This window comes from Paenibacillus sp. J22P59 (genome assembly GCF_059383895.1).
In genome coordinates, this window is record NZ_JBXENX010000008.1 from 1 (window position 1) to 57,671 (window position 57,671).

Genomic DNA, 57,671 nt, shown 5'->3' on the forward strand with positions numbered 1-57,671 from the left:
CGTGACCGTTGCTCCTAGCACTGCATCTAAGGTTCCTCCAGTGATCGTTGCACCGGAAAGAGCTAACGTTCCTCCTGAAATCGCAACTGTTCCGCTCGAGATTGCTACGGTTCCTCCAGTGATTGTTGCTCCTAGTACACTCGTGATTGTTCCTGCCGTTATCGTGGCACCAGACACTGCACTTAACGTTCCTGCTGTTATCGTTGCTCCCAGTAACGCGTTCAATGTTCCTGCCGTGACCGTTGCTCCTAGCACTGCATCTAAGGTTCCTCCAGTGATCGTTGCACCGGAAAGAGCTAACGTTCCTCCTGAAATCGCAACTGTTCCGCTCGAGATTGCTACGGTTCCTCCAGTGATTGTTGCTCCTAGTACACTCGTGATTGTTCCTGCTGTTATCGTAGCACCAGACACCGCACTTAACGTTCCTGCTGTGATCGTTGCTCCCAATAACGCATTTAACGTCCCTGCCGTGACCGTAGCTCCTAGCACTGCATCTAAGGTTCCTCCAGTAATCGTTGCACCGGAAAGAGCTAACGTTCCTCCTGAAATCGCAACTGTTCCGCTCGAGATTGCTACGGTGCCTCCAGTGATTGTCGCTCCAAGTACACTCGTTATTGTACCTGCTGTTATTGTCGCTCCCGATACTGCACTCAACGTTCCTGCTGTTATCGTCGCTCCTGACACCGCGCTCAATGTTCCCGCTGTTATCGTTGCTCCCGTTACCGCACTCAACGTTCCCGCTGTGATTGTCGCCCCTGTTACCGCATTAAGTGTTCCTCCAGTAATCGTCACACCTGCTACCGATACTGTACCGCCTGAGATCGCGACTGTACCGCTCGAAATCGCCACGGTGCCTCCAGTGATTGTCGCTCCCAATACACTCGTTATTGTCCCTGCTGTAATGGTCGCTCCCGACACTGCGCTCAATGTTCCCGCTGTAATCGTGGCGCCAGACACCGCACTTAACGTTCCTGCTGTAATGGTCGCCCCCGAAACTGCACTCAACGTCCCCGCTGTGATCGTCGCTCCTGACACCGCACTAATCGTTCCTGCTGTAATGGTTACGCCAAGCAGGCTGCTAATTGTTCCATCTAGGATAACGTTCACTAAACGGCCGGCGGTATCCGTTGCTAGTGCTCTTGCTGTTGCCGTATTGTCACTACCGAATACTAGCGTACGCAGATTATCCGGATTTGGGTTAAAAGTAGAAAAGTTGGGCATTACCATCACCTTCTTCTTATCACATTTTTCTGACGACCCCGAACGATTGGAATTCTAAGCCTGCTGAGCTTGAAAATATACATCAAGCGTCGTTGGCTGCTCCGGCTGCTGTGACCGAATCAGCAATCTCGTATAATGCATAAACCTCGATGGAGTAATGACCTGAGTACTTCCCTTCTCAATTACCCCTTCCAAATCAACCGAGTAATCTCTCCCGTTCGGTCCAATTTGGAGTTGTACGAGCGCAGGGTTCTCCCCCCGGTTCACAACTGCGTAAGAATATACCGATTTCTCAGAGGTATCCTGTTTAGGCAGCGGAACGAATTGATTAGAAGTAACCAGATTGTCTAGCGTCACGGTAGTGAACAATCTAGAACGTGCTGGTGGTTTTCTCCTGCAGTCGGCTCCCGCTGGTCTTCGCTTGCATCCGGCTACTCTATGTTTAGTTGTGCGTTTTCTCCTCCTGCGTCTATAACACCGGCAGCATATAGAACTGGTCGACTTTCTGCAGGTTCCCGCCGTGTTTCCCATATGCCTCTTCTCCTCAATGTCCATGCTTCAATACTGTATGAATGCTATCAACAATGAGAAGCGGCTCATGCCGCAAGCACAAATGACTTATCTTTATTTCGCCGCTTCATCTCCCCATACGGATAATTAAGAAGATTCATATAATACAAGCAATGAAGCGATGATAAGAGGTGAAGTAATGACTAATAATTCGGTTTTTAACAATCTAGCCAATCCGCTGAATATATTGATTAACAACTCCTATGTCTCTCCTGCCACCATTACTCCCCCCGAGGGAAATGCTGCCAGCCAAGGGCGTTTATTCATTATTACATCTGCCAGCACTGCTGTAGCCGGCGGCTCCAATCTCCTGATACAGATTACGAATCCTAACCTCAGTGGGAGATCCTTGTATATTTCTCGGATATCAGGTGGAATCACCGCAGCTGCTACTATCAACCTCTATTCTGGAGGCACCGTAACGGGAGGCACTACACCGACGCCATTCAATAGCCAATTCGGCAATACCACTACCAGCGTAGCTTCAGCACGTGTAGCAACAGGAGCTGTGACTGGCACACCCACTCTATTCACCACTGCGCTCCTAGCAGCAGGCATGTTCTCTCTTGTATACACAGGAGGAATTATCGTTCCGCCTAACCGTGCGATTACCATTTTAGTAGGACCTGGCGCCATTACGGCGGCAGCCAATATTGAGTGGTGGGAGGTCTAATGCCTAACTACTCGATATTCAATCGGCCGAATGCACCTCTTTCAACGGTATCCAAGAACTCCATAACAGCACGTGGAACAACTGAACCCGCCTCTTCAAAAGCTTCTTTCTCAGCAGGCCGATTGTTCTCTGTCTATGCTTCGAATAGCGTCTCGTTAGGCTTACTTGGAGGAACGGTCAACATTTCTATTCAAATTGCCAACCCGATAGGCAGTGGAAGAACGCTATATTTTTCTCAAATAACGGGCTACACGAATATTGCATTAAGCTTATTATCCGGCTTCTCAGGTCAGCTTACGGTGCTAAGGGGAGCCACAGTCGCTTCACCGTCTGCACTCATCCCCAGTAATTTAAACCTGAGCAGTACAGTGACGAGTGTTACGACTTCAGCTTCTTCGATCTTTGCTCCAACAGGAGGCACCGTTTATTCTGTATATCCCCTTATGCCGGGCCCTTGCGAATTAGATTTCAATGGCAGCCTAATCGTTCCTCCAGGTCAAACGCTTACCATTAATACTCAGGGCTCACTAACTCTTCTTGGACTGATGGGTACAGGAGCAGCTGCTACTTGGTACGAAACCTAATCAAAAATGATCACAGCAAAAAGCCCTCCCCAGCCTGATCAGGCTGGGGAGGGCTTCACGTTATGTTCGACTTACAATAGCTTTTCAATATCACCAGTCATAGCAAGAGGCTCTACCGTAGACTCAAAGCGTTTGACTACATTACCGTTGCGGTCGATCAGAAACTTTGTGAAATTCCACTTCACATCATTTCCCTCTAGAAATTGCGGCAGCTTCTCGCTTAAGAACGCATTGAGCATTTTGCCGCTTGGCTCCGAGGTGTCGAATCCCTGGAACGGTGCCTCTTCACTTAAGTAAGCAAACAAGGGATGAGCGCTTTCTCCCCTTACATCCGACTTGGCGAATAAAGGGAATGTAACGCCATAGTTCATTTGACAAAAGCTCTGGACATCCGAATTCGTGCCCGGCTCCTGTTCACCAAATTGGTTGCTCGGAAATCCTAGAATCTCCACGCCCTGATCTTTATATTGCTCATATACCTTCTGCAGGTCGGAGTATTGTGCGGTAAATCCGCATTTGCTCGCCGTGTTAACCACGACCAATACTTTCCCTTTATATTGATCCAGGCTCACGCTATCTCCTTGAATCGTTTCTACGTCATATTGATATACAGACATCTCAATCCGCCTCCATTGAATAAAGTTTATAACAATTAAATTGCATACAATTTATATAATAGAGAATAGCATAATTGCACTCACAAAGTCAAACCAAACATTGGCTCCAGCTCGCTGTGAGAATTAGCTATTCTTATATTTAGGAGGATTCCAACCTATTCAGTCTTACATAATCACTCACCATGGCCAGGCGCCAAGGAATGATCATCCCAAATGCTAATAGATAGAAAATCGCTCCCGTCTGCGGAATGGACATATACTGCTCCACAACGCTATGAAGGGAGAAGCGGATAACAAACAAAATAATCATGATCAAGATGAACGCTTTTGAGCGGCGGACATAAATTTCTGACTCTACGCGCTCTAATCGAGTGGTAACAACAAGAGGAAACGCGAAGATAAGCACTCCTGTTCCGAAGGCAGCCAAGCCCCACCCCCAAGGAATGTGCGTGATCGAAAAAGCAAACATAATAAAGCCCGTCGCCATGCCAAGCGGCGGTATAATAATTTTGCGCAGCGATGTTGGCTGTTTGCCAGCTCGTACACGCAATATGATCAGCATCAGACCGGCAAAAGCCGAGAATATAATTGAACCGATCTGTAGGAACTCTGTGGATAGCCGCACAGCATACCAACTCCATTCTCTCCTGAAAACTACCTTTTGAACAGTCGCTTTTATCGTACTGCATATTTTTAGTCACTGCAAATAAAAGTAGGAAAATGAGCGGCAGCGATTCAGACTTGACACTTATAATTATTGGCAATACACTACAATGGTTAGTCGGCAAACTAATTGATTAGGAGTTGATTCCCTATGCCTACCCGCAATGGGCCTGACCATGTAATGCGAACCATCAGACATTTGATGCGCATGCACCAGCAGCAGCTGCATGCGCTTTTGCATGAATATGAGATTTATCCCGGTCAACCGCCGCTTATGTTCGCCTTACATCGGGGTCCGGGCAGAAGCCAGAACGAGCTTGCCCAAGAGCTCGACATCAAAGCAGCTACATTGACAGTTATGCTTAACCGAATGGAGAAGAACGGTATGGTTCGGCGTGAGACCGATCAGCGGGACCAACGTATTTACCGTATTTTTTTAACAGAGAAAGGTCAGGTCGTATTAGCAGAAATTCGCGAGACGCTGCAGATGTTAGAAGATCGAGCATTACATGGATTTGCCGAGGAGGAACGCCTCCTTCTGAAAGAACTGCTCGCTAGAGTAGGAAGCAATCTGAAGCAGCATAACCAGACCGATACAAAATCTTGAGGTGTTATGATCATGTTGAAATTATTTCATTATTTGAAGCCGCATTGGGTCGCCGTCCTGCTTGCCCCTCTGCTTATGTTATTAGAAGTATCTATGGATTTACTCCAGCCAGCACTGATGGCTAGTATTGTAGACAACGGCATCGCGAGGCGTGATCTCGCTCATATCCAGACGAATGGCTTGTTCATGCTCGGCGCTGCTATTATCGGTCTCATCGGAGGTGTAGGCTGTACGGTATTCTCCTCCATCGCGGCCCAGAGATTCGGAGCCGATCTTCGGGGTGACCTGTTCCGCAAGGTACAGACCTTCTCCTTCCGTAATCTGGATGAGCTCAAGACAGGCTCCATTATTACCAGACTAACCAGTGATATCGTGCAATTACAGACGCTTGTGATGATGCTGCTGCGCATATTCGTGCGTGCTCCTCTGCTTGTCATCGGAAGCATTATTATGGCTGTTCTAATCAGCCCTAAGCTTGCCCTTATTCTAGCTATCGTTATTCCTTTGCTATTCGCAGTCATGTATATCCTTATTCGTGCCACGCTGCCGTTGTTCTCTGGGATGCAGAAGAAGCTCGACAGAGTGAATTCGGTATTGCAGGAGAACTTCGCGGGCATTCGAGTATCCAAAGCGTTCGTGCGAGCTGGCTATGAGAATAAACGATTCGGTGAGGCCAACGAAGATTATACAGGGACCGCTATCAAGGCAATGCGGCTTGTCGCACTGAATATGCCGATTCTCACCTTCATCTTGAATGTCACTATCGCAGCTGTGCTATGGTATGGCGGACTGGATACACAGAACAGCTCTCTTCCTGTAGGAGATCTGGTTGCCTTCATTAACTATGTCACGCAAGTGATGTTCTCGTTGTCTATGGTCGGCATGATGCTCGTTCGTTTCTCAACCGCCAAGGTGTCCGCAGAGCGCATTAATGAAGTAATGAACACCGATTCAGAGATTCTGAGCGCGAAGTACGCATCCAAGCATACCTATCAGAATGGGGAAATTACCTTCGAGCATGTATCCTTCTCCTACTCAGGCAGCAAATCCGACGCGGTCCTTCATGATATTAGCTTTACAGCAAGAGCTGGGCAGACCATTGCTCTTCTCGGCGCTACGGGAGCAGGCAAATCTACATTAGTCAACCTGATTCCTCGGCTCTATGAAGCGACGGAAGGACGTATCTTACTCGATGGGATGGATATTCGCAATATTAAAGTAGATGAGCTGCGAAGCTATATCGGCATTGTGCTGCAAGAATCTATTCTGTTCAGCGGATCAATCCGTGACAATATTCGCTTCGGCAAGCCTGATGCCACAGATGCAGAGGTAAGGGCCGCCGCCGAAGCCGCCCAAGCGCATGGCTTCATTATGGAGATGCCTGACGGCTATGATACTCTGCTTGGACAAAGGGGAGTGAACCTGTCCGGTGGGCAGAAGCAGCGTATTTCGATTGCAAGAGCCTTACTGCTGCAGCCCTCGATTCTCATTCTGGATGATAGCACAAGTGCCATTGACATCGGGACGGAATCTCGCATCCAAGCAGCATTACAGCGGCTTATGCTGGGACGAACCCGTTTTCTGATTGCCCAGCGCATCACCTCCGTAATGGATGCCGACCACATTCTCGTTCTAGATGAAGGCCGACTCATCGCTCAAGGCACACACCAAGAGCTGATGCGCAGCTGCGAGCTGTATCAAGACATCTACCGTTCACAAGCTGGAGAGGAGGCGCCTATCTATGGCTAACCTTGTGAAACAATCCCGAACGAATGAGCATTCGCCGCGCGATATGCCTAATCTCGGCATGAGGCCTCCACTTGGACAATCCACATCTAAGGCAAAGCCGAAAAACACGATAGAGACATTACGGCGCATCTGGCAGTACTTAGGCCGCTATCGCTTAGAATTAATCGGTGTTTCCCTTGCTACGCTTGGCGCTACCATACTGTCCTTAATCGCTCCATATCTGATCGGGCATGCGATTGATGGTTATATTTTGCCTGGCAATTACTCAGGTCTGCTGAAGCTTTGTATCGGCTTGCTTGCCGCCTATGCAGGAACAGCAGCCTTCACTTGGCTGCAGCAGCATTTGGTGGTTAGGGCCTCTCAGCATACCGTAAGAGATATGCGAGGCGATCTATTCGCCCGTCTCCAGAAGCTCCCGCTAAGGTTCTTCGATAGCAAGACACACGGAGAGTTGATGAGCCGGGCGACGAATGATATCGAGAATGTATCAAGCACCCTAAGTCAGAGTGTCACTCAGCTGCTATCCAGCCTTATTATGCTGATCGGCTCACTTGCTATCATGCTGTGGCTGAATGTATGGCTGACCTTGCTGAGCATGGTGACCATTCCGCTGGTTATGCTGTTCACCAAGACTGTAGCACGCTATACCCGTCGCTTCTTTTCCAGCCAGCAGCAAAGTTTGGGAGAATTGAATGGCTTTATCGAGGAGACAGTATCCGGTCAAAAGGTTGTACAGGTATACCGCAGTGAAGAGCGTGCAGCCGAGCAGTTCGACACGATTAATAAAAAATTAACAAGCGTAGGCATCAAAGCACAAATCTATTCCGGTACCATTGGACCCTTCATGAACGTGTTCAATAACATGAGCTTCGCCCTTATTGCGGCTGTAGGTGGTTGGATGGCTTTTCGCGATTGGACTTCGGTTGGCGTCATCGTAAGCTTTATGAATTATTCAAAGCAATTCCAACGCCCATTGAATGAGCTGGCGAATCAATTCAATCTGTTGCAATCAGCTGTTGCTGGCGCAGAACGCGTATTCGAGATGATGGATACGGATTCCGAATATATTGAAGATGGCAAGCAGCAGCTCGATGAAGTACGAGGAGAGGTGCGCTTCGAGCATGTATCGTTCGAGTACAAAGAAAATGTTCCTGTATTAAGAGATGTCTCACTCACAGCGATGCCCGGCCAGATGATTGCATTGGTCGGACCAACTGGAGCCGGCAAGACAACGATAATTAACCTGCTGACGAGATTCTATGAGATTAACAGCGGCTCCATCACGATAGACGGCATTGATATCCGGGCACTAGACAAGGACAGCCTGCGCCGCAAGCTCGGCATCGTGCTTCAGGATGCTTACGTCTTCTCCGATACGATACGTGAGAATATTCGCTACGGCAGGCTCGATGCCACTGACGCGCAGATTGAGGAGGCAGCACGACTGGCTAATGCCCACAGCTTCATCATGAAGCTCCCGGAAGGCTATGATACCAAGCTTGCTCCAAGCGGCAGCAATCTCAGTCAAGGTCAGCGACAACTGCTCACTATAGCTCGTGCCGTTCTCGCCGATCCTGCTATTCTTATTCTAGATGAAGCAACCAGCAGCATCGACACGCGAACAGAAATGCATATTCAAACGGCCATGCGCGGACTGATGGCTGGACGCACCAGCTTCGTAATTGCTCATCGGCTAAGTACGATACGTGAGGCTGATCAAATTCTAGTCGTAGGTGAAGGCGGCATTATGGAGCGCGGTACTCATGAAGAGCTTCTCGTGCAGCAAGGCTTCTACTTCAATCTATATATGAGCCAATTCCAACGAAGCAGCTAGCTTGCAGCCGGGCTGCAAAAAGGGAGTTAACGTCAATATGACGTTAACTCCCTTTTGTTGCTATACACCTTTAGCCTTGAGGAACGTATTTGCGAATATCTACCTCGAGCCCTTGAGAAAGCCTAGTTCCAAGCTCTACATTGGCACGGAAGAAGTTGCATACCGCACGCAATTGAATATCAGCATTCGTCTGGGACAGATCATTCACAAGGTTTTTCACCAAATTGTCCTGCTCTGGCTTCGAAAGGGATAAGTACCGCTCCCCAGCTTGTGTAAAATCATCTGTCTTGTCAATACGCTGGCGTCCTGCATGGCCTTGAAGGGGAGAATAGCTATCCTGATAAGCTGCATCCTCTCTCGGGCTGTCAGAGTCACTATTCGGCTCATAATTCACCGACGAAGGATCCGCCTTCATCGTCATTGCTCCATCACGCTGATGATTGCGCACCGGCGCATAAGGGCAATTCACCGGGATATTCAAATAATTGGCCCCAAGACGATAGCGTTGAGTATCGGGGTAGGAGAACAGCCGTCCTTGAAGCAGCTTATCCTCAGAAGGCTCAATGCCCGGAACGAGTGCGCTTGGCGAGAACGCAGACTGCTCCACTTCTGCAAAATAATTTTGCGGATTGCGATTCAGCGTCATCGTGCCCACCTTGTTCAGGGGATACATATCCTCAGGCCACATTTTTGTCGGGTCCAGCACATCAAAGGCATACCGATCCACATGCTCCACCGGCAGCAATTGCACATACAGCTCCCATTCTGGATGGTTGCCCGCTTCGATAGCATCGAATAAGTCGCGCGTTGCATGATTGAAGTCTTTGCCCTGCATCTCACTAGATTCTTCCGCTGTGAAATTTCGTACGCCCTGCTTCGTTCTCCAGTGGTACTTCACATAAGTGACTTTCCCTTCCGCATTGATCCACTTGAAGGCGTGGACGCCGAAGCCATCCATCTCACGATAAGAGGCTGGCGTTCCATGATCGGAGAATAGCCAGGTCATCATATGTGTAGATTCAGGCGACAGCGTCATGAAGTCCCAATAACGTCCAGGCTCCTGCACATTCGTCTGCGGAGAAGGCTTCAAGGAATGGACCATATCTGGAAACTTGATCGCATCGCGAATAAAGAATACCGGCAAGTGATTGCCTACGATATCTAGATTTCCTTCCTCTGTATAGAACTTAACAGCGAATCCGCGTGGATCGCGGGCAGTCTCCGGTGAACCCGTTCCGTGAATGACTGTAGAGAATCTTACGAACACATCTGTCTCATGCCCAGCATCCTGCAAGAAATGAGCTTTCGTGTACGCCTTCATGCTTTTCTCTAAGGTGAATACGCCATGAGCGCCAGCACCACGAGCATGTACGACGCGCTCTGGAATCCGTTCCCGGTCAAAATGAGCGATTTTCTCCAATAAATGATAATCCTCTATAAGGGTTGGTCCTCTTTGCCCCGCCGTGCGTGAGTTCTGATTATCTCCTACAATCGTTCCCTGATTGGTTGTTAAATGATTGCTCATGTCTATATCCCTCCAAAATCATCATTATTTATATTTAGACTTGATCTAAGTATTAAATATAATTATATCGACAGGCCTATCTGCTGTCATGAAGATCAGATGAATGTAGGATGAAGATTGTATGAGCTGGGTTCTCTTGCTATTCCTTTATGTCCTCTGCCAAGCGATAACCTGCTCCACGAACAGTTACGATATATTTCGGAGCGACCGCACTATCCTTCAGCTTCTTGCGCAGCGTCTTGATATGAACATCAACAACGTTGCTGCCTCCTAGAAATTGACTTCCCCATACGGAATCAAACAGCGCTTCCCTAGAAAGAACGGCTCCATCTGATGTAACGAACTGAAGGAGCAGCTCATATTCGGTCTTAGTCAGATCGATTCGTTCTTGGCCGCGATAGAGCGTCATTCTTTTAAGGTCAATCGTTAGATCCTTGAAGGTATATGCTGATTCCACCATCTGGTCTCTGCCAGTGCCTGCATGCTGCTCCAAGATCGCATTTATTCTTCCGAGTGCCTCCTGAACGTCGGCAGGCCAGACAAGCAGCTCCGTACCTTCTGGAAGTGAATGGATCGCTACATTCGCTTCATCAACGATGAGATACAAGATAGGCACCTGATTCAAATGCTCAGTCTGCAATAGCGCCGTATGAAAAGCCTCCACCGCATTCGGGTTAAGCTGAGGATGAGGCATCGCGTCATATAGGATTAGCTCTGGCTGCAGGCTGCTGACGAAGCCCTTGTTCAAGTCGTGCAGAGTGAATAGATCGAAGCATTCAGCCGTTAATAGGCGCAGCAAGCTGTGCAGACGTTCCGGGAAGGGACTTACAACCATCACCCGTTTGGTCAAGGAACAGGCAGCTCCGCTATTCAACAGCAGCTCCTCCTCCTTCAAATCCCCGCCAACAGGAGCACCAGCCTGCTGGTTATTCTTATTGAAGGTTATTGGCTGGCGCATAATTCACATACCCCCTCTAGTACGACATGAGCCTGAAGCTCTACAAACCTCGTTTCCATACCAACTTTATTTACCCATTCTTTCGGTACCTCTGTCAGCACTTCCCCGACTTTCCCACATTTCTTGCATACAATATGCTGATGATCCTCCGTTCTTGCATCATAGCGGCTTATTGCTTCACCCAGCTTCAATTCTCTGATCATTCCTGCATCGGTCAAATATCGAAGGGAGTTATATACGGTACCATAAGCGAAGCTGTGTCCGCTATCGCGAAGGCGTTCCATAACATCCGCCGCTGTCGGATGATCATGGGATTGCTGGATAACATCCAGTATCGCCTTTCGCTGTATAGTTAAATTTATTTTTGTCATAGCTTATTCATTCCTTTTACTTATTTAATTTAGACTAAGTATAAATCTAAATGAGCACCTCAGTCAAATTATGAATATTTTTTAATTATCAGAATATTTACAATATTAAAATAATAGTGTATGATGAACTTACTTCAAAACGAAAGGGGATAGTCCATTGCAGCAGGCTAGCGAAGCATGTCCCCCACTTTAGTGGAAAGGAGCAGTTCACGATTCATCGGGCATGTGGGAATCCATTGAAGGTTGAAGGCAAAGAAGAAGGTAACAAGAAGAATGAAGAAGAAGAAGAAAAATAAGCAGAAGAATAGCGAGTACTTATCGACATTCGTTTGGAATGGAGCGTTAGATTAAATTGAATAATGGCTTCTCAGAAAGGTAAAGGGATTCCGGTTATCATAGATAAGCGGAATCCCTTTTGTTATGCGCATTTATCATTATAGAATAGGTGATAGCAATCGGCATACTGATTCTTTGAATCGATTGAACAGCGGTCTACGACTAAATTTATCCGGTATGACCATCGCACAATCCTTTAAGTCTTCCTCGAAGATATGCTGCAATTCCTCTGAAGTGGCGCTGTCATAGATAAACGCATTCATCTCAAAGTTCAGCTTAAAGCTGCGAATATCAATATTGGCTGTTCCGACCGATGCAACTTGCCCGTCAACAACAAGCGTTTTTGCATGCATGAATCCTTTGTTATACAAGTAGACCTTAACTCCACCCGCCAGCAGCTCACTGAAGTAGGACTGCGTTGCCCAGTAGACGAAGAAATGGTCTTTCTTGCTTGGGAGCATCACTTTCACATCCACTCCTGAGAGAGCCGCGATCTTCAAGGCCGTCATCAAGCTTTCATCTGGAACGAAATACGGGGTTTGCAGACAAATGCTTTTTTTGGCCGCGTAGATCATTTTGATATAAGCATGCTTGATCTGCTGATATTCCGTGTCGGGTCCACTGGCTACCACCTGCATGCCAATCGTTCCTCCACTCGAGAATTTCTGTGGAAAATAATGCTCATTCAGCTCAATCATACCGGAGCAAGCCAAATTCCAGTCCATTAGAAATTGCGCCTGAATCTGCTGAATAGCTCCCCCTTGAATACGAAGATGCGTATCCCGCCAATTACCGAAATATTTATCCCTGCCCAAATATTCATCGCCAATATTGAATCCTCCGATGTACCCGGTATGACCATCTATAATAACGAGCTTCCGATGGTTCCGATAATTCAGCTTGAGATTCAAATAAGGGATTCGCGAAGGGAAGAAGGCTGCCGTTTGCCCTCCTGCTGCTTTTAAGCCTTGGAAAAAACGCTTGGGAAGTCCCTTGCTCCCGATGTGGTCATACAAAAATCTTACTTCCACGCCCTGCTCTGCCTTTTCCGTCAACGCATTCACAAGCCTCTTGCCCAGCTCATCATCACGCACAATGTAGTAGACAAGATGAATATGATGCTCGGCAGACCGGATATCCTCGATTAGCGCATCAAACTTGCGATTGCCGTCCGTGAAGATTTGGATACCGTTATTTTGCGTATACAAAGCAAAGCTGCTCATCAGATTCATATACATCATATCGGTGTATCCATTAGTGGCAGGATCGTTGAAGGCTAAGCTTCGCTCCACTAATTGCTGCTTCTGCCCCTCAATTGTATCCTCGATAATACGCTGGCTGTAGCCAAGCAGCTTATTGAGCTTACGCTTACGCAGACGCTGACCAAATATGAGATAAAGAATGAACCCGAAGAATGGAATAAAATAAAGGACCATTAGCCAAGCCCATGTTGAGCTTGCATTCCTCCGTTCAAGGAAGATAACCGTTACCGCTAACAGTATGTTGAGGATGGTGAAAAACGAGTAGATGTCCTGCACAATATTCATAAAAAGCGGGCTCCTTGAGGTTCAAGTAATTACATGACGAATTCGCTATGGAATCCAATTTTATATACAATAGTAATCAAATCATACTCTAAGAACGAAGGATGTTCAAACAGAATGATTATTTATCAATATGCATAATGGACTAAGGCGGAATGGAGGAACAACAATGGATCTACGCAAGCTTCGGCTGGATGAGCCAACGCTCAGTACCTTTAGTGAGGAACGTGATGAATATGAGCGCGATTATGCCAGGCTCATTCAATCTCCTGTGTTCAGACGGCTCCAAGGCAAATCTCAGGTATTTGGCGCGGGGTCAGGCGACTACTATCGAACCCGCTTAACCCATTCGCTGGAGGTCTCGCAAATTGCTAGAGAGATTGCACGTCGATTGAACAAGCAATATACTTTTCTTTCCCTCAGAGAACACCCCGGATTAATACTCGATCGCGCTGTTGTCGAGATTGCTTCTCTCGCACATGACCTAGGCCATCCTCCGTTTGGCCATAAGGGAGAAGAGGTCCTGAATCAGCTGTTAATGGATGAGCACGGTCTCGCCTACGAGGGCAATGCCCAGAATTTCCGTATTCTTATGTTTCTAGAAAAAAGAGCAGGCAGCGGCAGCGGGCTTGATCTGACAGCGGCTGTATTGCTTGCTATTAATAAATATCCTTATTCCCTTGATGAGCCCGGGCGCCTGAAAGGCCTGTATAAATCAGAATGGCAGGAAATCAATCATCTTCGAGACATGTGGCAAATGCCCGTAGGCTGCTCTACGCTGGAAGCCCAGCTCATGGATTTATGCGATGATATCGCTTATTCGACCCATGATATTGAAGACGGTATTCGCGCAGGCAAGATTCAAATGAATCGAACTTTCTTTGAAGACAAACGTCTCATTCACAATCTTGTACAAGAAATAGTAGAAGATCAGGGAAACATGGAGGTAGGCTGGGATCAGGTAGATATTCCGGCTATGGTCGAGAAGGTGCTGGCCTCTTATTTACAGCAATGGGAAGAGCTGTATGCCTTATACGGCAATGAAACATCACGTACTCGCAGAGAGATGAAGGCAAGATGGGTCAGCGTATTTGCCGGCAAGGTAGGAATCATTGATGTACCCTCCAAAGGATGGAAAGCCGTAACCTTTGTCAATGAAGGCGAGCAGGATCTGGAGATGCTCCGTACGATGGAGATATTAAAGAAGCTTGCTTGGGTAACGCTGATTAAAGACTTCCGCGTACAGCGGCTGCAGCGCCGCAATGAGATTATGATCCGCCGTCTATGGGACAGCTTCAAGGTGCCTGAGCACGGACGTCTCATCCTTCCGCCAGATTGGGTCGCTAGCTATGAGGAGCATGGGCATAACTGGAGCTGGCCGAGATTTATTGCTGATTATATATCAGGAATGACGGATGCCTATGCCGAGAAAGTCTATGCAGAGCTGTATGCTGGCAAATCAGGCTCTATCTATGAAATGGATTGAAGCCGCAGGTATAAAGAAGCAGGGGCTTTGTCTATCCTAGAGCTGAGGAGGTGAATCTCTATGGCTAAGGATGTACTTTGTGAAGTGAACTCATGTAAATTCTGGGCTGCAGGCAATCATTGCGGCGCTTCGTCCATCTATGTGGTGAGCAACCGCGGTAAGCAAGCCAGCAACTCGGAGGAAACCGACTGCAAAACCTTCGAATCAAAGATCTAAGAACAGCAAGCGGCATAATGCCTTCTTCTGCCATGAGATTATTCTGCATTGCATTCAGAAGGCATCCTGCCGCTGCTGTACTAGCTACTAATTAGTTACTGGCGTTGCATTATAATACTCCTCAAGCGTACTATTTGCATCCGCGATTTTCTGTGCCAATTCCTTGCCTACATAACGGATATGCCACGGCTCGTATTTATAGCCGGTTATATCTTGCTTTCCTTCTGGATAACGGATAATAAAGCCGTATTCCGCTGCATGCTTGTCCAGCCAGATCGCTTCGTCTGTTCCGCCGAAGCAGCTTTCCGCCGCACATTTGCCAGTGCTTCCCGAAACGTCAATAGACAGCCCTGTCTGGTGCTCGCTTGTACCTGGATAAGCGCTATATGTTTTGGCTTTCTCCAGTCCATCCTTTTTCACGTAACGATTAAACAAGGTAGTCTGTGTAGCCTTGGAGCGATAAGCAGATACGCCTGCCAAATGGATGTTGTCTTCTTTGGCTCCAGCGAACAATTCCTCTAATGCGCCTGCTGCTTCCTTGCGCATTTTTCGTTTGTCGATTTTTTCGCTGAATATAAATGGAACATCTGGATATACTAGATCAGCGGGCTCATAGCCATCCGGCAGCTTATTTTGCTTGTTCACTAATGCCGTAACACTATCCGGCTCAGCTACTGTAGCCATATCTCCATTAGGGGACGGCTTAGGTGTTGCCTTTGGCGGCTTAGGTGTTGCTGTTGGCTCAGTCGTTGGCGCTACCGTTTCTTCCGGCTCTGAATCCGTGGGAGACGGCTCATCGGAAGGTGTAGGGGATACTGCTGGAGTTGGAGTCGGTTCAACTGCTCCTCCTATATTCGCCTCTTCCCCAGGTGGAAGAGCGCTAGAATTATCATATTGCACTAATAGAAACCCCGCTATTGCAACCACACACACTGCTGCAAATAATAGACCTGTTCTTTTGCGTTTTTTCCTCTGTCTGTTCTGCTGATTACCTAAATTCCGTTGATATTGTACGCTCATGATAGGCTCCTTACTGTCCTTTTATAGTAGGAATAGCTGCATATTATAGTAAAGCTGACTAGTAGACTTTATCTACTATAAAGGAATAGACGTGAAGAAGCATTAAAAGTAGTGCTGAATGTCAGATAGTAATTTCTGAGAAATTTCTAATTTGAATGCATTTCCTAGATTTATCCTTATTTTCCCGCTATTACCCTTCTGTATTGGTGAGCAAGGTGCCTTTTGCCTTTTGACATTGCCCTATGAAAGAGGGCATAATGGGTATTAAATAATCGTAAATTTAGAGTACTAGACAATGCGGGCTGATGATTGGGGAACAGCCTGTTTTTGTTGTGAAAGGTAGGCGGTATCGTGTCAGCTTTAACCACAAAACGGCTTTTCAGCGCTAGACCCATTCTTGTTTTTTCTATAATCGTTCTACTCAAGAGCTTTTTGACTTGGATGGTTGTGTTTGGCAGTCCTTCGTGGACAACGTTGCTCAAAGAAGTTCCTTTTGCACTCATCGTATTCTGTTTAATAGAGTTCTTTGCTACCAAGAGAAAGCTGGTCTATTATTTAACGGCCAACTTGCTCATGACGGCCATCCTGTTCGCCGTGCTTATGTATTATAAGTATTATGGTGTAATCGTCACTTATCTGGCATTGCAGCAGGTGAATCAGGTTACCGCTGTAAGCAATAGCGTATTCTCTTTAATGGACCCTTATTATTTGTTAGTCTTTATTGATATTATCGTTATGGGTTATTTTCTGGCCCGTCGCAAGAAAGGGCAGGAATGGAAGACTGCCAGCCAGAAACGCATGAATCGCACCTTTCTTACAACGCTCTTAGGTATTTCAATGGCGCTGTGCCTATTCAACATTATGCCGAATCGCGCTAGCATGAACGAAATTGTGAAGGCAGAGCAGATGGGTATCCTCAATTACGAGGCATACACGATCTTCTCCAATAAGAAGCAAGAGCTTGTTGATCCAACAGAAATTACGCAAGCCAAGATCGACCAGCTGAAAGGAATTCAGAAGTCCGAGACTCCTGAGCTGTGGCAAGCTGCCAAAGGCAAGAACCTGATTATTATCCAGATGGAATCTTTCCAGAACTTCCTTGTTAACCTGAAGATAGACGGGAAGGAAATTACTCCTAATATAAACAAGCTTGCTAACAGCAATTATTACTTCAATCATTTCTATCAAGGAGTAGGCCAAGGCAACACCTCCGATGCGGAATTTATCGTGAATACTTCCTACCACATTCCGTCACATGGTGCTGCGACTCAGGCCTACGCCGGCAAAGAGCTATCCAGCATTCCTAAGATGCTGAAGAAGCAAGGCTATGAATCAGCCACCTTCCATACGAATGTCGTAGAGTTCTGGAATCGCGGCGAGATGTACAAGGCACTTGGCTTTGATCATTACTATGATAAAGCTTATTTCGGAGAGGAAGATACGATCTTCTTCGGTGCTTCTGATGAAATGCTCTATAAGAAAACAGCAGATGAGCTAGAGATTATGGATAAGAAAGATAATCCGTTCTATGCACAGGTTATCTCGATGACAGCTCATCATCCATTCACGATCCCTGCTTCGAAGTATAAGATGGAGCTGCCTGAGCGATATGAGAACACCTTTGTAGGTGATTATATCAGAGCTCAGAACTATGCCGATTATGCACTAGGTCAATTCATCGAGGATTTGAAGCAGCGGGGAATTTGGGATAACAGCGTTATTATGCTGTATGGCGATCATCTTGGTCTGCCTATCTATTCCTTGGACCGCGATGACAAAGAGCTCATGAAAGAAATTTACGGCCGTGAATATAGCTACACCGATATGATTAATATTCCGCTCGTTATCGCGTCTAACAACATTACAGAGCCGAAAGTATTCAATCATGTGGGCGGACAGGTCGATGTTCTCCCTACAGCGGCCAATCTTCTTGGTGTATCGCTCGACGATCAGATTCACTTCGGCCAAGATTTATTGAATAATAAAGCTTACAATTTGCTTCCACAGCGTTATTATTTGCCGACTGGCTCCTTTGTAAGCAGCCAAGAGCTATTCTTATCCGGCAGCGGCTATGAGGATGGAACCCATCATCCGCTTGCAGGCAATGGCTCAGAGCAATCTGGTGAAGCAACAAAAGACGAGTATGACCGCGCACTAGAGCTGTTGAAGCTATCCGACAGCTATGTCAGCCAGCTTCCTGATCGGGAGCCTGTACAAAAGTAATTTTATAAGGTACCAATAAAGCCTCCAATTCCACTGCAACAGTGGGATTGGAGGCTTTTAATATTGTCTTACTCCTCACTAAATGACATAGGAAGAATCAGGCTCAAATAACCGACTTATTAGCTCGTATTCCTCAAAGCTTAGCTTCCAAGATACAGTATCTGCAATCTCCTTAAGCTGAGCCCTTGTGTTGGCAGCTACGACCACGCTAGTAACTGCTCGGTTATATAGGAGCCAATTAATCGCTAGCTGGCTGAGGGGCCTCCCTAGCTTCTTCGCTATGCTTGCCAACAATTCCACCTTATCAGTATCTTTCTTAAAGGGATGCTCCTTGTATATTGAATCAGCTTGAGTAAATGCATCTGTCAGTAGTCCCTGGGCTAGAGGACTGCTTGCTACAAACCCGATGCTGCCTCGTTCCGTATAAGGAAGCTCCGCATATTCCACTTGGCGTTGGAACAAATTATAAGGGGACTGCAGCGATACAATTGGAGCTATAGATTGAGCAGCGACCAATTGATAAACGGGGAAATTGCTCACACCAATACTGCGGATTTTGCCAGCCAATACTAGACCATTCAACGTATCCAAAGATTCTTCGATCCGCAGGCTTTCTCTCGCACCAGAAGGCTGTAATTGATATAAATCAATATAATCCGTGCCCAGTCTGAGCAAGCTATCCTCCACTTCTCGAATCAGATCTGCTCTAGAGGAAGCCTTAGATCGCTCTGCCCGCTCATGGCTTGCCGATTTGGTCGCTATAATGACTTGATCCCGAATGGGCTTCAAGGCTCTTCCAATCACCTTATCAAGACCATCTGAGCTCTTACTGGAGGAAATATCAAAAAAATTAATGCCTAGCCCAATAGCATAATCTATTGCTTGAATAACCTCATTCTCCGCAGCACCGCTCCATCCTACTTCTCCTGCATCCCCAAGCCCGAAGGTAATGATCGACGGAAATAGCTCACTATTGCCGAGTCTTCTTTTTTCCACAGCACATCTCCAATCCGAAGCTTATATATCTTATTATTCCAACCTGAATACTATGAACTAATATTATTATAAGTTGACCGTCTCTAATGTCAACACTATTATGTAGCTATAGTTATACAAGCATGGCTTGGATTATATTGAAGCTGTGTAATAAGGAGGAATATGCCCATGCAAAATAAACGAGTAGACCATGTAGGCGTCATGGTCAAAGACATCGAAGCGACCATCCGTTTCTATACGACTATCGTCGGTCTGGAGCTAAAAGGCAGGATGCAGCATTCCAACGGTATCATGGAACTGGCTTTTCTCGGCTTCGGACATTCAGATGAGACAGAAATCGAACTTATTCAGGGATATAATGACCAGCTTCCCACAGAAGGGAAAGTCCATCACTTCGCCATTCATGTGCCTGATGTCGAAGCCGAATTCGCCAGACTGAAGCTTACAGAGGCTGTGTTCATTGATCAAGACATTACGACACTGCCGAACGGCCATCGTTACTTCTTTATTCAAGGTCCAGAAGGGGAATGGATCGAGTTTTTTCAGCGTTAGAAGGATATTATTTCAATCAAATCTCTGGATCTGCATATGTTAAATTAACCACTTATAGAATTACCCTAATTGTTTCAAATTCGAAAGTTTTATTTTCAATTAGAATAAAGACTACCTATTTTTATCCACCTCAAATACTAGCTATATTCATTATCAGAAGAGCAAACTATCAGCACTTTAAAGTCAAATTAAAAACCACATGCAAGTACATACTTGCATGTGGTAAAATTCATTTTTTTGCTTATTAAATCTGAATTCATTTTAAAAATGGCCAGCTAACACGGAAGGTATAACGAGAGCATCGTGAATCAAATCTTCAACTGTAAATTTTAGAAACAAACCAATTAAACTAAAAGCCAAAATAACGACTCCGACCATCAATACATTATCTATCTGTACCATATCTTTTCGTGAAATGAAAATTTCAATAAAAAAATAGAGTTGCGATCAATCAATACCTCCTCCAAGAACTTCAAAAAAACTCAATGTAATAACCACAGCGTTTCTCTTCTCTTTCAACACATCTCAATAATTCATTGAGAGTTTCTTTTTGATTACCCAATTGTTGATTTAATGCATCTACAACATCTTCCCAAGTTCGGTTTTTTTGTAAGTATTCAATAATATCTACCCTACAATTACTAGGTAAAAAAATGGCTGGCCCAAATCTTTTTGAAAAACGACTCAAATCTTGGCGTATTCGATTTTGCAACAGCTCATCTTCTAAGAGCGTATGCCATTTGATTAAGATTTCAAACATAAAAAAATGACTTCCTAATTTTATCTGAAAACCACTTACATTTTGAAATTCGAGCTGACCATGAATATTAACACGCTCCGCAGAAAAATTATCCTCTTTATAGTACGTCCATTCCCATGTTTCTATTTCATTTCGCGTATCAAACATAATTTCAGTAAGTTTTTTACAAGCAAACATCAAATTAGATCCCTGATTCTGAAAAATTGCTGTAAATGTTGCTCCCATAAAAAGAACCTCCTACTCATTAGGTACTTAACAAAAGTCCCGTATTTCCTATATGATAAATGTATATCCCATTTTAGCTCAAATTTAAGCAGCGGCAGAACACTTAGCTAATGTTATTTATCAAGTTGCTGGTATTGTTTTTTTATTGATGTACAAAAATTTAATGTTACTGAATTGAAAGCATATGAAATTATTATTTTCGTAGGGTTTAGTAAAGCTAAAATCAAGGGAATGGAGTGTCTAATTATTCTGAAGTGCAACTTACTCACTGCCTTAAACTTGTTTCTGACGAATTAGAAATGGAAACATGTTTGACTCTGCAAACTGTTAAATATCCTACAACAATAATTGAGAAAGGAATCCCGAATATAAGTGAATTAGATACTATTTCAGATAAAATAGAACTTGAACTACCGAGGTTTATAAGTTGCTGTCTCATTCCATAAAAGTGAATAAATATGGATAGAATCAAACTAAATACATAAATAATTAAAGGTCTTTTTTTCATTCCTAACCTATGTAAAATATCCAATGCTATTAGTAGTAATTCAAGACCAAATAGTAAAGACATTTGATTGTATATGGCTTTACTTTCATCAACAACGCTACTAGGAATCTCCCAGGCACCTGATTCTATTTGCAATATTGACAATAATCTAAATGAAAGTATTAATAATAAAAATATGGGTATATATCTCACTTTCAAAAAAAAGCCATACATACATATATCCACTCCAATATGCTTATATTTAGCTACTCCAAGTTTGTGATTTGTTTTGTTCAAGCGCATCTAATATCTTTGTAAATCATCCTTTTTTATAATTAATTGATTTTAAACCAATATAATACTATATGTAAAAAGAAAATGGAATGATACTGGATCAATTCAATAACTATACTTTAGACCAATTAAAAAAGCCAAGCAGGTAAATAACCTGTTTGGCTTTTTATTAATAAATTTAATAACGTAACTGTATATCAGATAGTTCAACTATTTAGTACAGTCTCTTGATTACTACAAATTAATTCGAGAATCCAAGTGCACGCAGCATTCTCATAGCTACAACTGTCGCTTGCGCTTTTGTAGTATTGGACTTCGGATCAAGCTTAGTTGCAGAAACACCTGTAAGAATTTCAGAATCAACCATAATAGCTACAGCAGATTGTGCATAGGCTGCGACTTTGTTCTGATCTTTGAACGGAGCTAACACTTCATAGTTAGCTTGCTTCGTGCTGCCTGCATATTTCATAGCATTAGCAATGACAACGGCCATATCTTGACGAGTAATCAAGCCCTTCGGATCGAATGTCGTTGCCGTCTTCCCTTGAATAATGCCAATCTCCGTCGCTGCAATGATGTCTTGTGCGAATTTTGTTTCGCTGTTCACATCATTGAATGCAGAGCTCGCTGACGAAGGCGTTACGCCTAGCGCTTTGACAATGATAGATACGAACTCGGCACGAGTGATTTTATCATTCGCTCCAAACACATTTTCGTTGATACCCGATACGAGAAGCTTGCTAGCTGCAGCCTCTACATCTGCTTTGGCCCAAGCTGCAGTCACATCTGTAAATGTAGCATTGGATTCAATAAGCGTATAGATGCTATTGCCGGATCTTTTCAGTGTAACCGTTACGGTACCATCTGTATTGGTCGTGAATACAGTCGGTACAGGGTGATATTCACCTGTTGCTGGATCAAACACGACACCTGCTGCTTTGCTCTGATCAAAATCAACTTTACCAAGCTTGAAAATACGGCTGATATAAGTACCATTAAACTCGGTTACTTCTTTCCAGACATTATCCGTACCTTTTACTTCGATTTTGAACTCTGTAGGAGCAAGAAGAGTTTTGATACCCTTATTCTTGATTTGATCCAGTACGCTCTGAGCAGGCGCCTGAATAATAAATCTGAACTCTACCGCATCTGATGCCTGATTTAGTGCCGCGATTGGAACCAGATACTCAATTTTGTTCAATACAACAGATACTGTAGCTCCAGCACCTTTCTCAGTAATTGCTTTAATCACCGCCGGAGACAACACGAGCTCTACATTGTTATCTGTACCCTCAACGATGATTTGAATGTTATTGGAGGTTGATTGCTTAATTGCTTCAACCGCCTTTTCTGTGTTCACCTTAGCAGTAACTTTGTTGTCTGCTTTCGTCACTTCTGCCTTAACCGTATTATTCGTTACTGGGTTGGTAGGTCCTGTAACAGTACCAGAGCCTGTACCTCCACCTGTAGTTCCACCTACACCCAGTAGTGTGGTGGATTCTTTCAGAGCCTTACTCATTGCAGATACTCTCTCAATGTGAGCTCCGTCTTTTTCAACAGCGATAATCTCAATGACATTTGCAGTACTAGAAGCCAGTCCTTCTATTTTGAATCTTGTATCTGCCGTATAAGTTTTCCATACCTTATTAACAAATACATCGTATCCTGTCGCGCCTTCAACTGCATCCCATCCTACGAAGATACTGCTGCCATCTTTGCTGATGGTAGCTACATTTTGTGGAGCAGCAAGCGCATTATTATTAACTACACCATTAGTAGGCAGGTTTTGGGCTAACACAGTAGACAACGTATAGTTACGGTCTCCACTGATATCCCAGCTCATAGCACCTGCAAGGTCCATTGATCTTACGTAAGAGGACTTATACAGGGTAGATTCTTGGTCATCATAAGCAATAAAGGTACCCGTCTTAGCGTTATAGAGATACGGGGCTTTTACCGTCTCATTCCAATAACGAACGTAATCCGGATTTGTTAGATAATTGTTTTCAATGTCAAAAAACTCAAACGTACCATTTACAAACGTTCCGAATAAACCAAAAGAAGTACAAGGTGCGTATTGGCCGGTCGGTTGGCAACCGCTCCACCCATTACCATAGAAAGGGATGCCCAAAACTAATTTGTAATTAGGTACGCCAGCATTCAAATGGGATTGAACGCCCCCATTCACATTATTTCGGTTTCTGTTAGCTGAAGGGCTAGCAGGGTCTGCATACAATGGAGCATTGTGATAACCTGCTGTATTCCAGCTTCCGCTGTAGTCATAGGTCATGATATTTATGAAGTCGAGATACTGAACAGAATTAGCATAGTCAGCATTTACTGTAAAAGCATCACCTTGTGAGGAAGCAATAGTTAACAGATAATACTTGCCATCCTTAACACTTGCGCTATCAAGCGCTTCACGTACCGTTTGCATCATAAGCGTATAGTTTTGCTTATCTTCTGGTCTTCTGGAGTTTGTTTCCTCACCACCAGATACAGGATATTCCCAGTCAATATCAATACCATCCAAGTTGTAATGGCGCAAGAACGTTACAATAGAGTCAGCGAAAGTTCTGCGAGTGACCTCATTCGCTGCCATATTGGAGAAGTTTCTGGACCATGACCAGCCCCCAACAGAGACAAGCAACTTCAAATGAGGATTGTCCGCCTTAATTGCACTGAGTGCGGCTAAGTTTTCCTCATCTTTCTCGATATCTCCAATAACCATCTCTCCGTCATAGACGTAACGGTTCTGTAGTGGCAAATCTTCATTCTCGCAATTCACGCCTGTCGTACCTGTCTTCTTCCAACATAAATCCGTGAACGAATAGTTGATATGAGTTACTTTACTAACATCAATATCCGTTGGTTGGAAGTCACGTTGAGCATACACAGACCAAGCTGTAAAATAAGTTACAATATTATAATTGCTTCCCGGAACTGCAGTAACCGACTCACTCTGTGTTGACTGCCATAGCTTGTTTTTAGAAACGACTGTGAAGGAATAGCTATCGCCTTCAACTAGTCCTGATGCAATATAACGATTAGAGGTGCTTGTACCTATCTTCTTTCCATTGCTGAAAATTTCATAAGAGGTTGCTCCTGGTGTAGGTGCCCAACCCAGAGATACCGTTGTCCGAGTAGCAGTTACGACTGAAAGACCTTGAGGAGCTTGAAGCTCACCCCACTTGAAGCCAACACCACTTCTACTGGATGGTTTACCGAACTCATCTTGTGCCGCTATCTGAAAGTATACGGATCCTACAACTGTTGGATTAGTCACAGGAATTTTAATTTCTGATATATCTGCACCTAATCCATAGTACGTAGGAGTCAATCCTGTAACATTTAAATCCTGCCATGCTGTCCCTGGGCTGACAGTCCACTTTAACGTAATTTCGTTTTCCGTAATATCAGAAACTCTGAAATTATGTGGAGCTGCTATCGGAGCAGTCTCATAAGCATTCGGATCTGGAGCAGTCGTTGTTACGGTCAGAACCTCACTGAATAATGCCGTTTTGAGAGGATCACGGTTAGCAATACGAACGCTAATATTATATTCAGTCTCTGGTGTTAGACCTTGAATCAAGAAAGGCCCTGCACCATTACCCCAAATAAGTGGAGTATTATTTACTTTAATATCGTATCCTGGGTTCCAATGATCGGGATAACCATCAACAGGGTCCCATTGCACTTTAATTTTTGTATCTGACACTTCTATAAGTCGCAAGTTCTGAGGAGCAGCAATCTCATTAGCAGCTAATAGCGATACAGGTGCGGGTGGAGCCTCTTCCGTTACTGGTTCTACCGTTTGATTTGTTGCAAGATCTTCTATTCCCGTCTCTGCTGCTAATACAACTGGACCGTTAGAGAAGCCAGCAATACTGAGTACAAGAGCAAGGCTTAGCATTATAGCAAGCATGCTTGTATATTTCTTTTTAATAAACTTATACAATTGATTCACCTCGGATAATTTAATATAGTAAGTGTAAATGGATATATGTGGAATGAAGCTCTAAGATGATTAAGGTTACTATCGTAAACCAGTTGTGACAGTTATGAAGTAGGGAATTCGGAGGAGCACACTCGCATCTATTAATAGGGCGAATGTAGCAATAAACGAATGCACCTATTCATGTAAGCGATTACGAAATACTATTTGATTTCATCCATCACCTCATCTAGTAAATTCGAACTACTATAAATCTCCAATTGATATACATTCGATGACATATATGAAAATTCCTTTAATTTTCTTTACTTTTTTTAGAATTCTTTAAAAATAAGTAAAAAGACCTATAACATACTAATAATCAAGCACTCCTAACATTACATTTTTGCAGAATACCTCCTATAAAGGATTATCACCAATTAGATTTGCACAACAAAAAAGGCTGGCGGTGACCATTACTGGTTCTCGCCAACCCGTTATATCTCGTTTAACCTATCCCTGCTTCACCGCATCAAGCACCTCATTCACATGCCCTTCGACAGTCACTTCACGCCATTCGCGAATCAATACGCCCTCCTCGTCGATTAGGAAGGTCGAACGCTCAATGCCCATGAATTCCTTGCCGCCCCAGCTGCGCAGCTTCCACACGCCGAACTGCTGCGAGACACGATGAGTCGTATCCGAGAGCAATGGGAATGGCAGCTCATACTTAGCAATAAACTCATCATGGGAAGCCAGATCATCCGGGCTAATTCCGATTACTTCAGCATTATGGGTCTGGAATTGTCCATTAAAGTCCCGAAACTCACAGGATTCCGTTGTACAGCCTGGCGTCATATCCTTCGGATAGAAGTAGATAACGACCTTCTTGCCCTTGTAATCGTGCAGTGATATCTCTTTGCCTGTAGAAGATGGCAGCGTAAAGTCAGCTACCTGCTGCCCCACTTGTACTTTCGTATTCGTTGTCATTGTGATCCTCTCCTTTTCAACAATCGTATACTATTTCATTTCCGTTAGTCGGTTATCCTTCCATCTTATCCTGCTTTGCTACAAATTCATAGAAGACCGATTGATCCATGACATAAGAACGAATCGCCTCTTTGGAATCGAGCAGTGAATAGGCAAGCGTCAGCTTCATCAGAGCAGCCTCTACAGACATATTCTCTATAAAGGTTACACCGGCCTCAATCAGCTTAATTGACGAGTCATACAGCGCTGCTGTGCTATCCTTCAAGGGACATAAGTAGAGGTCAACACCCTGCTGCTCGCAATAACGGGCAAACTGCAGCAGCGAATAGCTGCCTGGCGCATCGGCACTCGCTGTACCCGAATGGTACAGGTCATGAACAACCGCCTTCGGGCGATTCTTCCCAAAGTCGAAATAGGAATAATCGATTCCCGAGAACGGCTTAATATAGAGCAGACCCGATTTGATCCCGGGGGAGTCAGCCGTGCAATCCCACAGGCTCTTGCCTACTGCCCGTTGCCTCAGCTCTGATAACGTAGGGTTGAATGAATGGTCAATACGTTCCAGTCTTCTGCCTTGCATTACACCATATGGCAGTTCGTAAGGACTATCGAATTGATCGGTGAACGACAGGGCCTGTGTCATGCGCGTCCCCAAATAGACCAACTGTTCTCCCTTATCATTGCGATAGACGACAAAAATGCCCGGAAGTGCATCCTCAATAATAAAATCAATAGCTGCTGCAAAGTTATCCAGGCCGTTAGCTCTTGGATCGTCAATCGGATAATTGCTTGCAACCAGTACAAGCGGAATCGTCGTATCACAGCATGCGAAGGCTAGCATCGCAGCTGAGAAAGCAAGTGTATCCGATCCATGCGTAACAATAATACCTGCATATTCTGCAGTATCTACGGCACGCAGTGCTTCAATCAGCTTGTTCCAATCCTCAGGTACCAGGTTTTCACTTAATATATTTAACGGCTGTATCGTATCGAGATGAACCTCACGCTTCTTTGAACTAGCTTCATACGCCTCGATCAAATGATAGGAGCCCACTTCGCTGACGGAAATAGCCCCTCCCTTTCTCACGCTTCCGATAGTTCCACCTGTGAACACAATAAGCAGTTTTTTCATACTCAACTTCCCTTTCTCTCGCGGTTCATATGGTCCCGCCACTGATGTCGTTGTCTCAATCCTACCCGTTTGCTTTACCTATCATACTCAGACCCAGATAAAAGTACAACCAAATATCCACTAAGTGCTGCCTAATAAAAAAAGCCGTTCCCGCAATCTTTCGATTGTCAGAAACGGCCCTCTATTTACGCTGTAATTATTCCAGACCAGCTGATACTTCTTTTACCATTTCTTCAACGGAAACAAGTCCGCCGCCAGACAGGTACCAGAAATCAGGATCAAGATAAATGATGTGGCCTTCTTTGTAGGCATTCGTGTTTTTTACCAGATCATTCTCTACAAGAGCTTTCGTGCCAGACTCTTCGCCTGCAGCTGCTAGAGCTTTATCACGGTCAACAACGAATAGGTAATCCGGGTTTTTCTCAGCTACATATTCGAAGGAAACGGATTGTCCGTGTGTGGACACTTCAATTTTCTCATCCGCTTGCTTGAAGCCGAATACGTCATGGATAACGCCAAAGCGTGAGCCTGCGCCGTAAGCGCTAATTGAGCCTTCGTTAGCCAGAATGATCAGAGCATTCTTGCCGGAAGCTGTAACTTTATCGTTCAATGCTTTAATTTCATCTTTGACCTTCGTAAGCTCAGTATCAACCTCAGCTTCTTTGCCGAAGATTTGACCAAGAACCTTGGAGTTCTCTTCATAAGAAGCCATATATTTCGCAGCATCTACGCCAAGGTAGATCGTTGGACCAAGCTTAGTCAACTCATCATAAGCATCTGATTGACGGCCAGAGATGATGATCAGGTCCGGTTTAATCGCACTGATTTTCTCGAAATCCGGTTCTTTCAGGCTGCCTACGTTTTGGTATTTCTTATCTTCGAATTTCTGCAGGTAGCTAGGAATGTTCGCTTGTGGAACACCTGTCACTTCTACACCCAATTTATCTAGGGAATCAAGAATACCAAAGTCGAATACAACGACTTTCTCAGGGTTTTTCTTAACTACTGTCTCGCCTTTAAGATGCTTGATTGTCAGTTCTGCTGAGTCAGCTGGAGCTTGAGTAGCTTGGCCATCCGGCGATGCGACAGGCACGCTGCCATTCGTACCGTTATTTGAGTTTTTCGCGCCGCAAGCAGACACGACCATCACTAACATAATTGTAAGCAGTAGTACACTAATAGACTTTTTCACTTTCCATTCTCCTCTTCATTGTTGTTTTATTTGGTCTATCTCTAAACACCCAGTAGGATTGCTGCACCACCTACACCTTATCCGGCATTCCCCCTTCAAATAATGAACCCAATTGATTATGAGAAGTAGACACAAATCCGATTGCCATTGATCTGCTCAATCTGAATATCCATATCATAAATATCCTTCAGAACCGGAGTAGTTATAATCTCATCAACCGTGCCTTCTCTCACTACCTTGCCGTCCTTAAGAGCGACAATGTGGTCGGAATAACAGGAAGCGAAGTTGATATCATGAATAACGAGAATAACCGTCTTGCCCAGCTCTTCAACCAATCTGCGAAGCACCTTCATGATCTGAACCGAGTGCTTCATATCCAAGTTATTAAGCGGTTCATCAAGCAAAATGTATTCCGTGTTCTGCGCAATAACCATGGCAATATACGCCCGTTGATTCTGCCCCCCGCTGAGCTGATCAAGGTACTTATGCTGCATGCTCTCAAGATCCATATAAGCAATCGCTTCATCCACGAACTTCCAGTCCTCAGCGGTCAGCTTTCCTTGTGAGTAAGGGAAGCGCCCGAAGCTCACGAGCTCTCTTACAGTCAATCTAATCGTAATGTTGTTCGATTGCTTGAGAATAGATATCTTTTTGGCAAGATCGCCATTTTTCCATTGGCCAAGCTCCTTGCCTTCAATCAGTACCTCTCCCGTTTCTTTGGCAATGAGGCGGCTGATCATCGACAGAATCGTGCTTTTACCGGCGCCATTAGGGCCGATGAATGACGTAAGCTTGCCTTTCTCTACCTTCAAGGAGACCTGTTCGACGACCGGCTTGCCGCCATATTTCTTCGATAGTTGCTTGACTTCTACCATGACTTATTCTCCTTCAACAGCAGATACAGAAAGTAAACCCCGCCGATAAAATTGATAATGACACTAAGACTTGTGGAAAAGGTGAATACTCGCTCCACGATGAGCTGACCGCCAACGAGCGCTACGATACTAATAAGCATCGATCCGCTGATCAGAATGCGGTGGCGATACGTTCCGAACAGCTGGTGCGCGACATTCGCCACAAGCAAGCCTAGGAATGTAATCGGTCCAACGAGAGCAGTCGAGATCGCAATAAGCAAGGCCGATATAACCAGCAACCGCTTGACGACATAGTCGTAGGGAATGCCGAGATTGACAGCATGCTCTTTGCCAAGCGACAGCACGTCCAAATATTTCATCAGTCGCCAGCTGTACGCCGCAATCACAGCGATACAAATCACGGCGAAGAGAAGCAGATCCGTATTCACATTATTGAAGCTGGCGAACATCTTATCCTGAACGCTCATGAATTCATTCGGATCAATAAGCACCTGCATGAAGGTAGACATGCTGCCGAACAGCGTCCCCATAACTAATCCTACTAATAGCAGAAAGTAGAGGTTACGTCCTTCCCGCTTGAACATCACACGGTACAGCAGCGCAACGAAGAACATCATGATAACAATAGAGATGGCAAAGTTTAATTGTTTGTTCGCCACTGTCACACTCAATGATCCAAATGCAAAGACAACAAACGTCTGAATCAGCATATAGAGTGAATCGAGGCCAATAATGCTCGGCGTCAGAATTCGGTTATTCGTAATGGTCTGGAAGATCATTGTAGCGAATGCAATCGCACCGCCTGTTAAGATAATAGCCAGAATCTTATTAACCCTTCGCGGGAAAACGTAGTCCCAGCTGCCAATCATATTTGCGAATAGAAATACGGCGATCAATCCCAGTGCTGTAAGAGCTAGAGCACCTAGCTTCCACTTATGCGTCATGTGCCTTTCTCCTCATCAGTAAGTAAAGAAAAATACCGCTGCCGATAACGCCTACCGTCAGGCCAATCGGAATTTCATAAGGATAGATGATAATCCGGCCTAGAATATCGCAGGCCAAGATAAAAGCGGCGCCCAGCAATGCGGTATGAGAAAGGCTTTTCTTCAAATTATCCCCTTGATAAATCGTAACTATATTCGGAATGACAAGCCCAAGGAACGGAATCATGCCGACCGTCAGAATAACGATGACAGATATGAGCGCAACAATGACTAAGCCAATGTTCACTACACGTTTATGATTAAGTCCCAGATTAGTGGCGAATTCTTCCCCCATGCCCGCAATCGTGAACTTGTTCGCATACAAGTAAGCGATAACGACTAACGGAATGCTTATGTACAGCATTTCATAGCGACCGCTAATGATCGTGGAAAAGTCTCCTTGCAGCCAAGCTGTAATATTCTGAATCAAATTATTCTTATAAGCGAAAAAGGTCGTAATCGAGCTGATAATACTGCCGAACATCAGCCCAACGAGCGGAATGAAGATGGCATCCTTGTATTTGATCTTGTCCAGGATCTTCATGAATATGAAGGTGCCTGCCAACGCGAATGCAAAGGCGATTAGCATTTTCTCAAGCGTGCTTGCTGAAGTGAATACCATCAGAGCCACGAGAATGCCTAGTCTTGCTGAATCGTCCGTACCAGCAGTCGTCGGCGAGACGAACTTATTCCGGCTTAGCTGCTGCATGATTAGGCCGCAGATGCTAAGGCTGACTCCTGCCACCAATATACTGACTAGGCGTGGAATTCGGCTGACGAACATAAGCTGAAGCTGCTTGTCGGTCATGTTGAACACATCGAGCGGCGAGAGCTTGCCTGCACCAATAAACAAAGATATAAGCGATAAAATAATTACAGCTATAAATAGATATCTTTTTTTCATAGTTGTCCCTTTAACATTAATAATCATTCTCAATGAGTACTATAAAAGAACCACTCCCTTTGGGGAATGGACTTTCCTTCATATCGCTTGGATTTTCCTATATTATATGCAATAGTGCCTAATTGTACAAATTAGCTGTCCTTATCAGCCTTGATAGCTGGCTAGCTGATCAACCATTTCATCAATAAGGCTCTCATAGACAGCTCCACTATAATGAAGACTGTCAGGATGGCGTATGAACATGCATCTCTTCACTGGACGATCCTTCATCAGCCTGCGCCATCTGTACTCCAATTCATCGCACTCGGATTGAGGCGTCGAGGCATGAACGAACAGAATGATATTCTCGCAGCCTAATGCCGCAATCTCTTGCAGGGATGCCGCGTCTTTGAAGGCAAAGCTCTGCACAGCTAGCGGAGGGGCTATCTTCAATTCCTTATAGAACACATCATTTATCTTGTTCATCTGTACACCGTATATACGGAAGCGATGCCTCTTATATTGAACAAGCAGAGTCGGCTCACTGCCAAGCACGCTTTTCACATGGGTCCTGGCATTCTCAACCTTCTGATCATAACTGGACATCCAGCGCTCTGCCACCGTTGTCAGCCCTAGCAATGCACTAATATCGAGCAGACGGCTTCTCCACGAATAGCCCTTCCAGTGGAGCATCGTGACCGGTGCAATGTCTGACAATGCTGCATGAAGCTCGGGGTCGACAGGACCTACCATTATCATCTCTGGACGCGCAGCCGTCAATTGCCTCAAGACAATCTCTTTGTTCTCCTGCCATCCTCGTTCAAAAGAAAGCTGCGGAGCAAGGCCAAGCACAGCGAAATCACCAAGGAACACTGGGGAAAGGCTCGCAATCTGCTTATTAGCACAGGATACATACTCCGTTGGCGTCATCCCCATCTGTTTTTTAAATAATCGGCTGAAGTAGTACTCATCGGAGTAGCCTACAGCATGAGCGGCCTCTATTACTGTCGTAGAAGCATTGGCAAGCAATCGTAATGAAGCGTCCAAACGAATTTTCGTTATATACTTAAGCGGACTAAGACCTGTATGCCGGCGAAAGGCTTGATAGAACCGGCTTGGGCTAAAGCCTGATGACCGAGCAAGCTCCTCAATATCAATAGTTCCCATATACTGAGTAAGCATGAATTGCTTCGAATGCTTCACATATTCAATGAGATCGCTCGCTTCCCTTGGCTTGTTCAAGGATAGGACATAGCCGGAAACGATCGCGTACAAATGGGATTGCAATTGAAAGAACGATGCCTCTTCTTCAACACCTATATCATATAAGAAATCAGGCAGCCATCCTTTTGCTTGTGGCAATCTGAACGTATGAAGATGAGCCCGCTCAGCCATCTGAACGAAGCTTGCAGCTCCTTCCTCATCTATGTCGAAGCAAATGACCACAACATCAACGGTTTGTTCGGAGAGGTTCCTTAATGTACAGATATGATTGGCAGGGATGAAGAATAACTCATCGCTATGCGCTGACCCGGAGACGGCATGGACCTCCCCTTGCAATACCACTTTTACCTGATGATTCATAATGAAGGCGAATGCAGGGCTCGCTTGCTCGATAGCTGCCATGCTATTGCCTGTTAGTTTATATTCCTCGGTACCTACATAAGTTAAAGCTGTCCTTCTATTCTGTTCGGGAGTCTGATTCATACATACTCTGTCCTTCCCGGCTCTTAGTCTCTCATTGACAGGCTACCTATAACTATAACGGATCATACCTTCCCTGTGACGCAAAAGCAATTCATAGCGCTTTTCGCAGCTGCAATGAAACCGAGCTCTTTGATTTTTATTGATTACCTGCCTAAATATCTATATATTTATTCCTATCGGAATTATATACCAGCCGGAGGAGGCTGCAACGCATGACGAAATCACAGCATCAGACCGACGGGAACTATCGCCAGCTTTCTTGGGCTATGTTCAAGACCGGAATATTAGGTTACGGAGGCGGACCGTCCGTCATTCCCCTCGTTCGATATGAAGCTGTCACTCATTACCGCTGGATTGACGATGATGAATTTGCTGAAATATTGGCGCTCGCCAATGCATTGCCCGGACCAATCATCCCTAAGATGGCCGCTTATCTTGGCTATCGCCAGAAAGGCTGGCCCGGTGCAGCCGTGTCTGTGCTTGCCCATATTATGCCCTCCGCAATTGCCATGATTGCACTGCTGTCCATCATGCAGTCCTTAAGCGGATCTGCTGTTGTTCAAGGAATGATTGCGGCGGTCATTCCCGTCATCGCCGTCATGCTTGGCGTCATGGCTTACGAGTTCGCCAATCGCACGGTCAAAGGGCTTGGCAAGCTTCTGGGATTCGCTTCATTCGCGATTGCCTTCCTGCTGCTGCAGATCATCGACCTGCAGGATGCAGCGGTCATTATGCTGTTTCTAGCCTATGGCACGTTTCATTTCAAGGCAAGGGACTGGTACAACAATCGAAAAACGAAGCGCCTTGCTTCTAAATCAACGAATGAGGAGTCGCCACCATCATGACCGAATGGCTAGAGCTTATTATCGGATTCTTCCTTGCCAACGTATTAGGCTATGGAGGCGGACCTGCCTCTATCCCGCTCATGTACAATGAGATTGTTACCCGTTACAATTGGACGACCGATGAGGAGTTTTCCAATATACTTGCTCTCGGCAATGCGCTTCCCGGGCCCATCGCGACCAAGATCGCTGCTTTTGTCGGCTATGACGTGTATGGGTGGCCCGGTATGCTGCTTGCATTAGCTGCAACGGTTATCCCCTCGGCAATTGCGCTGATCCTGCTGCTGAAGGTGCTGCATAAGCATCGCCAATCACCGATTGTGAAGGGGATGACCCTGCTGGTTCAGCCTGTAGTAGCCATAATGATGGTTATCCTCACTTGGCAAATGGCGCGGACTTCGGTTGAATCATCCGGCATGTGGCAGTTCCTCGGGATTGCAGGAATCGCGTACTGGCTGATGGAACGACGGAAGCTTCACCCAGCCATCGTGATTTGCATGGCCTTCGTGTATGGAGGTGTGGTCCTCTCTCGCACCATCGTATAGACTACCTAATCCGAAAAAAAAGATCTCTCGCCAATGAAAATAGCGAAGAGATCTTTTTTTCATTTAGACAGAAGTATCACGCGGATAGGTGCGTACTGACTGATTCGTCTCCTGTTCTTGCTCAGCACTCATGAAAGGCCAATAGTTCGCTTTACCGAATATCCGGACCATAACCGGAATGAACAATGGCAGCATAACTAAGGCATACAAGAATAGCCCGCACAAGACGATTGTGGCAATCTGCAGCAGCGACATCACGCCAGATGGCAGCATCGCAGCGAACGTACCGCCAAGAATGAGTGCCGCAGACATAATAACTGTCCCCATATTTTTCATTGCTTCCAATATAGCTTCTGTTGGAGACAAGTGACGGTATTCTTTGAAACGGTCCATTAAGAAAATGCTATAGTCGATTCCCAGCGCCACCAGCATAACGAAGCCGAAGAATGGAACCGCCCAGCTAATGCCGGATAGACCTAATATTCGTACGAAAATAACTTCCGTAATAGCCATTGAAGTATAGAAGGTCACCAGCAGTGACGCAATCATATACAACGGCATAATGATAGAGCGGAATAACAAGATCAGGATGATGGAAATGCCAATCAGCATTAGAATAACCGTGCGCGAATAATCCGCATTAGATATATTGCTCAAGTCATTATTCATGCTGGACACGCCATCGACGGCATACACCGCCTCGGAATAAGCTGTGCCCTGCACACCCCTTGCCACTGCTGCCTCCAGCTCATCAATCTTCGACATCGTCTCCATTTCATACGGATTACCGCTGAAGATCACATCGAATTTCGCGGTTTTGCGGTCTTCAGACAAATACACATCAAGTGCTTGCTGGAACTCCTCGCCCGCTGCGGCTTCTTCTGGAATAAACCAACCTGTCATCTGTTTATTGGAAGAAGAAGATAATTCATTCAAATAGCCTTTAGCCGATACAAGACCATCGCTGACCTGTGTCAGCCCTTCGACGCTTGAATCCAGCCCGCTTGTCAGCTCACTAAGCTGTCCATTCAGGTCAGCAAAGCCTGATTTCAAATCCTTTTGTCCAATAACCAACTGATCTAATCCTGCTGTAACACCCGGCAGCTTCGAGACAATCTGTCCCTGACCAGTCGCAGCCTGTGCAAGGCCCGCTTGCAGCTCTTCAATGCCTGACACTAATTGCGCAAGACCTTCTGCAAGGGCGGACTGACCTCCCGCTGCTTGCGCTAGACCTGTATTCGCCTTCTTCAAGCCCTCTGCTGCCCCGCCGAGCTTCGTATTAAGCTGATTCAATTGCTCACTGATTCCTGTTGCACCTTGCTGAAGCTTGGCTACAGAGCTGAGCGCTTGCTGATACGCCGCATCTTCCTTGAGCTCCGGATAGCTATTCTCCAAGCTGCTAAGGCCTTGGCCCAGCCCTGACAGACCTTCTGCAAGCTTCGTCTGTTCAACAGCAATCGCCGTATAGCCATCCGCTAACTGACCAATGCCTCCGCCTAGCTGCTCATATCCTGTCAGCATCTCTTTGCTTGCAGCAGCAAGCTGATCGGCACTCGTCTTCGCCTGCTCCAGACCAGCGAGCAATTCCTTTGCTCCTGCTGAGCCATCCAAGAGGCCGCGCTCAATCTGCTTAAGACCTGTGGTTAACTGGCTTACGCCCGTCTTCAGCTCAGTCGTTCCGTCCACCAATTGACCGACGCCGTCCACCGCTTCATTCAGCTTAGGCGCATTCGCATTCAGTGCATTGCTCGCCTCAGATAGACCTGTACCGATCTGGCCAAGTCCGTCTCCGCTCTTGCCAAGTCCATCCTCTAGCGTTCCGACCTGATCAGATACGAGAAAATCATCCAGCGCTTCGCCTGTCGGGCGAGTCGCACTGCGCACCGTCTTCACGCCCTCTACCTTCTGAAGCTCTCTGCTTACTTGCTCTAGAGCGGCAAGACCCTCCGTCGTATCCATCGGAACCTCGGATTTCACTACTACTGTCGAAGGCAGCGTTTCACCCGGGCCGAAGTTGTCTGCAATAATATTGAAGCCTTTAACCGAATCATACTTATCTCCAATCTCATCTAATGAGTTAAAAGAGATCGAGCCTTTATACGCAGTTAAGAATGGAACGATTAATACAGCAAGGATAACAAGAGCCCAGATGGGGCGCTTCAGGGAGAATCGGCCGACGCTCCCCCACAGTCGGCTTGGCTTATGCTCAAGCGATCCTTTTGCCGGCCAGAATAGTTTCTTGCCTAGGACGGCCATGAAGAACGGCACGATTGTGAATAAGGCAATCAGCAGAATAGCGATCCCGATCGCTACCGCAACTGCGGAACGATACAGAACAAAGGTCGAGAAGCCGATAGCTGCGAAGCCAACAAGCACCGCAAGACCGGAGAACAGCACCGTTCTTCCTGCCGTACGGTAAGTTGCCACGATAGATGCAGCAATATCGCCATCATGATGCGTTAACTCTTCTTTGAACCTGCTAATTAACAAAATACAATAATCCGTTCCTATTCCGAACAACACGGCGACGAGAAAAATTTGCGTGAAGCTCGATAGTGGGAAATCCATATATTTAACTAAAAAGGCAACGACCGATTGCGATACCAAGTAGGTAAAGCCCACCGTCAGAAGCGGCACAATCGGCGCGACTGCGGAACGGAAAACAATGAATAATATGACCAGAATGAAGCCTACTGTAATGAACTCGGTCTTTTTGAGCCCTTCCTCCGAGCTCTTCATGACATCCTCCGAAATAACCCAATTGCCTGTAAAATAATGATCGACCTTCACATCATTGACTGCTGCGTATAAGCTGTCACGCACCTCAGACAATTCAGCCCCTGTTAGATCTACATTTACAAGCGCGAGCACCGTAGATCCATCCTTGGACACCATCTGCTCTTTGAGCTCAGCCGTATCGAAATGCGTGGTAACAGAGCTGATGCGAAGCTCATCCGCACGGTCCTTCAGCTTATTAATGCCGCTTTGTACTTCTGTTAGCTCGGACTGCGACAATCCGCCTTCCTTATGGAAGACAAGCACCGTCGCGGCGTCGCTTCCGCCAGAATCCTTCGCTCCAATCTCCTTCACCAGATCGGATGCCATCGTTGAGGAATAACCGTCCGGCACCGAAATCTGTCCTTTGTCCCGAACGAGCTCCTGCATATTGGGTGCGCTCAGCATCAAACCAATGGTCGCTACCAGCCATATAATCAGAATAACCCATCTTAGCTTCAAGATTGCCTTCATTTTGTCTCTAGCTCCTCTCCGTCTCCATAGATTGCGCCATTGCCTTCGCGAGCTTCTCAAAGGTCTCTATAAAGGCCATAGCTTCTTCCTCATCGAACTGATTCATGAACGTCGCGATCAGCTCCTTAATGCTGTCCTCTATATGATCAGTAATGCGCATGCCTTCCTCCGTGAGGGTAAGCAACGTTACTCTGCGATCATGCTCATCGGCTTGCCGCACAATCAGCTGCTTATCGAATAGCCGTTGAATAATCGCGGTAATGGAGCTTTTGCCCACGCAAAAAGTATCGGCAAGCTCTGAGGTTGTACTCACGCCGCTCTCCCGCAGACAGAGCAGAGTTGAAAATTGATCAACAGTCAGACCATCGGGCATCCGTTCTCTGATCATTGCGTTCAAACGTCGATTAACTGTGAAATATGCCCCTTTATAACGGGAAATAATCTGTCCGAGCATCTCGTTGTCTATCGTCATTTCTCAGTAAACCTCCTCTTCCAATCCGCAGATCAGATAGTTCATGTATGGAATAGTTCTATAGTAGAACTATATCAGAAGGAAACTAATGGAGTCAACGAGCAAGCTGTGCAATTGCCCAAGTTCACTTGTCTCCGGCTGCCGCTCCTATAATGAAGTGTGAAGGGCATTCTTAACACTATTACTGGAGGCTGAGAATATGTACGATATTATTATCACTGCCGGACCAGCATTAGATAAAACAAGCCTGCCCGTGCAGCCGATAGCAGCTATGCGGGCAGGCTTCCTCTGCTTGAACCCTTCATTCCTTTACAAATCATTAGAAAAGTATAAGCATGAATGCTTGTTAAGCGAATAGATTTCTAACACCAAATGCGAACTTATCTAATATTTTACTGTTACATTAAGTAAATAGACAGCATGAATTTACTAACCACACCTAACAGGATGAGGGGTTTTATTATGTTCAAATTGAAAAACAAGAGCCTGGTGCTCACGAGTTCCATCGTGCTTGCTTTTTTCTTCGCCATTATTATCGGGGTGACCCAATGGATTTCCTATAACGCCCAGAATCAAGCCAGCTGGGACGAAATGGAGCGCACGGCGCGCGCGCATAGTGTTCAGGCCCAGTCTCTGGAGAACATAGTGACTGATGTTCGCAAAGAAATGGGGACGGGCAAGGGTGATCCTGCTGCCAATCTTAACATTCTAAAAACACAGCTTGATGCAATGGCTAGCCCCGAAATGATTACAAACACGTACATGTACCTGCCTGATATCATAGAGAAAGACGGAGTGTCTTATCTCACTATCCTTCAAGGCAACTCCACCCTGATAAATGCCGGATTAGTACATAACTCCCTTTATCCATTATCCCCTGAGCTTTTAAAAGCCCAAAAAGATGTAATGGAAACTGGCTTCTCCCAGGTCGATCTTTATACAGATGACCTTGGCACATGGCTGGCATACTGGGCGCCTATTATTGGCGAAGATGGATCAGTAGTCGCAATATATGGATTAGACTTTGATTATGACCAGGTACAAACCAAGCTGGCTATCATGCTGTGGAAAAGTATTGGTCTGTCACTGTTATTAACAACGATTGCTATTCTAATTGTTGTAGCCTTGGTTCGGATAGCGCTCAAGCCGCTGAAGCAGCTCGCTCAAGTATCGGCCTTGGCTGCACAGGGCGATCTAACGATTACCGTTCCTGTTACGAATCAGAATGAGATTGGTCAAGTCGCTTCTGCCTTTAACGAAATGATGGTCAATCTCCGGCATCTCGCCCATAATATCAGCTCAACCTCAACGGAGGTGGCAAGCTCCTCCTCCAGCATGCAGGACAGCGCCGAGCAGACCGCCCAAGCCACACAGGAGGTCGCCTCAGCCATTCAGGAAGTCGCTGAAGGAGCCAATACGCAGCTTCAGAGCTTCCAGGAATGCCAACGTGCGATGAATGAGATGACCATCGGCATTCAGCGGATCGCTGAATCCTCGTCATCGGTATCGGAGATGGCTGCGGATACGGCTGAGCTGGCTGCTGCTGGCGAAGTTGTCATCGAACGGACGGTTGCCCAAATGCAGACGATTGAGACTAGCGTTACGGATACCGTCGTCACGCTGCGGGAACTTGAGCAGATGAGCAAGCAAATTACAAGTATTCTCGGCATGATTGGTGATGTAGCCAATCAGACGAATCTGCTTGCGCTGAATGCTTCTATTGAAGCTGCAAGAGCAGGAGAGCATGGCAAGGGCTTTGCTGTCGTAGCGCATGAAATTCGTAAGCTGGCCGAACGCTCCAAGGAATCGTCCGAGCAAATAGGCAGCATATTGAATGGCGTCAGCAGCCGTACCGGCAATGCAGTACGCTCCATGCAACAGGCTGTTGAGGGCGTTCGGGAGGGTTCAAGCGTATCCCTGCAAGCAGGCGAGTCCTTCCGCTCTATCGTAGAGGCCATCCGCCAAGTATCGGGTCAGGTGCAAGAGGTGTCTGCCGCCTCGCAGCAAATGTCCGCAGGAAGCGAAGAAATCGCAGCTTCCCTGGATGAGCTGGAGAACATTGCAGTATCATCCTCTAACCAAGCACAACGGGTTGCCGCAGCTTCTGAGGAGCAGCTCGCTTCTATGCAAGAGGTAGCCAGCGCTTCCATCCAGCTTCGCAGCCTCTCCACCAACTTGAAAGAAACTATTAGTACATTCAAGACGGAATAAGCAAACATTTAGATTAGTTGAAACATAAAAGGCTGGTACAGGATAAACGATCCTGTACCAGCCTTTTTCTTATATTAGGACGCCGTAACTGCCGCCCCTTGCTGAAGCTGATACATGGCAAAATATTTGCCGCGATGCTCCATTAACTGCTCATGGTTGCCTCGTTCAACGATAACTCCGCGATCCAATACCAGGATCTGGTCTGCTTGCCGAATCGTGGATAGCCTGTGTGCAATAACAAACGTCGTACGTCCCTTTTTCAACACGTCTAGCGCTTGCTGAATAACAGCCTCCGTCTCCGTATCAATGCTTGCGGTTGCTTCATCCAGAATCAGGATAGCTGGATCATAGGCAAGTGCGCGGGCGAAGGAGATCAGCTGCCGCTGCCCTGCGGATAGCGTGCTGCCCTTCTCAATAACAGGAGCATCCATGCCGCCAGGCAATTGTGCGAACATGTCGTAAGCTCCTACATCTCGAAGCGCCTGCTCCACCTGCTCTCGGCTTATTGCTGGATTATCCAGACTTATGTTCGAAGCGATCGTGCCCGTGAACAGGAACGGGTCCTGCAGCACAATTCCCATATGCTGGCGCAAGTGCTGCATCGGAATATCCCGTACATCCTGGCCATCCACCGTAATTCTTCCTTGATCGGTATCATAGAAGCGGAACAGCAGGTTCAGAATCGAGCTTTTGCCTGAGCCTGTGTGTCCCACAAGAGCAACCGTCTCGCCTTGGCGAGCACCGAATGTAATGTGCTTAAGCACCAGTTCATTCTTCTTATAAGCGAACGATACATCCTCGAATTTCACTTCGCCTTTATAGCGCTCCATGCTGCCCGTCTCCACCGGCACTCCTTCCTGATCCATAAGCATGAATACACGCTCAGCGGATACCCGGGCCGTCTCCAGATTGGACAGTTGATTGACTACGCCGACAATCGGCTGGAACATCCGGTTCATCAGCTCAACGAAGGCATAGAGAACACCGACACCGATCGTCGCACCGAGCCAGTCGCCCCAGAAGAACCAGATTACAATTAAGAACATCACATTCCGAATAACATTGACCAGATTGTGAGAAGTAATGGAATTCAGGCTAAGCAGCTTGCTCTGGTACGTAAAATAATGCTCATTCAATTCATCGAATTCCTTCATTGTCTCTTGTTGACGACGGAAAGCTTGAATAATCGGCATTCCTTGAATGGATTCGTTGATCATGCCGTTAATCTCGCTCAGCTTCGCACGAATGACCCGATTATAGCGAGCGGCGAAGCGCCGATACAGCTTGATCCAGATGAGAAGAATCGGAATCAGCGGCAGTGCGAATACGGCCAATCTTGCATCCAGTACAAACAATGCGCCATAGATCGCCGTCATGTAGACGATAGCGGAGAAAAAGTTCGCCAGAACGGCTACATACAGCTCTCGAATTGCTTCTGTGTCATTGGTCACGCGTGATACCACCTGACCAGCGGCAAGCGTATCGAAATACCCGACAGGAAGTCGCTGCGTATGGGCGAACACATCATTTCTCATTTTTTGAACAATCTTATTCGCGGAAGTTAACAGCAGCAGCCTCTGCCCATAAGTAAACACCGCTCCAAGCAGCAATAAGCCAAAATAAATCGCTGCAAGCTTCATCATGCTTGGAACTTCCGGCTTATAGAATTCATACAGCTCTTTTGCCGTAATGCGGGTAACCGGGAAGCTCGCGCTTTCACCGCTATCCTTGTGAAGGATCGTCATGTAGCCATCCGTCACCGTCCGTTTGCCCTCCGTCATAGGGAGAGTGCCCTCTAGCCAATAATAGCTGCGTCCTGCCTGAAGCACCCTTACTTCCTGGCCCTTCGTCTCAGCAGAAGCAAAGTGATCCTCTCGTTTATACCATTTCCCTTTATAATTGACCGCATAAGCTTCTTGCTGTCTTACCTCATGCCATTTCTTCTCGATACCGAGAATATTCTGATCAATCATTTGCTTGGCGATGAACGGACCTGCCAGCTCCGCGCATACCGCCAGCATGAGCAGCAGAAGAGCTCCTGCGATCGGTTTCTTATAAAGCATGGCGTATTGAAACAATCGTTTTCCCGTCAGACCCATTGTCTCTGGCGCCTCCAATTCCAATTACATTTGAAATACAAATTAAGATTCTATTAATGACTCCAATTGCTGCCGCTCATATTGCTCTTTATACCAACCCTCTTGCTGAAGCAATTGAGCATGTGTTCCTTCTTGTACAATACGTCCTTCGTCGAGAACGATAATATGGTCTGCATGCTGCACCGCCGACAGGCGATGCGTAGTAATGAGCGTCGTCTTGCCTGCGCGCTCCGTTCGGATACCTTCAATGATCTCCGCTTCCGTACGTCCATCGACTGCTGACAGCGCATCATCCAGCATTAGAATTTCGGGATTCGCAATCAGCGCTCTAGCTATGCTCACCCGCTGCTTCTGACCGCCTGATAGAGCGACGCCCTTCTCACCGACCATCGTTTCCAGCCCATCAGGCAGGAACTTAATATCCTTGGCGAAGGAAGCTCTAGCGAGTGCACGCTGCAGATCCTCTTCTGTACCTTGCGACTTCATTCCGAACAAAATATTGTCACGGATCGTTTTGGAGAACAAAATAGGCTGCTGCGGCACATAACCAATCCACCCCAGAAGCTCCTCCATCTTCAGCTTACCCAGCTCTTCATCCGAGATTGTAATATCCCCGATGCCAAGCGGGTACTCACGCAGCAGCTGCTTCAGCAAGGTAGTCTTGCCGCTGCCGGTCCGTCCGACAATTCCCAGCGTCTGCCCTTTGTGGAGCGTGAAGGACACCGCACTCAGGTTATCTGTCGCGGATGATGGATAACGGAAGGTTACCTCATCGAATTTCACTGTCTCAGGGCTTGATACAGGAACCGAATTCTCAGCCTCCGTTACATCCTGCTTGTAGCCAAGCGTCTCTTCTACCCGGTCTAAAGACGCGTTCCCCCGCTGCATAATGTTGATGAGCTCGCCAATTGCGAACATCGGCCAGATCAGCATCCCGAGGTAGACGTTGAAGGAGACCAGCTCCCCTAGTGTGATTTCGCTTCGGAATACTAAGAAACCCCCATAGCATAGCCCAATTAGGTAGCTAAGACCGACTAATATTTTCATGGTCGGTTCGAATAAAGCATCTATTTTGGCTACCTCAATATTTCTGCTGAATACTTCGCCCGTTTTCTTCCTGAATTGCTCTTGGCTGGCCTCTTCCTGTACGAATGCTCTAATAACGCGAACACCCGATACGGATTCCAGCACCTGATCATTCAGCTCGCCAAAAGCAACCTGCGACTCCATAAACCTCGCATGCATTTTTTTACCGAAGTAGGTCATTGCCAATGCCATTAAAGGCAGAGGAAGCAAAGCAGCCAACGTCAGCTTCCAGCTGATCAGCACCGCCATCATGAACAGAATCGTCAGCATGAAGAGCGTCGAATCAATCAGGGTCAGAATGCCAAAGCCTGCCGTGGTAGCTACCGCGTTCAAATCATTCGTCGAGCGTGCCATCAAGTCACCTGTGCGATTCCGCTCATAAAAAGTCGGCGTCATACGCAAAAAGTGTCTCATTAGTCTCGAACGCATTAATCGCTCCAGCACGAACGCCCCGCCGAATAATTGATAATGCCACACATAAGAAATCAAATAACCAACAACAATGACAGCAGCCCAACCAAATACAACCCGGTAGAACTGTTCCGTATTCAATATCCCTTGGTTAATGCCGTCGATCGTATAACCGATCAGCCAAGGCGGAATCACATCAAGCACCCCTGCCACAATCAGCAGTATGCCTGCAACCGTATATCTCTTCCAATTCATTGCAAAAAACCATCGAAGCTTCTTAAGTACGATAAACATAATCCTTGTCTGACACCTCCCATATCCATCCGAACTACCATTTCCCATACTGTAACAAACAAAGAAGAAGGAAGCGCATCGTCAAGTACAATGCGCTTCCTTCTTTCAAGCGAGCCGGCACGAATGCCGCAGCTCGATATAAAAGAGGCGCATGATTACGATTCACGTAACCATGCGCCTCTGATTGTATGGGATAACCCTTTTAATCAAAGAGAAATGACGCTCGGATGGATTACGTTCATTAGATTAGTATGCATAGTCCAATTAGCCATATGATTCACTGGTGTTGTATTCATGAGACGCAATCCTCCTCTCTTGTAATAAATTCTATTTGTCACTTTACCACTGGGATATAAAGGGTGTCAATAGTTAATCTCAGAATTTATAAACTTTTCCACTCTATCTCACGTCAAATGATACAGGACTTTAATTAGAGTTGTTCTCACCTAAAGGGAATGGAAAAGCCTACTGGATTATGACCATCCTTATTTCTAAAGAGGGAAATTTGGCTATTACAGTTGGGAATGGTGCAGCTGTTGAGATCAACATTTTTCATTTAATCCCCTAAATATAACTACGACTGCCCGGGCAGGTTGAGAGAGCCTGCCCGGGCAGTCGTAGTTTAATTGCACCTATTTCCGTGGAATCGGAAGCAGGCTCTCGCTTAGCCGGCGCCTCTGATTTGGCTTCTCAACCTCGCGGAACGATTCATCCAATACTTCAAGCTCCCCGCGATAGCCTAAGGCAATTACAGCGTGAAGCACAATAGACTCCGGAACCTCCAATGCTTCACGGGCAAGAGCCTGATCGAAGCCGCCCACAGCTCTTGTAGACAGGCCAAGCAATCTAGCCTGCAGCGCTAAGGTTGCCCATGCAGCGCCAGCATCAAACGCATGAGCGCCGTTCACATCTCCATTATCCTTAATCTTAACGGAAGCCAGCAGCAGCAGAATCGGCGCTTTGACCGTCCATAGCTGGTTCCTTGGCTTAATAAAGGTTTGGAAAAGCGCATGCTCTTCCTTCGAGGAGGCGACATAAAATCGCCATGGCTGCTCATTGCTGGAGGACGGCGCCCACCGGGCTGCTTCCAGAACCGTATTCAGAGTATCCTTGCTTACAGGACGATCCGCATACGAGCGTGGGGACCAGCGATTCACGATCAGGGGATGTACCGGATGATCCGGTTGCCTTGAAGCTGCTGCCTCATTCGTATAGCCTGACTCTGACGGCTCTGCCGTTGCATGATCGGTATTGCTCATTATGACCAGCTCCTCTATTCATTATTATTGATTTGACAGCTGCACCTTTACATCAGAAACACCAGCAGCCCGCAGCGAGTGTGTCGGCAATATCCGGTCGATAAAAGCGGTTTGGTCGATGGCTGCCAGCTTGGTTCTGCCTGGTCCCCAGCCTATCGTTCTTCTCCAACTGCCCAGCACATCCTGCTCAATGAGCTCTTGCTCATTCACTTCCACCTTTATGTCCGCGAACGGGGATACGTATAACGCGTCTACAGGACAATAGGCTTCGCATATGAAGCAGGTTTGGCAATCCTCTTGCCGCTTAATAACGGGGATGCCCTCCACTGTCTTATCAAATACATTAGTCGGGCACACCTTCACGCATAAATTGCATTGGATGCAGCGGTCTTCGCTAACGAGTTCTATCATCCGGCCTGCACCTCCGCAATAGCAGATTCACTTTCATGCCTGAGTTCTGCCTGGCAAGGCGGAGCAGTCTCTGGACGAACCTCAATTTCATCAAGTCCATATACCAGCAGCCTGTATTGCTGATTCGGGTCCGTGCCCGGATACTCAGCCAGCAGATGCAGCCCCTGCCCACGCGATTCCTTGCGCGCTAAGGCTGCTGTATAGATCCAGCGGGCCGTTGCAGCCATCGCAGCTGCCTCACGTGCGCGAATCCGTTCCTGCAGTGTCTTCGGCTCTTGCCCATTGACCTGTCCCCACAACAGATTCAAGCGCTCCAAGGAGGAAGTTAAACCGGCTTCCGTACGGAAGTAATTAATCTCAAGCGGAAAAATTTCATTTTGTATCGCCTTTATTAAGGCTCCTGTATCTACAGAGGAGCTTCCCTTATCCTCGTCTTTCGCCTTCAAGCCATAACGCCCGCTCGGGTGCAGCTCCCGCTGACTCGCCTTCTTCTCTTGCGATAAAGCATAAGCAGCTGCGCCTTTTCCCGCCCACGTACCGGAGCAAATAGCCCATGAGGCATTGAATGCGCCGCCTCCAGAGGCTGCGCCAGTAATCCGTTCTCGCGTAGCGGCATCGCCTGCGGCATACAGCCCTCTTACCGTACTGGCACAATCATCAGACACAATCCGAATGCCGCCTGTACCCCGTACCGTCCCTTCATAACGAAGCGTCAGAGGGAAGCGCTCTGTGAAAACATCAATTCCTGCGCGATCATAAGGCAAGAAAAAAATCGTATGCGATTGCCGAAGAATTGCCTGCTTCTCCGGCGTATCGGCTTTATTCATCATTGCATATACAGGTCCCTTAAGCAGCTCCGTCGCAAGGAAATCACCATCGCGTCGATCAACGATCTCATTGCCATCCTTATCATAGAAGGTTGCCCAGCCGAGCAAGCGAGACCGCGTATTGGTGCTATGAGCAGGCGAGGGCGCAAAGCGCCGTGAGAATTCCATTCCCGACAGCTCTGCTCCCAGCTCAGAGGCCATCAGATAGCCGTCGCCCGTTAATACATTGCAGCCTAATCCCTTGCTGAGAAAAGCGCAGCCTCCTGTTGCAATAACGACGGCGTTCGCCCGCACCTCCCACTCCCGCCCGTCTTGTCTGGCAATGCCGCGCGCTCCGCCGACACCATTCTCATCAGCCAGCAGCTCAAGAGCAGGTGAGTGGTCCAGGACACGGACGCCGGCCCTCTTCACTATTTTCCGCATTAGCCCCATGTATTCAGGACCTTGCAAGTGATCCCGCATCGGCACGCCATCCTCATCACGGACGAACGGATAGCCCCACTTCTCTACAAGCTCCAGGTTCTCGTAGACTTGATCCAGCACCCGATGAATCCATTCCTCCTCCGCCAAATAACCTCCTGACTTCATTCGTGCTTGAACTGCTGCTTCTCTCAGTTCTTGATCAGGAGGCAAATAGAGCAGATTCGTTCCGCCAGGCGCAGTAGCGCCGCTTGAGCCCAAGTAGCCTTTGTCCACCAGCACAACCTTAGCTCCTTGCGATGCCGCGCTCCAAGCCGCCCAAGCGCCCGCCGGACCTCCACCGATAACCAATACATCCGCCTCAAGCTGTAAATTTTCCTGCTTACTCATCCGTTGCCTCACATCCTTATGTTCGTCCAACCGGCACAAAAAAAGAGATGTACATTCGCTTAGTCGCAAATTGTACATCTCCATTCGTATGGTCGATGTCAAGAATTATAATAATTCCCATTCGTTTAGTATGAAATTAATTCGTATATTACCATCCTTACCCTTTTCCGTCAATAGACTTTGCCCTACTGGTCGAACAGCTGACCGTCTACGCCTGTCAAACTTACATGCTATACGCGGCTTTGCTGCTGAAGCTTGTTCCCGCCACCTCTGACAAGAACCACATAGCATAGCACAGCCAGCGTATTCACTACCGCTATAACGATTCCCATCGGCAGTGCCGTTCCACTTCCTCCGATGCCTACTAATGGTGCCATGCAGCCGCCGAAGACAAAAGACATCAGGCCGATAAGCGCCGAAGCACTGCCTGCGGATTTGCCTTGATTCTGCATCGCTAGTGAGAAGCTCGCGGTCTGAACAACCCCAACACTTGATACGATCAGAAATAAAGGAATCAACACGCCATACAGTCCCCCATCGAGCAGGACCATCGCTAGCAGCAGAATGCCTCCTCCTGAAGCCATCCCAAGCCCTACATGCAGCAGTCTCGTCACACTTACGCGCCCGGCAAGCCTGCCTGCTATTTGGCTGGCAATAATTATGCCTATGCCATTAATAGCGAACAGCAGCCCATACACCTGAGGAGAGACACCATACAAGTCTTGCAGCACAAATGGTGAGCCTGATATATAAGCAAACATTCCTGCTACAACTAAGCCCTGTGCAAGTGCATAACCCATAAATAAACGATCGCTTAACAGCTCCCGGAACGTTCTCAGCGTATTGCCGATCCCGCCCGCCGAACGATTCTGATCCCGAAGCGTCTCCCGGAGCCCGAATAGAACCGCGATCAGCATCAAGGCTCCGATCACAGCAAGCACGATGAATACCCCGCGCCAAGAGGTCCACTTCAGAATTTGTCCCCCGGCTATCGGGGCAGCTATTGGAGCTACACCGTTCACCAGCATTAGCAGGGAGAAGAACTTCGTCATCTCTGCACCTTCATACATATCTCTAACGATGGCCCGGGAAATAACAATTCCCGCTGCCCCGCCGACCCCTTGCACGAAGCGAAGCAGAACGAAGGTCTCGATCGAAGGTGCTGCAACACATAGAATGGAAGCCAGAATATAGATAACAAGACCAATCAATAGCGGCTTTCTTCTTCCTTGAACATCGCTAAGTGGACCAATTAGCAGCTGTCCAAAGGAAATACCCAGCAGACAGGCCGTCAAGCTAAGCTGCGACATCGAGGTACCCGCCCCGAAGTCTCCTGCCAGCTCAGGCAGAGCCGGCAGGTACATATCAATAGATAGTGGCGCAAAGGCAGCTAAAGACCCCAGCAGAACCGCCATCCACAGTCTGAATAGGGAGCCGGTATTGTGTGAACCGGCCAATGGTTGAGCCGTATTTTTCATGATGAACACTCCATACTCTATAATTTCAATTGCTTCGCGATAACTGCACTCATTGTAGGGACAACGTTCCTATCTGTCAATGGACTTTTCTGGCCAATGAACCTGATAGTGCTGCCATTCCTCCGGCAACAGCCGTTCATATTGCGGCTGCAAATACCGATCGTCAATGAGGACGAGAGTGCCGCGATCCTGCTCCGAACGAATTAGCCTGCCTCCTGCCTGAAGCACTTTATTCATGCCCGGATAGACGTAAGCATAGAGATAACCGCTGCCGCTCGTCTCATCGAAATAGGCCTTGATCAGATTGCGTTCTGCACCTAGCTGCGGGAGTCCTACGCCAATCACCACGACCCCCGTTAAGCGATCACCCACCAGGTCAATCCCTTCGGAAAATATGCCTCCCATCACGGCGAATCCGATAAGCGTGTGCTCGTTATCCGCGCGAAAAGCCTCCATAAAGCGGCCCCTTTCCTCCTCCCCCATCTCTGTTCGTTGCAGAAGTGTTTGGGCAGAGCCCGCTTCATCCATCTGGATGTAGGACTCATAGATAGCATTCATATAAGCGTAGGAGGGGAAAAAGACCAAATAATTGCCCGGACGCTCAGCTGCTATACGGTGCAAGAGAGTGGCAATCTGCTCCTTGGAGCGCTCCCGATCATGAAATCGCGTAGACAAGGGCTCCACAAAAATGTCCAGCTGCTCTTGGCTGAAGGGTGACGGAACAGACAACGTATAATCCTCCTTTTCTGCACCAAGCATGTCCATATAGTAGGACGCAGGAGACAGTGTAGCAGAGAAATAGATGCGCGAACGATAGCTTTTGCCTGCCTGACTGAGCAAATGGGACGGATCAAGACAGAACAGCTTGATTCGCACCTCTCCGCCCCGTCCTAGCTCTACATAAGTCCGATAGCGCTCATCATACAGCTTTGCCGCCCGCATGAAGCCCTGCACAGCATAATAGACTTCGAGGAGCATCGCTTCGCTGGACTCAGGTAGCGCCTGCTGTCCGCCAGCGAGCAAACCCTTCGCGTACTGTACGAATGCCTCCAGCAGACTGATAAGCTCTTCGGGCAGGTGCGGCAGCGTGAACTCCTTCTCTTCTCCGCTTGTTTTGCGCAAGGCGATGAAATAATCATTCACTGCCTTCGCCTTGGCATAGCCTTCCGGGGCAACATTCTTCAATTCTCTATACAGAATGAGGAAGGCTGACTTGAACAGCTCTCCGGAGAACATTTCTCTCCCACGGTCGACCAAGTTATGCGCCTCATCAATCAATAATACCGTCTGCTTCTTTTGTTCGCCGGACTGGCGCTTTAATGATATCCGTGGATCATAAATATAGTTGTAATCGCAAATGACCGCATCCGAAGCATAAGCGGCATCAAGTGAGAATTCAAACGGACAGATGCGATGCTTGCGAGCATAGCGCTCGATAACCTCTCGAGGCATCAGCGTCTCATTGCCGAGCATATCCAGCAAGGCGCCATTGAGCCGATCATAATAGCCGTCCGCATATTCGCAATAGCGCTTATCACAGCGTATTTCCTCTTGAAAGCATATGCTTGCTTTGGCCGTTAAAGTTAAGGTGTGCATTCGCAGCCCCTTGCTGCTCATGCGCTCAAACGCTTCCTCAGCAGCCTTTCTTGTGGTCGTTCGTGCTGTCAAATAAAACAGCTGCTGCGCAAAACCATTCGCTATCGCCTTCACCGCTGGAAAAGTCGTGGATATCGTCTTCCCGATACCCGTCGGAGCCTTGGTGAATAAATTCATTCCCTCTTCGATTGTCCGATAGACGGCCCCAGCCAGCTTCTTTTGCCCGGCACGATAACCATCGAACGGAAATTCCAATTGCTTTATGCTGGCATCAAGGTCCAGTTTATGCTTATATAACAGTTCCGCGTATGGAACGTATTGATCAATAATTTGCAGAAACTCACGCTCCAGCTCAGGGAATGGGAGTTCTCTGACGAACTGGCGCCTCTGCATGGACGCAACGTCGACATAAGTAAGCTGTACGCGCATACTCGCCTCTCCGTGCTCCTTGGCGTACATATAGGCATAGCAGGCTGCCTGTGCCCAATGGACAGGAAAAAGATCCTCAGCAAGCAGGGATAGATCAAGCGAAGTCGATTTGATCTCATCTATCATCATTATTCCATCTTCACCCCGCAGCAATCCGTCACAGCGGCCGTCAATAACGAATAGGCTGCCCTTGTGGAGCAGCTGGATAGATAAGTAAACTTCCTTCTGATCCTGTTCCCCGTAAAGCTTTTGTATATTTTGATGAGCCCGCGTCCCATCCTGCATCGCGTCGGCCGTACGGAAGCCGGACTCAATGCTGCCTTTGCGGAATACATATTCAACTAGCGGCCTGACCGCAATATTCACCGTATTCACCAGCTCATCTCCCTGTACGGTTAATCTTCTGTCATTATACCACACATATGTTCGCCTTCTATAGCAAGAAGAGAGCTTCGATGACGGTTGATCATATAAGGCACTGCTGATAATAACATGTAAAAAGGGTACCCTTGTGGGTACCCTCATTAGGACTCAACCGTTATTCGGTTGCAGCTACAGTCTGCTTCATCTTGAGATTGTCATTCGTATTGACCAGCAACGGTAGCATCTTTTCGCCGCTCACCATCGGAGAGTTGCACAGGAGACAAGTTGGCGCTTGTTCAAACGAGAAGTTTGCGCGCATCCAACCATTACAGTCATCGCTTTCGCAAGACCATATTTTTGTACTAACCTCCGGAATGTCCTCTTGGAACTTTTTTCGACTATAAATCGCAAACGCCTCCCTTTTAGGACTCCCCTTCAATTATACCCTATCTCGACACCTTATCGTTTCATTATAGCAAATTTCCCATGCTTTATTTCAAAAAAACTGTTTTGCTTCTCGAAAGAAGCAAATGGTGGTACACCCTATAGTCAAGTATATGGTAATAACGGAAAAAATATTAATCATCTGTCCCCTAAATTGAAAAAATCCATATTTGCCCTACAGCTTATACCCAAATTGCTGCGGAATATAGGCAATGCTGGAGCTTGCTGTGAAATTTAGCTGTTGCAGAGCTTTCTCATATTTAACGGAGCTTCCCTCGACATAAAACCATATTTTCTGGGTAGGCTGGCTATCATCGAAATTCTGAAACAGAAATACGTTCAGTTCATTCCTCCAGTTGAGCAGCTCCTGAACCTGAGAATCGAGTGGCATCTGCACCGTGAACAGCCACTGATCGCCATCCTGCTCCGTCTTATAAGTAAGCGTCTGCTTGGCGGTATCCACGAAGGTCCGCCCTCCTACTGCATGTTTGATCAATAAGGTCTCATTCATAGCCTTTTCACCTCCTAAGGATTGTACCTATCGGAACCCGCAGCCAAATGCTGGTTTACGGCAAATCAATGAATAGCACAAAAGCAGGCTCATCCGTCGTCTCTAATAAAAACTCAGGCTCAAATTCAGCACGCACCGTATCTCTGGGCTCCATATTAAAGCTGTTGAATCTCACTCTTCCCTCAAGGAGCATAGCGAACACACGGCGGCCCACAGGCTGATGATGATACAGCCTTTTTCCTTTTTCCAGCCTGCCCAAATAAAGCGTTACATCTTGATGTATGCGTACAGTCCCATTCGCTCCATCTGGCGTAATGATCGGGAGCAGCTTATTCGTTAAGGCTGCTTCATCATACTGCCCTGCCTCATAAGAGGGGGCAAGGCCTCGTTCGCTTGGCATGAACCATAGCTGGAGGAAGCTGCCTCCCTCAGACTCGGAATCGTTGTATTCCGCATGAATAATCCCGGTGCCTGCTGTCATCCTCTGTACTTCTCCGGCCGAGGTGACTGCCACATTGCCCAGATTGTCTTCATGCTTCAGTCTTCCGGAGAGAGGAATCGTTACAATCTCCATATCACTGTGAGGATGGGCCCCGAAGCCGCGTCCCCCTGCAATAACGTCATCATTTAGTACGCGCATGACACCGAAGCTGGTATTGTCAGGATCAAAGTAATCGCCGAAGGAAAAACTTCGCGCACTTTGCAGCCATCCCAAATCAACAGTGTTCCGTTCGCTTGCCGGATAGAGTTTAATCATTTGAAAAGTTCTCCTTTGTATTCAAATGGTACTCGCTTCTTGCCTGCCGATTTTCTCGCTTCCCTCTATTGTAACATACTGTGGGGGTGTACATGCTACACTCCGTATATTTTGGTAAACAAATAGGCAAACGGGGTAATCTATACTCATAGCACAGGGAGGGATGCCGCAATGGAACAGGACAGCTTGAACAAGAAGTCAGATAAACTAGAGGATCTAGTTACGGAAAAGGATATTGACCCCGCATTCGGCTTGTTTACGGAAGAACCGAGTGCAGATCATCTCAAAGACACAGCCGATCAGCTGCAGCAGAAATATCCCCGCAATCATCGGCTGCGCTTGCCATCCGAAGAGGTGCAGGAACATAGTGTATAGTGAAAAAAAAGACGTTCAACCCTCAGGTTGAACGCCTTTCTATGTTGTGATTGTTTATTTGGCCTCTAGAGCAGCTTGAGGCTCCGCTGTTGGAACGGGATATATACGCTTAGCAAGCATCGTTTGAATAATCATGAACGAGCCTCCGACGACCCAATACAACGGTACAGCGGCTGGTGCAGTAAAAGAAAATAATCCCATCATAATCGGGGATATCAAACCAAAGAGGGCCATTTGTTTTTTCTGTGCCGGATCTGTGCCGATCTGGGATACTTTAAACTGGATGTAATAAATAGCTGCTGCCAGAAAAGGAAGAATCGTATCCGGTACACCGAGCTGGAACCACAGAAAAGAATGCTCGGCAAGCTCCGGTGTCATTTTGATCGCATAATACAAGCCTGTAAGGATAGGCAACTGCACAATCATCGGCAAGCAGCCAATCGCGAGCGGATTGAATTGATGCTGTCCGTAGAGCTCCATCGTTTCCTTCTGAAGCTTCGCTTGGGATTCCGGTGTCTTGTCCTTGTACTTTTCCTTCAGCTTATTCAGCTCCGGCTGCATGACGCTCATCTTCTGCTTCATAACCTGCTGGCTCTTATGCTGCCTCAGCATAAGCGGTAAGAGGACTAACCGGACAAGCAAAGTCATCGCGACAATGCCAAGACCATAGCTTCCGCCCAGAAACGAAGCAAAATGCTGAATTAAATAAGAAAACGGGAACACCACATAATGATTGAAAAAACCTGGCGTACTGGAATCTACTGTACCGTTTGGCGCTCCGCAGCCGCTAATGATGACCATCATGGCGAACATTGCGATTATCGCTGCCCACCTATATTGTTTTAGAAAAAGGAATGCCCTGCTATGCTCCATAAAAATCCTCCTCGTTTGTTTGTCTGGTGCTGATGATGCACAAACGAGGAAGAGCAATCCGTCAAATCTCCATCAGGCGATTCTTTTCGTTTTATTCGTCTTACGAGCCAGTGTTGAATCTGTTCACATTCTCTTACCGCGACCAGCAAAGATCGGTGCGGCACATCAATCACCTGGACAACAGGCCAGCTGGCAGTATCATCAGTGGACTGATAGACAAAGTAAGCCGCATACGCAAAGGTACAAATGATACTCATCGAGAATAGATAAGGGATCAGATCATGGAGCTCAAGCAACGCATTCACCTCCTTCTTATTCTTAATTTGCAATTAATAAAAGATGCTGTATACGATACGGCCTTCTATAGGCAAACGTTTCATATACCCGCCTCAGGTCTAGCCTTTATCCCACCTATAGACGGTTTTTCACGATAACCGTTCAAGCTACAATAGGCTAGGCTTATATTATACTAGGAGGGTTACCGTTTTGTATATCATAGGACTTACGATTACACGTGGTTGTTTATTCCTACTGATCCTTCTATGCTGGATCGCAGGAAACAAAGCTTCCACACTTCTATACAGCAAGTCAGAAGAAAAGCTGCATCACAATGTACGTCGGGTATCTTCATGGGCAACCTACATCTCTATCCCCGCAATCGGCGTAATTGTCGGGATGCTCACGGCGACGGTCACGAGCGCTACTGTAACTGAGCAAGATGGACTGTTGTTTATTTTTCTGATTCTTATTCCTTTGCTTATGATCTGGTTGTCGGCAATGCCCAGATTACGCAAGCTCACGCGATCAACTGGTCGCCAGTCGGTCAATCCATTGGATGTCCGTTCGCTAAGCCGCTCTACTCAGCCAGGCTTAATCGTGCCATTCCATTTGTCAGCGATGAGCGCTTTGATTGCCTTATCCTTTTCTCTAAACCTATCCATGCCTGTAACTATATCTACTACTGGACTGCCTATCGTGCTGCTTCTTATCCTTACTTTCGGTCTATGGATGTCTCATTTAAGCCGCAGCTCCTTAGCTACGCTTCCAGACGCAATAATTAAGGATAACTATAAGGGCAGGCTATTCCGCCAACTCCTTATTGTCATTGTTACTGCACTGATCGGCGCCATTCCCTTCTATACAGTCATCCAGAATTTCTAGCGTTCTGCTATGGAGAACAAGCTGCTAAGATGCCTCACTTTTATTGAAGATACATATTAGCGGGGCTGGCCTAGCAGTTGGCTCCTCAATGAGGAAATAACCGAATGAGAAAAATAGGATTGAATTCATGAAAAACGCAGTCTAGGACAATGTTAGTCCGTAGGCTGTGTTTTTTATATATAAGGACTTCCCCTATTGGGCGGCGCCCCCGTCCCTAACTCCAGCTTCGCGTAGCTCCTCACTAACTGATTCAACGCACTTAAGTGGGAGGGTACAGAACGACAACATGATAAACCTACCATTTGTAGCTGGCTGCAAACCTTTCAGTTGTTAAACAGCAGATACAGGAGTTATGGTGCTGGTGCTGGTCGTGTTGCTGGTGGTGCTACTGGCACTGTTGCTAGTGATAATGGTACTGATAGTGTTGGTGGTGGTAATGCTGTTACTATTGCTAGTGATGATGGTACTGATCCTGTTGGTGGTCGTGCTACTGTTACTGTTGCTAGTATGATGGTACTGGTCGTGCTACTTGTATTGCTCGCGTTGCTGGTGGTGCTACTGGTACTGTTGCTAGTGATGATGGTGCTGGTCGTAGTGTTGTTGGTGCTGGTCGTAGTGTTGTTGGTGCTACTATACTGTTCCTAGTGATGATGGTGCTGGTGCTCTTAACTAACTGTTACTCTCCACGAACTCTCAGCTATGAGCAGCGCTTTCTTCACTATTTTGTGAGGCTATTCTCACCCTACGGGCTGCTCCCCTTACATAAACAAGCATTGTATGAGGCAAGCCTCATACCTTTCAGTTTCCCCCACCAAGTCCCACAATTATAGGTGCTTCTCCTCACACTTAGGTGAACTTGCCTCATAAACATTCGTTTCTCATCCTAAGCTAAAGTAGGTACTTCTTCAACCAATATTTTAGGGCTCCACATTTCCACAGAGGCTTTTTGGACACACTTTAATTTGATTAGTTTCATTCCAGGATCGACGTTTGTTAAATGATAAGGTAGCCTCCCCCACGCTCGTGAAGGAATGTAATACGCAATCTAGTGAATGGCTTTGCTCTATTTTGCTGCCCATACAGATAAATAGGAGTAACAATGAACCTAGGGTCATTACTCGGGATGCTGGGTTCCCGACTAATGACCCTAGCTTGCGTTATCCCCGAGTATGCCCCAGATTTAGCCTATGTTTACGAAAAACGCTTCACAAAATAGAGTAAACGCCTCACAAAAGCCAGCTGTAACGTTAAAAATAGAGGGTCTTGAGGATCTTGAGGGTCTTGAGGTCTGTAGGGTCTCGAAATTCAGAGATTGAACCGAATGCCCTCCATATGAAAAACGGGCAGCTCCAAAAATCATATCCATGATTTTTGAAGCTACCCTATACGGTACTTTATGGCTTCCAGCATTCCTGCTCGAAGTAAGCTGTCCCGGAGCATCAAGCTTGTTGCTTTCGAGACAGCCTAATTTAGTTCGCCCGCTACTCTATTCAGCAGCTTTTGCTGTTTTTTGAATAAGAGAGATCTGGCCTGCGTGAATGCCTGTGTGGTACATCAAACGTCCAATCGCTTCAAGCGGCGTAGAAGCGCCCATCGGCGATTCTGTCGGCTCGGTCCATGCCGATTCCGGCAGAGCTTTCATGGCTGCGATAAGGTGGGCATTCGATGCCTCCAGCAACTCCACAAGCTCCTGCAAATTCGTAAAGGAAGCTTTGCTTCCCGCAGAACCGCGGCTCGTCTGAATCGCCAGGTCCTTCGGCATGCTTGCGCCAAAGTACCATTCTGCGAACATATATTCAACCTCTGCATTATGACGCAGCATATAACCAATCGAGGCATTGTTCAACTCTAAAGGCAGATCCTGCTCTGGCAGTGCTTTGACCGTCTTATGAAATCGCTCTTGAATCGCTTGCCAAATTGGCAAAACAACTGAAAAAGTCATTAATTCTCCTCCTCTTGTT

Annotated in this window: 50 protein-coding genes; 16 read left to right on the forward strand and 34 right to left on the reverse strand. The window is 46.7% G+C overall.

What is annotated here, in order from left to right:
- Both AC50YO_RS14835 and AC50YO_RS14840 read right to left on the reverse strand, forming a co-directional pair.
- Nucleotides 1-1,221: beta strand repeat-containing protein (locus AC50YO_RS14835; RefSeq protein WP_494848140.1), on the reverse strand; the 1,221-nt coding region annotated here is incomplete at its 3' end.
- 54 nt (nt 1,222-1,275) lie between these two features.
- A complete protein-coding gene (locus AC50YO_RS14840; RefSeq protein WP_494848142.1) occupies nt 1,276-1,578 on the reverse strand; it encodes a DUF6385 domain-containing protein in 303 nt (100 codons plus the stop codon).
- Between the two features lie 352 nt (nt 1,579-1,930).
- Between AC50YO_RS14840 and AC50YO_RS14845 the strand changes: the two genes are divergently transcribed.
- Together AC50YO_RS14845 and AC50YO_RS14850 are read left to right on the forward strand one after the other, a co-directional pair.
- Nucleotides 1,931-2,464 carry a hypothetical protein gene (locus AC50YO_RS14845; protein ID WP_494848144.1) on the forward strand — a complete coding sequence of 178 codons (534 nt, stop codon included), beginning with the start codon at nt 1,931-1,933 and terminating at the stop codon, nt 2,462-2,464.
- Nucleotides 2,464-3,048: a hypothetical protein gene (locus AC50YO_RS14850; protein ID WP_494848146.1), complete on the forward strand. Its 585-nt coding sequence runs from the start codon at nt 2,464-2,466 to the stop codon at nt 3,046-3,048. Before AC50YO_RS14845 ends, AC50YO_RS14850 begins: the two co-directional genes overlap by 1 nt.
- 71 nt (nt 3,049-3,119) lie before the next feature.
- Here the strand turns inward: AC50YO_RS14850 and AC50YO_RS14855 are convergent, their stop codons facing one another.
- Nucleotides 3,120-3,665 carry a glutathione peroxidase gene (locus AC50YO_RS14855; RefSeq protein WP_494848148.1) on the reverse strand — a complete coding sequence of 182 codons (546 nt, stop codon included), beginning with the start codon at nt 3,663-3,665 and terminating at the stop codon, nt 3,120-3,122.
- A gap of 139 nt (nt 3,666-3,804) precedes the next feature.
- Nucleotides 3,805-4,290 carry a CcdC family protein gene (locus tag AC50YO_RS14860; protein ID WP_494848149.1) on the reverse strand — a complete coding sequence of 162 codons (486 nt, stop codon included), beginning with the start codon at nt 4,288-4,290 and terminating at the stop codon, nt 3,805-3,807.
- 189 nt (nt 4,291-4,479) lie between these two features.
- Here AC50YO_RS14860 and AC50YO_RS14865 point away from each other — a divergent pair, with 189 nt between their 5' ends.
- The 3 genes from AC50YO_RS14865 to AC50YO_RS14875 are packed head-to-tail and all read left to right on the forward strand — an operon-like array spanning nt 4,480 to nt 8,518.
- A complete protein-coding gene (locus AC50YO_RS14865) occupies nt 4,480-4,935 on the forward strand; it encodes a MarR family winged helix-turn-helix transcriptional regulator (protein WP_494848150.1) in 456 nt (151 codons plus the stop codon).
- A gap of 12 nt (nt 4,936-4,947) precedes the next feature.
- Nucleotides 4,948-6,684, forward strand: a complete 1,737-nt coding sequence (locus tag AC50YO_RS14870) for an ABC transporter ATP-binding protein (protein ID WP_494848152.1) — start codon at nt 4,948-4,950, stop codon at nt 6,682-6,684.
- Nucleotides 6,677-8,518 carry an ABC transporter ATP-binding protein gene (locus tag AC50YO_RS14875; RefSeq protein WP_494848154.1) on the forward strand — a complete coding sequence of 614 codons (1,842 nt, stop codon included), beginning with the start codon at nt 6,677-6,679 and terminating at the stop codon, nt 8,516-8,518. The genes AC50YO_RS14870 and AC50YO_RS14875 overlap by 8 nt, the downstream gene beginning before the upstream one ends.
- A gap of 70 nt (nt 8,519-8,588) precedes the next feature.
- Here the strand turns inward: AC50YO_RS14875 and AC50YO_RS14880 are convergent, their stop codons facing one another.
- From AC50YO_RS14880 to cls, 4 genes are all read right to left on the reverse strand, one after another.
- Entirely contained in the window at nt 8,589-10,043 is a 1,455-nt protein-coding gene (locus AC50YO_RS14880) for a catalase (RefSeq protein WP_494848156.1), read from the reverse strand.
- 139 nt (nt 10,044-10,182) lie between these two features.
- Nucleotides 10,183-11,001, reverse strand: a complete 819-nt coding sequence (locus tag AC50YO_RS14885; protein WP_494848157.1) for a winged helix-turn-helix transcriptional regulator — start codon at nt 10,999-11,001, stop codon at nt 10,183-10,185.
- Complete coding sequence (locus AC50YO_RS14890) at nt 10,986-11,372, reverse strand: Fur family transcriptional regulator (RefSeq protein WP_494848159.1); 387 nt, start codon at nt 11,370-11,372, stop codon at nt 10,986-10,988. The genes AC50YO_RS14885 and AC50YO_RS14890 overlap by 16 nt, the downstream gene beginning before the upstream one ends.
- A 434-nt stretch (nt 11,373-11,806) precedes the next feature.
- Nucleotides 11,807-13,255 (reverse strand): cardiolipin synthase, encoded by a 1,449-nt coding sequence (cls, locus tag AC50YO_RS14895; protein WP_494848160.1) that lies wholly within the window; start codon nt 13,253-13,255, stop codon nt 11,807-11,809.
- Between the two features lie 166 nt (nt 13,256-13,421).
- Here cls and AC50YO_RS14900 point away from each other — a divergent pair, with 166 nt between their 5' ends.
- Both AC50YO_RS14900 and AC50YO_RS14905 read left to right on the forward strand, forming a co-directional pair.
- On the forward strand, nt 13,422-14,738 hold the full coding sequence (locus tag AC50YO_RS14900) for a deoxyguanosinetriphosphate triphosphohydrolase family protein (protein WP_494848162.1): 1,317 nt from the start codon (nt 13,422-13,424) through the stop codon (nt 14,736-14,738).
- Nucleotides 14,739-14,798: 60 nt separating this feature from the next.
- Nucleotides 14,799-14,954 (forward strand): DUF1540 domain-containing protein, encoded by a 156-nt coding sequence (locus AC50YO_RS14905; RefSeq protein WP_494848164.1) that lies wholly within the window; start codon nt 14,799-14,801, stop codon nt 14,952-14,954.
- 87 nt (nt 14,955-15,041) lie between these two features.
- On the opposite strand, the gene AC50YO_RS14910 is transcribed toward AC50YO_RS14905, so the two are convergent.
- Nucleotides 15,042-15,974 (reverse strand): M15 family metallopeptidase, encoded by a 933-nt coding sequence (locus tag AC50YO_RS14910; RefSeq protein WP_494848166.1) that lies wholly within the window; start codon nt 15,972-15,974, stop codon nt 15,042-15,044.
- Between the two features lie 351 nt (nt 15,975-16,325).
- On the opposite strand from AC50YO_RS14910, the gene AC50YO_RS14915 reads away from it, so the two are divergent.
- Nucleotides 16,326-18,197 (forward strand): LTA synthase family protein, encoded by a 1,872-nt coding sequence (locus tag AC50YO_RS14915; protein WP_494848168.1) that lies wholly within the window; start codon nt 16,326-16,328, stop codon nt 18,195-18,197.
- Between the two features lie 78 nt (nt 18,198-18,275).
- Here AC50YO_RS14915 and AC50YO_RS14920 read toward each other — a convergent pair whose 3' ends face one another.
- The gene (locus AC50YO_RS14920; RefSeq protein WP_494848169.1) at nt 18,276-19,193 is read right to left on the reverse strand and encodes an aldo/keto reductase; all 918 of its coding nucleotides are present in this window, start codon (nt 19,191-19,193) and stop codon (nt 18,276-18,278) included.
- 168 nt (nt 19,194-19,361) lie between these two features.
- Between AC50YO_RS14920 and AC50YO_RS14925 the strand changes: the two genes are divergently transcribed.
- On the forward strand, nt 19,362-19,745 hold the full coding sequence (locus tag AC50YO_RS14925; protein ID WP_494848171.1) for a VOC family protein: 384 nt from the start codon (nt 19,362-19,364) through the stop codon (nt 19,743-19,745).
- A gap of 472 nt (nt 19,746-20,217) precedes the next feature.
- Here the strand turns inward: AC50YO_RS14925 and AC50YO_RS14930 are convergent, their stop codons facing one another.
- The 9 genes from AC50YO_RS14930 to AC50YO_RS14970 form a co-directional block, all read right to left on the reverse strand.
- Nucleotides 20,218-20,730 carry a hypothetical protein gene (locus AC50YO_RS14930; RefSeq protein ID WP_494848172.1) on the reverse strand — a complete coding sequence of 171 codons (513 nt, stop codon included), beginning with the start codon at nt 20,728-20,730 and terminating at the stop codon, nt 20,218-20,220.
- Nucleotides 20,731-21,752: 1,022 nt separating this feature from the next.
- Nucleotides 21,753-25,469 carry a glycosyl hydrolase family 18 protein gene (locus tag AC50YO_RS14935; RefSeq protein ID WP_494848173.1) on the reverse strand — a complete coding sequence of 1,239 codons (3,717 nt, stop codon included), beginning with the start codon at nt 25,467-25,469 and terminating at the stop codon, nt 21,753-21,755.
- Nucleotides 25,470-25,958: 489 nt separating this feature from the next.
- Nucleotides 25,959-26,435 carry a thioredoxin-dependent thiol peroxidase gene (gene bcp / locus AC50YO_RS14940; RefSeq protein WP_494848175.1) on the reverse strand — a complete coding sequence of 159 codons (477 nt, stop codon included), beginning with the start codon at nt 26,433-26,435 and terminating at the stop codon, nt 25,959-25,961.
- A 52-nt stretch (nt 26,436-26,487) separates the two neighbouring features.
- Complete coding sequence (locus AC50YO_RS14945; RefSeq protein WP_494848177.1) at nt 26,488-27,567, reverse strand: asparaginase; 1,080 nt, start codon at nt 27,565-27,567, stop codon at nt 26,488-26,490.
- A 196-nt stretch (nt 27,568-27,763) separates the two neighbouring features.
- Entirely contained in the window at nt 27,764-28,759 is a 996-nt protein-coding gene (locus tag AC50YO_RS14950) for a siderophore ABC transporter substrate-binding protein (protein ID WP_494848179.1), read from the reverse strand.
- A 116-nt stretch (nt 28,760-28,875) separates the two neighbouring features.
- Nucleotides 28,876-29,634, reverse strand: coding sequence for an iron ABC transporter ATP-binding protein (locus AC50YO_RS14955; protein WP_494848181.1), 759 nt, complete (start codon nt 29,632-29,634; stop codon nt 28,876-28,878).
- Entirely contained in the window at nt 29,628-30,578 is a 951-nt protein-coding gene (locus AC50YO_RS14960; protein WP_494848183.1) for an iron chelate uptake ABC transporter family permease subunit, read from the reverse strand. The genes AC50YO_RS14955 and AC50YO_RS14960 overlap by 7 nt, the downstream gene beginning before the upstream one ends.
- Nucleotides 30,568-31,521, reverse strand: coding sequence for an ABC transporter permease (locus AC50YO_RS14965; protein WP_494848696.1), 954 nt, complete (start codon nt 31,519-31,521; stop codon nt 30,568-30,570). Before AC50YO_RS14965 ends, AC50YO_RS14960 begins: the two co-directional genes overlap by 11 nt.
- Nucleotides 31,522-31,665: 144 nt before the next feature.
- Entirely contained in the window at nt 31,666-33,207 is a 1,542-nt protein-coding gene (locus tag AC50YO_RS14970; RefSeq protein ID WP_494848184.1) for a helix-turn-helix domain-containing protein, read from the reverse strand.
- Nucleotides 33,208-33,419: 212 nt separating this feature from the next.
- Here AC50YO_RS14970 and chrB point away from each other — a divergent pair, with 212 nt between their 5' ends.
- Entirely contained in the window at nt 33,420-34,052 is a 633-nt protein-coding gene (chrB, locus tag AC50YO_RS14975; RefSeq protein WP_494848186.1) for a chromate efflux transporter ChrB, read from the forward strand.
- Entirely contained in the window at nt 34,049-34,594 is a 546-nt protein-coding gene (gene chrA / locus AC50YO_RS14980; protein ID WP_494848188.1) for a chromate efflux transporter ChrA, read from the forward strand. The genes chrB and chrA overlap by 4 nt, the downstream gene beginning before the upstream one ends.
- A 63-nt stretch (nt 34,595-34,657) precedes the next feature.
- On the opposite strand, the gene AC50YO_RS14985 is transcribed toward chrA, so the two are convergent.
- Both AC50YO_RS14985 and AC50YO_RS14990 read right to left on the reverse strand, forming a co-directional pair.
- Entirely contained in the window at nt 34,658-37,843 is a 3,186-nt protein-coding gene (locus tag AC50YO_RS14985) for an MMPL family transporter (RefSeq protein WP_494848192.1), read from the reverse strand.
- A 7-nt stretch (nt 37,844-37,850) separates the two neighbouring features.
- On the reverse strand, nt 37,851-38,315 hold the full coding sequence (locus tag AC50YO_RS14990; RefSeq protein WP_494848195.1) for a MarR family winged helix-turn-helix transcriptional regulator: 465 nt from the start codon (nt 38,313-38,315) through the stop codon (nt 37,851-37,853).
- A 199-nt stretch (nt 38,316-38,514) separates the two neighbouring features.
- Here AC50YO_RS14990 and AC50YO_RS14995 point away from each other — a divergent pair, with 199 nt between their 5' ends.
- Nucleotides 38,515-38,673: a hypothetical protein gene (locus tag AC50YO_RS14995; protein ID WP_494848198.1), complete on the forward strand. Its 159-nt coding sequence runs from the start codon at nt 38,515-38,517 to the stop codon at nt 38,671-38,673.
- 104 nt (nt 38,674-38,777) lie between these two features.
- Nucleotides 38,778-40,526, forward strand: coding sequence for a methyl-accepting chemotaxis protein (locus AC50YO_RS15000; RefSeq protein ID WP_494848199.1), 1,749 nt, complete (start codon nt 38,778-38,780; stop codon nt 40,524-40,526).
- Nucleotides 40,527-40,600: 74 nt separating this feature from the next.
- Here AC50YO_RS15000 and AC50YO_RS15005 read toward each other — a convergent pair whose 3' ends face one another.
- From AC50YO_RS15005 to AC50YO_RS15050, 10 genes are all read right to left on the reverse strand, one after another.
- Complete coding sequence (locus AC50YO_RS15005; RefSeq protein WP_494848201.1) at nt 40,601-42,625, reverse strand: ABC transporter ATP-binding protein; 2,025 nt, start codon at nt 42,623-42,625, stop codon at nt 40,601-40,603.
- A gap of 42 nt (nt 42,626-42,667) precedes the next feature.
- Nucleotides 42,668-44,416, reverse strand: coding sequence for an ABC transporter ATP-binding protein (locus AC50YO_RS15010; RefSeq protein WP_494848203.1), 1,749 nt, complete (start codon nt 44,414-44,416; stop codon nt 42,668-42,670).
- Between the two features lie 632 nt (nt 44,417-45,048).
- A complete protein-coding gene (locus AC50YO_RS15015; RefSeq protein ID WP_494848205.1) occupies nt 45,049-45,675 on the reverse strand; it encodes a nitroreductase family protein in 627 nt (208 codons plus the stop codon).
- A 24-nt stretch (nt 45,676-45,699) separates the two neighbouring features.
- A complete protein-coding gene (locus AC50YO_RS15020) occupies nt 45,700-46,086 on the reverse strand; it encodes a 4Fe-4S binding protein (protein ID WP_494848206.1) in 387 nt (128 codons plus the stop codon).
- The gene (locus tag AC50YO_RS15025; RefSeq protein WP_494848207.1) at nt 46,083-47,723 is read right to left on the reverse strand and encodes an FAD-dependent oxidoreductase; all 1,641 of its coding nucleotides are present in this window, start codon (nt 47,721-47,723) and stop codon (nt 46,083-46,085) included. The genes AC50YO_RS15020 and AC50YO_RS15025 overlap by 4 nt, the downstream gene beginning before the upstream one ends.
- Nucleotides 47,724-47,953: 230 nt before the next feature.
- Nucleotides 47,954-49,201 carry a multidrug effflux MFS transporter gene (locus AC50YO_RS15030; RefSeq protein ID WP_494848209.1) on the reverse strand — a complete coding sequence of 416 codons (1,248 nt, stop codon included), beginning with the start codon at nt 49,199-49,201 and terminating at the stop codon, nt 47,954-47,956.
- Between the two features lie 69 nt (nt 49,202-49,270).
- Nucleotides 49,271-51,604, reverse strand: coding sequence for an ATP-dependent DNA helicase (locus tag AC50YO_RS15035; RefSeq protein ID WP_494848698.1), 2,334 nt, complete (start codon nt 51,602-51,604; stop codon nt 49,271-49,273).
- Nucleotides 51,605-51,764: 160 nt separating this feature from the next.
- Nucleotides 51,765-52,028 carry a cold-shock protein gene (locus AC50YO_RS15040; RefSeq protein ID WP_494848210.1) on the reverse strand — a complete coding sequence of 88 codons (264 nt, stop codon included), beginning with the start codon at nt 52,026-52,028 and terminating at the stop codon, nt 51,765-51,767.
- A gap of 180 nt (nt 52,029-52,208) precedes the next feature.
- A complete protein-coding gene (locus tag AC50YO_RS15045; RefSeq protein WP_494848211.1) occupies nt 52,209-52,544 on the reverse strand; it encodes a hypothetical protein in 336 nt (111 codons plus the stop codon).
- A 55-nt stretch (nt 52,545-52,599) separates the two neighbouring features.
- A complete protein-coding gene (locus tag AC50YO_RS15050; RefSeq protein WP_494848213.1) occupies nt 52,600-53,301 on the reverse strand; it encodes a pirin family protein in 702 nt (233 codons plus the stop codon).
- 171 nt (nt 53,302-53,472) lie between these two features.
- Here AC50YO_RS15050 and AC50YO_RS15055 point away from each other — a divergent pair, with 171 nt between their 5' ends.
- Nucleotides 53,473-53,676 (forward strand): hypothetical protein, encoded by a 204-nt coding sequence (locus tag AC50YO_RS15055; RefSeq protein WP_494848214.1) that lies wholly within the window; start codon nt 53,473-53,475, stop codon nt 53,674-53,676.
- A gap of 54 nt (nt 53,677-53,730) precedes the next feature.
- On the opposite strand, the gene yidC is transcribed toward AC50YO_RS15055, so the two are convergent.
- Together yidC and AC50YO_RS15065 are read right to left on the reverse strand one after the other, a co-directional pair.
- Nucleotides 53,731-54,549 (reverse strand): membrane protein insertase YidC, encoded by an 819-nt coding sequence (yidC, locus tag AC50YO_RS15060; RefSeq protein WP_494848216.1) that lies wholly within the window; start codon nt 54,547-54,549, stop codon nt 53,731-53,733.
- A complete protein-coding gene (locus tag AC50YO_RS15065) occupies nt 54,519-54,845 on the reverse strand; it encodes a hypothetical protein (RefSeq protein WP_494848217.1) in 327 nt (108 codons plus the stop codon). Before AC50YO_RS15065 ends, yidC begins: the two co-directional genes overlap by 31 nt.
- A 190-nt stretch (nt 54,846-55,035) precedes the next feature.
- On the opposite strand from AC50YO_RS15065, the gene AC50YO_RS15070 reads away from it, so the two are divergent.
- Both AC50YO_RS15070 and AC50YO_RS15075 read left to right on the forward strand, forming a co-directional pair.
- Nucleotides 55,036-55,710: a hypothetical protein gene (locus tag AC50YO_RS15070; RefSeq protein WP_494848218.1), complete on the forward strand. Its 675-nt coding sequence runs from the start codon at nt 55,036-55,038 to the stop codon at nt 55,708-55,710.
- Nucleotides 55,711-56,037: 327 nt separating this feature from the next.
- On the forward strand, nt 56,038-56,355 hold the full coding sequence (locus tag AC50YO_RS15075; protein ID WP_494848219.1) for a hypothetical protein: 318 nt from the start codon (nt 56,038-56,040) through the stop codon (nt 56,353-56,355).
- Between the two features lie 841 nt (nt 56,356-57,196).
- Here the strand turns inward: AC50YO_RS15075 and AC50YO_RS15080 are convergent.
- Nucleotides 57,197-57,652, reverse strand: a complete 456-nt coding sequence (locus tag AC50YO_RS15080) for a DinB family protein (protein WP_494848221.1) — start codon at nt 57,650-57,652, stop codon at nt 57,197-57,199.
- Nucleotides 57,653-57,671 lie beyond the last annotated feature (19 nt).

Excerpts from the sequence above, each read along its gene's own strand:
- AC50YO_RS14845 (WP_494848144.1), top strand. The coding sequence starts at position 1,931 with ATGACTAATAATTCGGTTTTTAACAATCTAGCCAATCCGCTGAATATA.
- AC50YO_RS14850 (WP_494848146.1), top strand. The coding sequence starts at position 2,464 with ATGCCTAACTACTCGATATTCAATCGGCCGAATGCACCTCTTTCAACG.
- AC50YO_RS14855 (WP_494848148.1), bottom strand. The coding sequence starts at position 3,665 with ATGTCTGTATATCAATATGACGTAGAAACGATTCAAGGAGATAGCGTG.
- AC50YO_RS14865 (WP_494848150.1), top strand. The coding sequence starts at position 4,480 with ATGCCTACCCGCAATGGGCCTGACCATGTAATGCGAACCATCAGACAT.
- AC50YO_RS14870 (WP_494848152.1), top strand. The coding sequence starts at position 4,948 with ATGTTGAAATTATTTCATTATTTGAAGCCGCATTGGGTCGCCGTCCTG.
- AC50YO_RS14875 (WP_494848154.1), top strand. The coding sequence starts at position 6,677 with ATGGCTAACCTTGTGAAACAATCCCGAACGAATGAGCATTCGCCGCGC.
- AC50YO_RS14880 (WP_494848156.1), bottom strand. The coding sequence starts at position 10,043 with ATGAGCAATCATTTAACAACCAATCAGGGAACGATTGTAGGAGATAAT.
- AC50YO_RS14885 (WP_494848157.1), bottom strand. The coding sequence starts at position 11,001 with ATGCGCCAGCCAATAACCTTCAATAAGAATAACCAGCAGGCTGGTGCT.
- AC50YO_RS14890 (WP_494848159.1), bottom strand. The coding sequence starts at position 11,372 with ATGACAAAAATAAATTTAACTATACAGCGAAAGGCGATACTGGATGTT.
- cls (WP_494848160.1), bottom strand. The coding sequence starts at position 13,255 with ATGAATATTGTGCAGGACATCTACTCGTTTTTCACCATCCTCAACATA.
- AC50YO_RS14900 (WP_494848162.1), top strand. The coding sequence starts at position 13,422 with ATGGATCTACGCAAGCTTCGGCTGGATGAGCCAACGCTCAGTACCTTT.
- AC50YO_RS14905 (WP_494848164.1), top strand. The coding sequence starts at position 14,799 with ATGGCTAAGGATGTACTTTGTGAAGTGAACTCATGTAAATTCTGGGCT.
- AC50YO_RS14910 (WP_494848166.1), bottom strand. The coding sequence starts at position 15,974 with ATGAGCGTACAATATCAACGGAATTTAGGTAATCAGCAGAACAGACAG.
- AC50YO_RS14925 (WP_494848171.1), top strand. The coding sequence starts at position 19,362 with ATGCAAAATAAACGAGTAGACCATGTAGGCGTCATGGTCAAAGACATC.
- AC50YO_RS14930 (WP_494848172.1), bottom strand. The coding sequence starts at position 20,730 with ATGGGAGCAACATTTACAGCAATTTTTCAGAATCAGGGATCTAATTTG.
- bcp (WP_494848175.1), bottom strand. The coding sequence starts at position 26,435 with ATGACAACGAATACGAAAGTACAAGTGGGGCAGCAGGTAGCTGACTTT.
- AC50YO_RS14945 (WP_494848177.1), bottom strand. The coding sequence starts at position 27,567 with ATGAAAAAACTGCTTATTGTGTTCACAGGTGGAACTATCGGAAGCGTG.
- AC50YO_RS14955 (WP_494848181.1), bottom strand. The coding sequence starts at position 29,634 with ATGGTAGAAGTCAAGCAACTATCGAAGAAATATGGCGGCAAGCCGGTC.
- AC50YO_RS14960 (WP_494848183.1), bottom strand. The coding sequence starts at position 30,578 with ATGACGCATAAGTGGAAGCTAGGTGCTCTAGCTCTTACAGCACTGGGA.
- AC50YO_RS14965 (WP_494848696.1), bottom strand. The coding sequence starts at position 31,521 with ATGAAAAAAAGATATCTATTTATAGCTGTAATTATTTTATCGCTTATA.
- AC50YO_RS14970 (WP_494848184.1), bottom strand. The coding sequence starts at position 33,207 with ATGAATCAGACTCCCGAACAGAATAGAAGGACAGCTTTAACTTATGTA.
- chrB (WP_494848186.1), top strand. The coding sequence starts at position 33,420 with ATGACGAAATCACAGCATCAGACCGACGGGAACTATCGCCAGCTTTCT.
- chrA (WP_494848188.1), top strand. The coding sequence starts at position 34,049 with ATGACCGAATGGCTAGAGCTTATTATCGGATTCTTCCTTGCCAACGTA.
- AC50YO_RS14985 (WP_494848192.1), bottom strand. The coding sequence starts at position 37,843 with ATGAAGGCAATCTTGAAGCTAAGATGGGTTATTCTGATTATATGGCTG.
- AC50YO_RS14990 (WP_494848195.1), bottom strand. The coding sequence starts at position 38,315 with ATGACGATAGACAACGAGATGCTCGGACAGATTATTTCCCGTTATAAA.
- AC50YO_RS14995 (WP_494848198.1), top strand. The coding sequence starts at position 38,515 with ATGTACGATATTATTATCACTGCCGGACCAGCATTAGATAAAACAAGC.
- AC50YO_RS15000 (WP_494848199.1), top strand. The coding sequence starts at position 38,778 with ATGTTCAAATTGAAAAACAAGAGCCTGGTGCTCACGAGTTCCATCGTG.
- AC50YO_RS15005 (WP_494848201.1), bottom strand. The coding sequence starts at position 42,625 with ATGGGTCTGACGGGAAAACGATTGTTTCAATACGCCATGCTTTATAAG.
- AC50YO_RS15010 (WP_494848203.1), bottom strand. The coding sequence starts at position 44,416 with ATGTTTATCGTACTTAAGAAGCTTCGATGGTTTTTTGCAATGAATTGG.
- AC50YO_RS15015 (WP_494848205.1), bottom strand. The coding sequence starts at position 45,675 with ATGAGCAATACCGATCATGCAACGGCAGAGCCGTCAGAGTCAGGCTAT.
- AC50YO_RS15020 (WP_494848206.1), bottom strand. The coding sequence starts at position 46,086 with ATGATAGAACTCGTTAGCGAAGACCGCTGCATCCAATGCAATTTATGC.
- AC50YO_RS15025 (WP_494848207.1), bottom strand. The coding sequence starts at position 47,723 with ATGAGTAAGCAGGAAAATTTACAGCTTGAGGCGGATGTATTGGTTATC.
- AC50YO_RS15030 (WP_494848209.1), bottom strand. The coding sequence starts at position 49,201 with ATGAAAAATACGGCTCAACCATTGGCCGGTTCACACAATACCGGCTCC.
- AC50YO_RS15045 (WP_494848211.1), bottom strand. The coding sequence starts at position 52,544 with ATGAATGAGACCTTATTGATCAAACATGCAGTAGGAGGGCGGACCTTC.
- AC50YO_RS15050 (WP_494848213.1), bottom strand. The coding sequence starts at position 53,301 with ATGATTAAACTCTATCCGGCAAGCGAACGGAACACTGTTGATTTGGGA.
- AC50YO_RS15055 (WP_494848214.1), top strand. The coding sequence starts at position 53,473 with ATGGAACAGGACAGCTTGAACAAGAAGTCAGATAAACTAGAGGATCTA.
- yidC (WP_494848216.1), bottom strand. The coding sequence starts at position 54,549 with ATGGAGCATAGCAGGGCATTCCTTTTTCTAAAACAATATAGGTGGGCA.
- AC50YO_RS15080 (WP_494848221.1), bottom strand. The coding sequence starts at position 57,652 with ATGACTTTTTCAGTTGTTTTGCCAATTTGGCAAGCGATTCAAGAGCGA.